The organism is Actinomadura formosensis NBRC 14204 (genome assembly GCF_001552155.1).
In the GTDB taxonomy this organism is placed as follows: domain Bacteria; phylum Actinomycetota; class Actinomycetes; order Streptosporangiales; family Streptosporangiaceae; genus Spirillospora; species Spirillospora formosensis.
Window position 1 is genome coordinate 1 of the sequence record NZ_BCQQ01000007.1, and the last position, 55,576, is coordinate 55,576.

59 protein-coding genes, 1 pseudogene and 1 riboswitch (1 of these 61 cut by a window edge) are annotated in these 55,576 nt (G+C 72.2%); of the genes and pseudogenes, 25 read left to right on the plus strand and 35 right to left on the minus strand.

What is annotated here, in order from left to right; genetic code table 11:
- Window positions 1-194 precede the first annotated feature (194 nt).
- The gene (locus AF1_RS02735; RefSeq protein ID WP_067793370.1) at window positions 195-1,025 is read left to right on the plus strand and encodes a universal stress protein; all 831 of its coding nucleotides are present in this window, start codon (window positions 195-197) and stop codon (window positions 1,023-1,025) included.
- 33 nt (window positions 1,026-1,058) lie between these two features.
- On the opposite strand, the gene AF1_RS02740 is transcribed toward AF1_RS02735, so the two are convergent.
- Window positions 1,059-2,195 carry a baeRF2 domain-containing protein gene (locus AF1_RS02740; protein WP_067793372.1) on the minus strand — a complete coding sequence of 379 codons (1,137 nt, stop codon included), beginning with the start codon at window positions 2,193-2,195 and terminating at the stop codon, window positions 1,059-1,061.
- Window positions 2,196-2,256: 61 nt separating this feature from the next.
- Window positions 2,257-3,570: a phosphoribosyltransferase family protein gene (locus AF1_RS02745; protein WP_067793373.1), complete on the minus strand. Its 1,314-nt coding sequence runs from the start codon at window positions 3,568-3,570 to the stop codon at window positions 2,257-2,259.
- 176 nt (window positions 3,571-3,746) lie between these two features.
- Here AF1_RS02745 and AF1_RS02750 point away from each other — a divergent pair, with 176 nt between their 5' ends.
- Complete coding sequence (locus AF1_RS02750) at window positions 3,747-4,169, plus strand: CBS domain-containing protein (protein WP_067793375.1); 423 nt, start codon at window positions 3,747-3,749, stop codon at window positions 4,167-4,169.
- A gap of 149 nt (window positions 4,170-4,318) precedes the next feature.
- Here the strand turns inward: AF1_RS02750 and AF1_RS02755 are convergent, their stop codons facing one another.
- Complete coding sequence (locus tag AF1_RS02755; protein WP_067793464.1) at window positions 4,319-4,906, minus strand: TetR/AcrR family transcriptional regulator; 588 nt, start codon at window positions 4,904-4,906, stop codon at window positions 4,319-4,321.
- 110 nt (window positions 4,907-5,016) lie between these two features.
- Here AF1_RS02755 and AF1_RS02760 point away from each other — a divergent pair, with 110 nt between their 5' ends.
- Both AF1_RS02760 and AF1_RS35725 read left to right on the plus strand, forming a co-directional pair.
- Window positions 5,017-5,628 (plus strand): class I SAM-dependent methyltransferase, encoded by a 612-nt coding sequence (locus AF1_RS02760; RefSeq protein ID WP_067793377.1) that lies wholly within the window; start codon window positions 5,017-5,019, stop codon window positions 5,626-5,628.
- Between the two features lie 58 nt (window positions 5,629-5,686).
- Window positions 5,687-6,355: a DUF2218 domain-containing protein gene (locus tag AF1_RS35725; RefSeq protein WP_067793379.1), complete on the plus strand. Its 669-nt coding sequence runs from the start codon at window positions 5,687-5,689 to the stop codon at window positions 6,353-6,355.
- 72 nt (window positions 6,356-6,427) lie between these two features.
- On the opposite strand, the gene AF1_RS02770 is transcribed toward AF1_RS35725, so the two are convergent.
- From AF1_RS02770 to AF1_RS02790, 5 genes are all read right to left on the minus strand, one after another.
- Complete coding sequence (locus AF1_RS02770; protein WP_067793381.1) at window positions 6,428-6,721, minus strand: DUF305 domain-containing protein; 294 nt, start codon at window positions 6,719-6,721, stop codon at window positions 6,428-6,430.
- Window positions 6,722-6,792: 71 nt separating this feature from the next.
- Window positions 6,793-7,215: a DUF6153 family protein gene (locus tag AF1_RS02775; protein ID WP_067793382.1), complete on the minus strand. Its 423-nt coding sequence runs from the start codon at window positions 7,213-7,215 to the stop codon at window positions 6,793-6,795.
- Window positions 7,216-7,264: 49 nt separating this feature from the next.
- A complete protein-coding gene (locus AF1_RS02780; RefSeq protein ID WP_242609012.1) occupies window positions 7,265-8,308 on the minus strand; it encodes an NlpC/P60 family protein in 1,044 nt (347 codons plus the stop codon).
- Window positions 8,309-8,311: 3 nt separating this feature from the next.
- A riboswitch (cyclic di-AMP (ydaO/yuaA leader) is annotated at window positions 8,312-8,456 on the minus strand.
- Between the two features lie 123 nt (window positions 8,457-8,579).
- Window positions 8,580-9,518, minus strand: a complete 939-nt coding sequence (locus AF1_RS02785; protein ID WP_067793387.1) for a M56 family metallopeptidase — start codon at window positions 9,516-9,518, stop codon at window positions 8,580-8,582.
- 4 nt (window positions 9,519-9,522) lie between these two features.
- Window positions 9,523-9,903 carry a BlaI/MecI/CopY family transcriptional regulator gene (locus tag AF1_RS02790; protein ID WP_084262384.1) on the minus strand — a complete coding sequence of 127 codons (381 nt, stop codon included), beginning with the start codon at window positions 9,901-9,903 and terminating at the stop codon, window positions 9,523-9,525.
- A gap of 177 nt (window positions 9,904-10,080) precedes the next feature.
- On the opposite strand from AF1_RS02790, the gene AF1_RS02795 reads away from it, so the two are divergent.
- Complete coding sequence (locus AF1_RS02795) at window positions 10,081-10,800, plus strand: SDR family oxidoreductase (RefSeq protein WP_242608654.1); 720 nt, start codon at window positions 10,081-10,083, stop codon at window positions 10,798-10,800.
- 39 nt (window positions 10,801-10,839) lie between these two features.
- Here AF1_RS02795 and AF1_RS02800 read toward each other — a convergent pair whose 3' ends face one another.
- Genes AF1_RS02800 through AF1_RS02835 form a run of 8 tightly spaced genes read right to left on the minus strand, consistent with a single transcriptional unit; the run spans window position 10,840 to window position 18,878 of the window.
- On the minus strand, window positions 10,840-12,228 hold the full coding sequence (locus AF1_RS02800; RefSeq protein WP_067793391.1) for an NADH-quinone oxidoreductase subunit N: 1,389 nt from the start codon (window positions 12,226-12,228) through the stop codon (window positions 10,840-10,842).
- Window positions 12,225-13,724 (minus strand): complex I subunit 4 family protein, encoded by a 1,500-nt coding sequence (locus tag AF1_RS02805; RefSeq protein WP_242608655.1) that lies wholly within the window; start codon window positions 13,722-13,724, stop codon window positions 12,225-12,227. Before AF1_RS02805 ends, AF1_RS02800 begins: the two co-directional genes overlap by 4 nt.
- Window positions 13,721-15,598: a proton-conducting transporter transmembrane domain-containing protein gene (locus tag AF1_RS02810; RefSeq protein ID WP_067793395.1), complete on the minus strand. Its 1,878-nt coding sequence runs from the start codon at window positions 15,596-15,598 to the stop codon at window positions 13,721-13,723. The genes AF1_RS02805 and AF1_RS02810 overlap by 4 nt, the downstream gene beginning before the upstream one ends.
- Window positions 15,595-15,900 (minus strand): NADH-quinone oxidoreductase subunit NuoK, encoded by a 306-nt coding sequence (gene nuoK, locus AF1_RS02815; protein ID WP_067793397.1) that lies wholly within the window; start codon window positions 15,898-15,900, stop codon window positions 15,595-15,597. The genes AF1_RS02810 and nuoK overlap by 4 nt, the downstream gene beginning before the upstream one ends.
- Window positions 15,897-16,424 carry an NADH-quinone oxidoreductase subunit J gene (locus AF1_RS02820; RefSeq protein ID WP_067793399.1) on the minus strand — a complete coding sequence of 176 codons (528 nt, stop codon included), beginning with the start codon at window positions 16,422-16,424 and terminating at the stop codon, window positions 15,897-15,899. The genes nuoK and AF1_RS02820 overlap by 4 nt, the downstream gene beginning before the upstream one ends.
- Window positions 16,425-16,433: 9 nt before the next feature.
- The gene (locus AF1_RS02825; RefSeq protein WP_242608656.1) at window positions 16,434-17,318 is read right to left on the minus strand and encodes a complex I subunit 1 family protein; all 885 of its coding nucleotides are present in this window, start codon (window positions 17,316-17,318) and stop codon (window positions 16,434-16,436) included.
- Between the two features lie 22 nt (window positions 17,319-17,340).
- The gene (locus tag AF1_RS02830; protein ID WP_067793403.1) at window positions 17,341-18,552 is read right to left on the minus strand and encodes a hypothetical protein; all 1,212 of its coding nucleotides are present in this window, start codon (window positions 18,550-18,552) and stop codon (window positions 17,341-17,343) included.
- Window positions 18,543-18,878, minus strand: coding sequence for an NADH-quinone oxidoreductase subunit A (locus AF1_RS02835; protein WP_242608657.1), 336 nt, complete (start codon window positions 18,876-18,878; stop codon window positions 18,543-18,545). The genes AF1_RS02830 and AF1_RS02835 overlap by 10 nt, the downstream gene beginning before the upstream one ends.
- Before the next feature lie 208 nt (window positions 18,879-19,086).
- Here AF1_RS02835 and AF1_RS02840 point away from each other — a divergent pair, with 208 nt between their 5' ends.
- Window positions 19,087-21,174, plus strand: a complete 2,088-nt coding sequence (locus AF1_RS02840) for a peptidoglycan recognition protein family protein (RefSeq protein WP_207393970.1) — start codon at window positions 19,087-19,089, stop codon at window positions 21,172-21,174.
- A gap of 147 nt (window positions 21,175-21,321) precedes the next feature.
- Window positions 21,322-22,710, plus strand: coding sequence for an MFS transporter (locus AF1_RS02845; RefSeq protein WP_067793408.1), 1,389 nt, complete (start codon window positions 21,322-21,324; stop codon window positions 22,708-22,710).
- A gap of 10 nt (window positions 22,711-22,720) precedes the next feature.
- Here AF1_RS02845 and AF1_RS02850 read toward each other — a convergent pair whose 3' ends face one another.
- The 4 genes from AF1_RS02850 to AF1_RS02865 all read right to left on the minus strand — a co-directional run bounded on the left by AF1_RS02850 (window position 22,721) and on the right by AF1_RS02865 (window position 27,238).
- Window positions 22,721-23,125, minus strand: coding sequence for an RNA-binding S4 domain-containing protein (locus tag AF1_RS02850; protein ID WP_067793410.1), 405 nt, complete (start codon window positions 23,123-23,125; stop codon window positions 22,721-22,723).
- A gap of 207 nt (window positions 23,126-23,332) precedes the next feature.
- Window positions 23,333-24,319 (minus strand): PRC and DUF2382 domain-containing protein, encoded by a 987-nt coding sequence (locus AF1_RS02855; RefSeq protein ID WP_242608658.1) that lies wholly within the window; start codon window positions 24,317-24,319, stop codon window positions 23,333-23,335.
- A 409-nt stretch (window positions 24,320-24,728) separates the two neighbouring features.
- Window positions 24,729-25,979: an NAD(P)-binding domain-containing protein gene (locus AF1_RS02860; RefSeq protein ID WP_067793412.1), complete on the minus strand. Its 1,251-nt coding sequence runs from the start codon at window positions 25,977-25,979 to the stop codon at window positions 24,729-24,731.
- A 29-nt stretch (window positions 25,980-26,008) separates the two neighbouring features.
- Entirely contained in the window at window positions 26,009-27,238 is a 1,230-nt protein-coding gene (locus AF1_RS02865) for a carboxylate--amine ligase (protein WP_242608659.1), read from the minus strand.
- Between the two features lie 659 nt (window positions 27,239-27,897).
- Between AF1_RS02865 and AF1_RS36120 the strand changes: the two are divergent.
- Window positions 27,898-28,074, plus strand: a pseudogene (locus AF1_RS36120) (glycosyl hydrolase family 26); the annotation flags it as partial.
- A 287-nt stretch (window positions 28,075-28,361) separates the two neighbouring features.
- Here the strand turns inward: AF1_RS36120 and AF1_RS02870 are convergent.
- From AF1_RS02870 to AF1_RS02905, 8 genes are read right to left on the minus strand one after another with little or no spacing between them, the layout of a single operon-like run.
- Window positions 28,362-29,618, minus strand: coding sequence for a glycosyltransferase (locus AF1_RS02870; RefSeq protein WP_067793413.1), 1,257 nt, complete (start codon window positions 29,616-29,618; stop codon window positions 28,362-28,364).
- The gene (locus tag AF1_RS02875; protein ID WP_067793414.1) at window positions 29,611-30,729 is read right to left on the minus strand and encodes a GNAT family N-acetyltransferase; all 1,119 of its coding nucleotides are present in this window, start codon (window positions 30,727-30,729) and stop codon (window positions 29,611-29,613) included. Before AF1_RS02875 ends, AF1_RS02870 begins: the two co-directional genes overlap by 8 nt.
- The gene (locus AF1_RS02880) at window positions 30,726-31,424 is read right to left on the minus strand and encodes a YveK family protein (protein WP_131732437.1); all 699 of its coding nucleotides are present in this window, start codon (window positions 31,422-31,424) and stop codon (window positions 30,726-30,728) included. The genes AF1_RS02875 and AF1_RS02880 overlap by 4 nt, the downstream gene beginning before the upstream one ends.
- 13 nt (window positions 31,425-31,437) lie before the next feature.
- On the minus strand, window positions 31,438-32,538 hold the full coding sequence (locus AF1_RS02885) for a glycosyltransferase (protein ID WP_067793416.1): 1,101 nt from the start codon (window positions 32,536-32,538) through the stop codon (window positions 31,438-31,440).
- The gene (locus tag AF1_RS02890) at window positions 32,535-33,227 is read right to left on the minus strand and encodes a polysaccharide deacetylase family protein (RefSeq protein WP_242608660.1); all 693 of its coding nucleotides are present in this window, start codon (window positions 33,225-33,227) and stop codon (window positions 32,535-32,537) included. Before AF1_RS02890 ends, AF1_RS02885 begins: the two co-directional genes overlap by 4 nt.
- Window positions 33,187-34,836, minus strand: a complete 1,650-nt coding sequence (murJ, locus tag AF1_RS02895) for a murein biosynthesis integral membrane protein MurJ (RefSeq protein ID WP_067793417.1) — start codon at window positions 34,834-34,836, stop codon at window positions 33,187-33,189. The genes AF1_RS02890 and murJ overlap by 41 nt, the downstream gene beginning before the upstream one ends.
- Window positions 34,833-36,119, minus strand: a complete 1,287-nt coding sequence (locus AF1_RS02900) for an O-antigen ligase family protein (RefSeq protein WP_084262387.1) — start codon at window positions 36,117-36,119, stop codon at window positions 34,833-34,835. Before AF1_RS02900 ends, murJ begins: the two co-directional genes overlap by 4 nt.
- Window positions 36,116-37,528 (minus strand): sugar transferase, encoded by a 1,413-nt coding sequence (locus AF1_RS02905; RefSeq protein ID WP_131732438.1) that lies wholly within the window; start codon window positions 37,526-37,528, stop codon window positions 36,116-36,118. The genes AF1_RS02900 and AF1_RS02905 overlap by 4 nt, the downstream gene beginning before the upstream one ends.
- A gap of 348 nt (window positions 37,529-37,876) precedes the next feature.
- On the opposite strand from AF1_RS02905, the gene AF1_RS02910 reads away from it, so the two are divergent.
- Window positions 37,877-39,103, plus strand: a complete 1,227-nt coding sequence (locus AF1_RS02910) for a L,D-transpeptidase (protein WP_242608661.1) — start codon at window positions 37,877-37,879, stop codon at window positions 39,101-39,103.
- 7 nt (window positions 39,104-39,110) lie between these two features.
- On the opposite strand, the gene AF1_RS02915 is transcribed toward AF1_RS02910, so the two are convergent.
- Together AF1_RS02915 and AF1_RS02920 are read right to left on the minus strand one after the other, a co-directional pair.
- Window positions 39,111-39,452, minus strand: a complete 342-nt coding sequence (locus tag AF1_RS02915) for a hypothetical protein (protein ID WP_067793420.1) — start codon at window positions 39,450-39,452, stop codon at window positions 39,111-39,113.
- A complete protein-coding gene (locus AF1_RS02920; RefSeq protein ID WP_165488332.1) occupies window positions 39,446-39,886 on the minus strand; it encodes an ATP-binding protein in 441 nt (146 codons plus the stop codon). Before AF1_RS02920 ends, AF1_RS02915 begins: the two co-directional genes overlap by 7 nt.
- Before the next feature lie 105 nt (window positions 39,887-39,991).
- Between AF1_RS02920 and AF1_RS02925 the strand changes: the two genes are divergently transcribed.
- From AF1_RS02925 to AF1_RS02960, 9 genes are read left to right on the plus strand one after another with little or no spacing between them, the layout of a single operon-like run.
- The gene (locus AF1_RS02925; RefSeq protein ID WP_067793422.1) at window positions 39,992-40,801 is read left to right on the plus strand and encodes a helix-turn-helix domain-containing protein; all 810 of its coding nucleotides are present in this window, start codon (window positions 39,992-39,994) and stop codon (window positions 40,799-40,801) included.
- The gene (locus AF1_RS32965) at window positions 40,798-40,983 is read left to right on the plus strand and encodes a DUF397 domain-containing protein (protein WP_084262389.1); all 186 of its coding nucleotides are present in this window, start codon (window positions 40,798-40,800) and stop codon (window positions 40,981-40,983) included. Before AF1_RS02925 ends, AF1_RS32965 begins: the two co-directional genes overlap by 4 nt.
- Window positions 40,984-40,993: 10 nt before the next feature.
- Window positions 40,994-41,179, plus strand: coding sequence for a DUF397 domain-containing protein (locus AF1_RS32970; RefSeq protein ID WP_084262390.1), 186 nt, complete (start codon window positions 40,994-40,996; stop codon window positions 41,177-41,179).
- Between the two features lie 9 nt (window positions 41,180-41,188).
- Window positions 41,189-41,386 carry a DUF397 domain-containing protein gene (locus AF1_RS02935; RefSeq protein ID WP_067793424.1) on the plus strand — a complete coding sequence of 66 codons (198 nt, stop codon included), beginning with the start codon at window positions 41,189-41,191 and terminating at the stop codon, window positions 41,384-41,386.
- Between the two features lie 10 nt (window positions 41,387-41,396).
- Complete coding sequence (locus tag AF1_RS02940; protein ID WP_067793425.1) at window positions 41,397-41,591, plus strand: DUF397 domain-containing protein; 195 nt, start codon at window positions 41,397-41,399, stop codon at window positions 41,589-41,591.
- Between the two features lie 10 nt (window positions 41,592-41,601).
- Complete coding sequence (locus tag AF1_RS02945) at window positions 41,602-41,787, plus strand: DUF397 domain-containing protein (RefSeq protein WP_067793426.1); 186 nt, start codon at window positions 41,602-41,604, stop codon at window positions 41,785-41,787.
- 4 nt (window positions 41,788-41,791) lie between these two features.
- Window positions 41,792-41,986, plus strand: a complete 195-nt coding sequence (locus AF1_RS02950) for a DUF397 domain-containing protein (RefSeq protein WP_067793427.1) — start codon at window positions 41,792-41,794, stop codon at window positions 41,984-41,986.
- A 9-nt stretch (window positions 41,987-41,995) separates the two neighbouring features.
- Window positions 41,996-42,178, plus strand: coding sequence for a DUF397 domain-containing protein (locus AF1_RS02955; RefSeq protein ID WP_067793428.1), 183 nt, complete (start codon window positions 41,996-41,998; stop codon window positions 42,176-42,178).
- A 4-nt stretch (window positions 42,179-42,182) separates the two neighbouring features.
- Window positions 42,183-42,374 (plus strand): DUF397 domain-containing protein, encoded by a 192-nt coding sequence (locus AF1_RS02960; protein ID WP_067793429.1) that lies wholly within the window; start codon window positions 42,183-42,185, stop codon window positions 42,372-42,374.
- A 141-nt stretch (window positions 42,375-42,515) separates the two neighbouring features.
- Here the strand turns inward: AF1_RS02960 and AF1_RS02965 are convergent, their stop codons facing one another.
- Together AF1_RS02965 and AF1_RS02970 are read right to left on the minus strand one after the other, a co-directional pair.
- Window positions 42,516-43,193, minus strand: coding sequence for a response regulator transcription factor (locus tag AF1_RS02965; RefSeq protein ID WP_067793430.1), 678 nt, complete (start codon window positions 43,191-43,193; stop codon window positions 42,516-42,518).
- Between the two features lie 64 nt (window positions 43,194-43,257).
- Window positions 43,258-44,583 carry a sensor histidine kinase gene (locus AF1_RS02970; RefSeq protein ID WP_207393971.1) on the minus strand — a complete coding sequence of 442 codons (1,326 nt, stop codon included), beginning with the start codon at window positions 44,581-44,583 and terminating at the stop codon, window positions 43,258-43,260.
- A gap of 234 nt (window positions 44,584-44,817) precedes the next feature.
- Between AF1_RS02970 and AF1_RS02975 the strand changes: the two genes are divergently transcribed.
- Window positions 44,818-46,986: an MMPL family transporter gene (locus tag AF1_RS02975; protein WP_067793431.1), complete on the plus strand. Its 2,169-nt coding sequence runs from the start codon at window positions 44,818-44,820 to the stop codon at window positions 46,984-46,986.
- 148 nt (window positions 46,987-47,134) lie between these two features.
- Here the strand turns inward: AF1_RS02975 and AF1_RS02980 are convergent, their stop codons facing one another.
- The gene (locus AF1_RS02980; RefSeq protein WP_242608662.1) at window positions 47,135-48,352 is read right to left on the minus strand and encodes a serine hydrolase domain-containing protein; all 1,218 of its coding nucleotides are present in this window, start codon (window positions 48,350-48,352) and stop codon (window positions 47,135-47,137) included.
- Between the two features lie 104 nt (window positions 48,353-48,456).
- Here AF1_RS02980 and AF1_RS02985 point away from each other — a divergent pair, with 104 nt between their 5' ends.
- The gene (locus AF1_RS02985) at window positions 48,457-49,176 is read left to right on the plus strand and encodes a methyltransferase domain-containing protein (RefSeq protein ID WP_067793432.1); all 720 of its coding nucleotides are present in this window, start codon (window positions 48,457-48,459) and stop codon (window positions 49,174-49,176) included.
- A 417-nt stretch (window positions 49,177-49,593) separates the two neighbouring features.
- Entirely contained in the window at window positions 49,594-50,013 is a 420-nt protein-coding gene (locus AF1_RS02990; protein ID WP_067793433.1) for a Fur family transcriptional regulator, read from the plus strand.
- Window positions 50,014-50,061: 48 nt separating this feature from the next.
- On the opposite strand, the gene katG is transcribed toward AF1_RS02990, so the two are convergent.
- Both katG and AF1_RS03000 read right to left on the minus strand, forming a co-directional pair.
- Window positions 50,062-52,281: a catalase/peroxidase HPI gene (katG, locus tag AF1_RS02995; RefSeq protein ID WP_067793434.1), complete on the minus strand. Its 2,220-nt coding sequence runs from the start codon at window positions 52,279-52,281 to the stop codon at window positions 50,062-50,064.
- A gap of 30 nt (window positions 52,282-52,311) precedes the next feature.
- Window positions 52,312-52,704 carry a Fur family transcriptional regulator gene (locus tag AF1_RS03000; protein WP_067793471.1) on the minus strand — a complete coding sequence of 131 codons (393 nt, stop codon included), beginning with the start codon at window positions 52,702-52,704 and terminating at the stop codon, window positions 52,312-52,314.
- 208 nt (window positions 52,705-52,912) lie between these two features.
- Here AF1_RS03000 and AF1_RS03005 point away from each other — a divergent pair, with 208 nt between their 5' ends.
- The 4 genes from AF1_RS03005 to AF1_RS03020 form a co-directional block, all read left to right on the plus strand.
- A complete protein-coding gene (locus tag AF1_RS03005) occupies window positions 52,913-54,157 on the plus strand; it encodes a coiled-coil domain-containing protein (RefSeq protein WP_067793435.1) in 1,245 nt (414 codons plus the stop codon).
- Window positions 54,158-54,350: 193 nt separating this feature from the next.
- A complete protein-coding gene (locus tag AF1_RS03010; RefSeq protein ID WP_242608663.1) occupies window positions 54,351-54,743 on the plus strand; it encodes an ATP-binding protein in 393 nt (130 codons plus the stop codon).
- A gap of 72 nt (window positions 54,744-54,815) precedes the next feature.
- Window positions 54,816-55,427, plus strand: a complete 612-nt coding sequence (locus AF1_RS03015; protein WP_067793436.1) for a TetR/AcrR family transcriptional regulator — start codon at window positions 54,816-54,818, stop codon at window positions 55,425-55,427.
- A 75-nt stretch (window positions 55,428-55,502) separates the two neighbouring features.
- Window positions 55,503-55,576, plus strand: partial view of a MarR family winged helix-turn-helix transcriptional regulator gene (locus tag AF1_RS03020; RefSeq protein WP_131732440.1) — the 5' portion only. Its footprint extends 463 nt past the window's final position; only the first 74 of its 537 coding nucleotides appear in the window; the start codon lies at window positions 55,503-55,505; its stop codon lies off the right edge, out of view.

Genomic DNA, 55,576 nt, shown 5'->3' on the forward strand with positions numbered 1-55,576 from the left:
TCTCGCAGGTCTTCTTCCATGCCCGGCGGCCTGCCCCGTCCACCGGCCGGACCTCGCCGCCGCGATCATCGCGAGGTGCCGTCCCCCGTCGTGCAGGTTCTGGGGGCCGTGGGCGCCCCTTCTCCATGGCGGTGCCGTTCCATGGCGGTGCCGTGCACAGCCCGGCCACGCGGGACCGCGCAGGAGGGAGAACCATGAACGCACCCGTCATCGCAGGCGTGGACGGATCGTCCGCGTCTCCGCGCTGCGTCGCCTGGGCGGCCGCCGAGGCGCACCTTCGGCACTGTCCGCTGGAGCTGGTGCACGCCTCGACACTGCTGCACCGGGACGGCTCGCTGAGCGACGACGCCTATGAGCAGATGGAGACCGACCGCACCCGCATGCTCGACGACGCGGAGGCGTACGCGCGCATGCTGCGTCCGGACGTGGAGGTACGCGCCCGCCTGCTGGACGAGGAGGCGGGCAGGACGCTGCTGGCGGAGAGCGGGAACGCCGAGCTGGTCGTCGTCGGCACCCGCAGGGTGGCGGGCGCCGACGGCCGGCTCTTCGGCTCGGTGGGCCGGGAGGTGGCGGCGCGCGCCCGCTGCCCCGTGCTCGCGATCCCCGCGTCGGCCCCCGAGCCGGCCGCGATGCCGGCCGAGGTCGCCGTCGGTGTCCAGGAGCGCCATGGCGAGTCCCGGACGATCGGCTGGGCCTTCGAGGAGGCGTCGTTGCGGGGCGCGCACCTGACCGCGATCCACGCCTTCGGCGCGGAGTTCGGCGCGGCCAGGCAGAAGGTCGGCCAGGACACCCTTCTCTCGGAGGCCCTCGCCGGCTGGAGCCCCCGGTACCCGGACGTCCAGGTGACCAGGACCGTCTCCGACCAGCACCCGGCGCAGGCACTGGTGGCCGCGTCCGACGGGGCGGCCATGGTGGTCGTGGGCGCGACGCGCCGCGGCGGCGGAAACGGACCCGCGCTGGGAAAGGTGGACCAGGCGTTGCTCGATCACGCCCTGTCCCCCGTCGCGATCGTTCCCGAGATCTGAGACCCGCGGGGACACCGTTGCCCGGGGCGCGGATCACGCCCCCTGCTCGGCGCTCACGGCCGCGAAGCGGCACAGCGCCCCGATCCCCTCCGCCGGCGCGTCGGGGGCGCCGGCCCGCACGACGTGGATCCCGGCGCCGGTGAGGAGGGCGCAGCGCACCGCGACGTCGATCAGCGGTCCTCGGGTGATCTCCGAGGCCCCGGCGTCGGCGAGGTCCTCGCGGTCGCGTGACACCTGGGTGGGGTGCCGGCCGAACCACGCGGTACGCCGGTCCAGGGGGTCGTCCACGACGAGAAGCGTGTACACCCGTCCCTGGGTGAGGGCGTCCAGGGTCTCCTGGACGCCCTCGACCGCGCGTCCGGACGGGCCCTTGCGCTCCTCCAGCAGATGCAGCAGGGACCGCGTCTGCTCGTCGGCGGCCCGGCGGGTCTCGGCGGCGACCTGGGCGGCGCGGTCCTTTTCGGCGCCGTCCGGGCTGCGTCCGCCGCTGACGTACCGGATGCTCACCTCGCGCCGCACCCGCTCCGGCAGGTGCTTGGTGAGGTACTGCAGGGCCCGGACGTCGCCGGCGAGCAGCAGCAGCCGGGCGTCGAGGTCCGCGACGGTGCGCACCAGCGCGTCCGCCACCCGCACCGCGTTGTGCTCCCACGAGTCCTCGGCCCGGTGCTGGTGGCGCATCTGGGACCAGCCGCCGGGCGCGTTGCGCACGATCTCGTCGTCCGTACCGTCCACCACCTGCACCAGGGCTTCCGTCGCGCCGCACGGGTACGCGGCGACGTCCGCGCCGGTACGGTCGACGAGCGCCAGCACGTACGCGGGGCGCTCCTGCACCCACTCCAGCAGCGGCAGCACGTGCGGCAGAGCGTCGTACACCGCGAGATCGGGCCGATCCGACCCGGGCGTCTCCAGGGCGAAAAGCACCTCGCCGTGCGCGGCGAACGCAGCCAGCACCCCCGAGCCCGGCACCGACTCCGACACCCTCCGGGTCAGGGACTCGATGGTCGCCCGGTCGGCCCCCTGCTCGGCCAGCCGCCCCGTCAGCGCCTGCCATCTCAACCAGACGTCCTCCTCCGGAGGCGCGGCCAGTTCGACGTAGACCGACGCCACCGGCCCGGCGGACGTGAACAGCCGGTGCAGGGCTTTCTTGTCAACCCCCGTGTTCGCCCTCATGAGCCCCCATCCTTGATATCCGACACCACCGTCCAGAAGAGGCGAAGGTCCCGAGCCGGGTTCATCGCGCCGTCACCGGGGCCAGGTGGCCGACGAACCAGTCCCGGGCGAGCTCGGCGACCTGTTCGAGCGTCCCGGGCTCCTCGAACAGGTGGGTGGCGCCCGGGACGATGGCAAGCTCGTTCTCACAGCGCATCTGCGCCTGGGCCTCGCGGTTGAGGTCGATCACCACCTCGTCACGGCCGCCCACGATGAGCAGGGTGGGCGCGGTCACGTCGGCCAGGCGGGGCGCGGCCAGGTCGGGGCGGCCCCCGCGGGAGACGACGGCGGCGACGCCGGTGGCCGGCTCGGCGGCGGCCCACAGCGCGGCGCCGGCCCCGGTGCTCGCGCCGAAGTAGCCGATGCGCAGTTCCCGCGCCTCCGGCCGGCCCCGCAGCCAGCCGGTGACCTCGACCAGGCGGCGGGCCAGCAGGCCGATGTCGAAGACCTTGCCGCGGTCGTACTCCTCATCGGGGGTGAGCAGGTCGAACAGGAGCGTCCCGAGCCCGGCCTGGTTCAGCACGGTGGCCACGAAACGGTTGCGGGGGCTGTGCCGGCTGCTGCCGCTGCCGTGGGCGAAGATGACGATCCCGCGGGCGTTCTCCGGCACCGTGAGGTGACCGGCCAGCCGCACCGGCCCGGCCTGGACCGCGACCTCCGCTCCCTGCACGGGGTCGGGCCGGTCGGCCGGCACGTGTTCGGCCTGCGCGGCGGCCCGCTCCAGAATGGCCACGACCTCGTCGTCAGAGGTCTGGGAGAAGTCGGTGTAGAACTGGCCGATCGAGAAGAACGGCGCGGGCGTCTGCGGGCAGACGAGTTCGTCGGCGTCCCCCGCCAGCCTGGAGGTCCAGTCCGGAGGTGCCACGGGCACCGCGAGCACCACCCGTGCCGCCCCGTGGGCACGGGCGACATGACAGGCCGCACGGGCGGTCGATCCGGTGGCGATACCGTCATCGACCACGACGACCGTCCGGCCCTGCAACGGCACCCGGGGGCGCTCGCCGCGGAAGCGCAGCGCACGGCGTTCCAGCTCGGCCCGTTCGCGCTCCTCCACCACGGCGAGCTCGCCCGGGGAGAGGTCCGCCATGGCGACGATCTCCTCGTTGATCACCCGGACCCCGTCCTCACCGATGGCGCCCATTCCCAGCTCCGGCTGCCACGGCACGCCCAGCTTCCGCACGACGATGACGTCCAGGGGCGCGTCCAGCGTCCGGGCCACCTCGTAGGCGACGGGAACGCCTCCTCGCGGCAGGCCGACCACGACCACGTCCTCGCCGCGCAGGTGCCGTAGCGACTCCCCCAGACGCCGGCCCGCGTCGATGCGATCCACGAACATCGTTTCCCTCCCTCGCCTTCTGGATCCGCCGGGAAATCACCGCCGTCGGCTAGGGGGAATGGTCCCCACACTCGTAGCCGCCACACCCCGAGCGCCGACTTGCGGGTCAACAGCGTCCGGGGACGTTTCGCACCCGCCCCTGGGAGAAGGAAGCAGGCGAAGGGGGGATATCAACCATGACCACCGCACGTGAAGTCATGCACTCTGGTGTCGAATGCGTGAACACCGGCGAGACCCTCGCCACGATCGCCCAGCGGATGGCCGAGATGGACGTCGGCGCGATGCCCGTCTGCGGTGACGACAACCGGCTGAAGGGGATCATCACCGACCGCGACATCGTGGTGAAGGCCATCGCCAAGGGCAAGAACCCGTCCGAAGTCAGGGCCTCGGATCTCATCGGCGAGACCCCGGTGTGGGTGGAGCCCGGCACCGATGTCGACGAGGTACTGCACCACATGGTCGAGCACCGGATCCGCCGCCTGCCCGTGATGGAGAACGAGGAGCTCATCGGCATCATCAGCCAGGCCGACCTGGCGGCCAAGCTGCCCGAGGAGAAGGTCGGCGTACTGGTCGAGGCCATCTCCAGCACGTCGCACTGACACACCGAGGTGCGGCGGGCATGCCCCGCACGCACATCCGTGCACACAAGGCCCGGGCCGTCAGACCACGGCCCGGGCCTCAGCGCGACGCCGCCGGGGTGGGCGCCCGGGACCGCTGCCCGATCTGAAGGCCGCCCGGCTCCAGGGCGTCACCCGCGCGCCGGGGTGTCCGGTCGCAGCCCGGCCAGCGTGGTCCGGACAAGGCGGCCGATCGCCACCGGGTCGTGCAGCCCTCTGGCCGCGCCCAGGGCGTGCAGGCAGTAGCGGGTCAGCTCGTCGGCCGGGACGTCTTCGCGTACGGCTCCGGCGGCGACCGCGTCCGCCATCAACTCCTGGACGAACTCGCGCAGATGCCGGTGGGCCGCGGCGACGTGCTCACCGCTGTGCATCATGACGGCGAGGCCGTCGTCATGCCCTCCCTTGCCCGCGATCGCCTCCGCGTAGGCCGTCAGCACCGCCTCCAGCCGCCGCGCGGAGCCCCGGGTCTCGTCCCGGACGCGGTGCAGGTGTTTCAGGTGCTCGTCGATCTGGCGTTCGTGCCAGGCCCGCAGCATGGACTCGACGTCGGGAAAGTACTTGTAGAGCGTCGCGCGCCCGATACCGGCGTCCTTGGCGATCTGCGACATCGTCACGCCGGTCACTCCATGCCGGGCGACCAGGGCGGCGGTGGCGTCCAGGGCGGCGTCCCGGACGGCGTCGCGGTGCGCGGCGATCGTCTCGCTCCAGAGTCTCGGCACGTCTCCGATGATACGCATCGCCCGGCTAGAGACAGTTGATTTGAGTGCGACACTATGTATTGTAAAAGGAGGCGGGTGAGCCCGCGACGCCTGACGGAAGAGAGAGCCTCATGACGGATACGTCCGCCGCAGCGCACCCCCACAGCCGGTCCTGCGACCCTTACCTCGGGTGTCCGCCGTGGGAGATCGGCGCTCCCCAGCCCGCGATGCTCGCCCTCGCCGAGAACGGCGAACTTCACGGGCGCGTGCTGGACGTGGGCTGCGGGACCGGGGAGCACACGCTGATCGCCGCCGCCTCCGGCCTGGACGCCACCGGGATCGACACGTCCGCCAGAGCCCTCCGGACGGCCGAGGAGAAGGCCCGCGAGCGAGGTCTCACGGCCCGCTTCGTCCGCCATGACGCGCTGCGCCTGGCAGAGCTCGGCGAGACCTTCGACACCGCTCTGGACTCGCTGTTCCTGCACGGCCTCACCGCCGCGGACCGTGCCGTCTATGTGGACGGCCTGCACACGGTGGTGCGGCCGGGAGGACGGCTGTTCGTCCTCTGCTACAGCGACCGGCACACCGGCGAACCGGACGTGCCGCACAAGCTGTCCCGGGACGAACTCGAATCCTGCTTCACCGACGGATGGGTCGTGGAGTCGGTAGAGGCCACCGTGTGCAGGTCCAACGTTCACGCCGGCGGCATCGCCGCCTGGCTGGCCACCTGCCGCCGCACCTGAGAGACGGCCTCAGCCCGCTCGCCGTCCCGACCTTCTCTCCCGCACCAAAGGACCTGGCATGCTGACCTCGGAAGTCGCCCTCCGGATAGCGCGGCCGAGCCGTTACCTGGCGCAAATGTGCCGGCACGCCGCCGCCATGGGCGAGATGGGCGGGGGCGGTCACCGGCCCCACGCCCACGCCGCCACCACCGCCCTCGCCCGCGGCGACCTGCGCGTCCAGGCCGAACATTCCGGCACCCACGGCGTCGTCACCTTCGACCCGTGGGGCCGGGCCATCCTGGACGCGACCGACGACACCCTCACCGTGCGCGTGGAGGCCGCCGACGAAGACGCCCTTCAGCAGATCCAGGACATCGTCACCAAAGATCTCGAACGGTTCGGCCGCCGCCGGCGGATATCCGTCACCTGGCCGCCGCCCGCGGCGCCGGGTGGTGACCCCGCACCCGCGAAACCGCCGCCCGGCTCGGGGCTCCCGCCCCGCCGCGGCCGCCGCTCCGTCATCGTGCTCACGCCGCTCATCGCCGCGGCCGTCGCCGTCCACCTCGGACTGGGCGGGGCGTTCTTGGCCGGATGGCACTGGACCGGCCTGACGATCGAGATCGTCGTGCTCATGGTCGCGGCGAAGATCCTCCTGGTCACGCTCGGCCGCCGCGTCCTCCGCCGCACGCACATCCCTCATCGGGGCGCTCTCCGCCACCTCCGGGCGGGAGGCCACCGGCCCGGTTAGGCCGCTCCTCATCGGCCGGTGGCCGACACGAGCAGAAGCGGGCGGGGGTCTACCCCGCCCGCTTCGGACGCCCTACATCTTCTTCAGCATGTCCCGCATCTTCGCGATCTCGGCGGACTGCGAGGAGATGATGCCGTCGGCCATCTGCTTGGCCTCCGGAGACTGGCCGGACGCCTGCTCGGTCCTGCCCATCGCCACGGCCCCCTCGTGATGCTCGATCATCATCTCCAGGAACGCCTTGTCGAAGGCCCGCCCGTCGGCGTCCTCCAGTTCCTTCATCTCCTTCTCGCTCATCATGCCGTCGCCGCAGGCCGCCAGGGCGATCGCCAGGGCCGGAACGGCGACGAGCGCAAGTACGCGCTTCATGATGGTTGAAGCCTTTCGTGTCGGGTTCTGTGGACTGACCGGTCGCCGGCGCCGAGGCGCCGGCGGGCCCGTCACAGCCTCAACACGCTCAGTTCGTGCAGGGCCGGCCTGGGCGGCGGCCTGCCGGCGACCAGAAGCCGCCCCATGGCGAGCAGCCGCGCCACCGTGGCCGGCGCCCTCCGCCGGTACAGGGCGATGACGGCCCCGAAGAGCGAGAGCGCCGTCAGCATCGCCAGGCAGACCTGTCCGCCCGGATGATCCCGCTGGTGATCGGCGGGTTGCCGCCCACCGCCGGAGTGGTGATGCGCGGACGCCTCCGGCATCGGCCGGGCAGCGCTCATGGACGTCATCGGGACGCCGGTCATGTCGGCCGGGTCCGGCGATGCCTGGAAGCCGTGCATCGCGAGGACGCCGAAGAACAGGACCAGGCCGAACAGCGGGGTGGGGGCGCGTCCGCGCCCCCACCGCTCCGGTCGCGTCCTCAGCCGTCCCACTCGCCGCTCCGCGGTGGTGTCCGCACGGTGGGAGGCAGGAGGCGCATGGTCAGGCGACGCGGACTCCGCCGGCGAACGGGCGTCCGGCCATGGGGGCGATCTTGACGACGTCGCCGGTCTGCGGGGCGTGGACCATCTTGCCGTTGCCGATGTACATGCCCATGTGGTGCAGGTCGCTGTGGAAGAAGACCAGGTCGCCGGGCTTGAGCTGGCTCATGCTCACGTGGGTGCCGGCGTTGTACTGGCTGCCGGTGTAGTGGCCGAGGGTGATGCCGACCTGGGCGTAGGCGTACAGCGTCAGGCCGGAGCAGTCGAAGCCCCTGATGTTGGCGCCCTGCGCGGTGCCGTACGTCGGGCCGGAGGCGTCGCCGCCGCCCCAGGAGTAGGGGACGCCGAGCTGGCTCAGGGCGGCCTGGACGGCTCTCATCGCCTTGGCCGAGGCCCCTCCGGAGGCGACGTTCGGGGCCGAGCCGGGGTTCGCGCCGGGAGTGGCGTAGGTGCCGAGCTGGCGCTGGACCTTCTTGAGCTTGACCTGTAGTTCCCGGCGCTTCTTCTTCGCCTCCTCGGTGAGCTCGCGCACCTGCTTCGCACGCGCCTCGGCCGCCTTGCGGGCGCGTTCGGCGCCCTGCATCATCTGCAGCAGTTGCGTGACGCGGCTGTTGTCCTGCTTGGCGAAGTAGCTGAGGGTGGCGGACCGGTCGAGCACGGCCTGGGGGTCGGCGGACGAGGCGAACGAGACGGTCGGGTCGACCGGGCCGTTCTTGTAGGTCTCGGCGGCCATCTTCGCCATCCGCGAGCGCCCCTCGTCCAGGGTCCTCTTCTGCTGCTCGGAGGTCCTCTTGGCGACGATGGCGGCGTGCTGCGCCTGCTTGAGGCGTTCCCGCAGGCCGTTGTACTGCTCGCTGAGCTTCTCGGCCTCGTCGGCGAGCTTCTTCTGCTGGGCGGTCAGCTCCTTGCGCGTCGGCCTGGGCTTCGCCTCGGCCGGGGCGGGGGCCACCAGCCCGACGGAGATCATGATCGAGGCCGTCCATGCCGTGGTGGCGATGATCCTGCGGCGGGCTGACGTTCGCGGGCCGGCAGCTCGTCGCTGCATGCGCTGTCCTCTCCTGTAACGCCTACCGGGTCAGCTGACGGGTTCGGGCCGGAGCCGCCCTACCGTCCGCGCGGGACGGACTCACCCCGGTGAAGATCGGGTCCCCGGTTCCCGGGACGGGGTCCGCGGGATTTGGCGCGGCCATCGGCCGTCCCCGGCGGGGACGCGGCACCGTGACCTCCTACGGAGGGTAGGAGAAAAGCCGCCTCCTCCGCCACTCGGCCAGCCGAATTGAACGTTTCTCACCCGGGTCCCGGCGGCCCCGCGGAGCTCAGCAGATCATGGCCAGTTCGGCGATCGCCGCGGCCCCGACGAGGAGCGGCGCCGCGACCGCCGTCGTCGCGAAGGCGCCGGCCGCCAGCCGGACGGCCCGGCGCGGCCCCACCGGCTCGGCGGCCTCCAGCCTGCGCACCCGCTCCGCCAGCCTGCCCCTCCCGGGGCCGCCGGTCGCGCCCAGCGCGCCCGCCGCGCCCGGAGCCGCGGAGAGCCGGCACAGGGCGTCCACCAGTGCCCGCCTGCCGCAGGCGCGCGCCGCGGCGTCGTCGGCGGCCATCTCCAGCAGCAGCGGCAGCCGCGCCTTCGCGCGCCGGACGGTCGGCAGCCACGGCAGCAGCGCGTGGACCAGGTCGAGCATGAGCAGCAGCGCGTGGTGACGCTGGCGCAGATGGGCCCGCTCGTGCGCGAGCACCGCGCCGAACTCGGCGGCGCTGAGCGACTCCTGCGCCCCCGTGCTCACCACGATCGCGCGGCGCCGCGCGGGCAGGGAGTAGGCCACGGGGACGGGATGGTCGAGGACCAGGACGTCCGGATGCCGCCGGTGCTCCCGGGCGACCAGGCGCAGCATCTCCCGGTGCCGGCGGCGGTGCCGCACCGCCCGGCCGAGCCGGGGCAGGCTCCGCGCGAGCGCGGCACCGCAGCCCGTCACCAGGATCAGGCTCGCGGCGGTCGCCGCCGCGATCGCCGGATACCCGTGGTGGGGCAGGCAATCACGCAGCCGGCCGAGGAGGCCGTGGCCCGGTCCGGGCGGGGAGAGCAACGCGACCGCCACGAGGCCCGCGCCGGCGACCACGGCGCCCACCAGAGCCGCGACCCAGCAGGCGGCGGCGGTCGCCGGGCTGAGCGCGGGACGCCGCAGGCGGTCCAGGACGGGCCCGGCGAGACACCCGAGCACGACCGCCGACATGAGCAGGCCGGCCATCGACACGATCACGCGATCATTCCTCGTCGCCTTCGGCGGCCCGCCGGCGCAGCACGTCCAGCAGGTGACCGACGTCCTCCCGGGGGACGCTTTCCGCGAATCTGGCCAGGATGGCGCCGCTGTCGGGGGCGTCGGTGAGGGCGTCCAGCATCAGGTCGACCGCGTAGTCCTCCCGCGCACGCGTGGGGCTGTAGCGGTACGCGAGCCCGTCCTGCGTGCGCCGCAGCAGGCCCTTCTGCGCCAGGCGTTCCGCCACGGTCTGCACGGTGTTGTAGGCCAGCGGCCTGTCGGCGTCCTCGTTCAGCCTCGCCAGCAGTTCGCGCACCCGCAGCGGGCCGGGCGCCGCCCAGAGCACGTCCATGATGGAGCGCTCAAGCGATCCAGCCAGTCCGGCCACGCGGTCACCCCCTCACGCCATTGTGCCGGAGATCCGGATCGCGCCGAAGGTTCGGCCGGACTGCGATGGCACCGGACGGATTGGGCATAAGTCGTCCGGAAGCAGCGAGAACACAGAAGATGACAACCGGGGGCGGCTTTGGCGGCGACGATGGATCTTCGCGGCAGGACGGCGATCGTGACCGGCGCGGCACGCGGCATCGGAGCCGCGATCGCCGGTGCGCTGGTGGCCGACGGCGCCCGGGTGGTGATCGGCGACATCCTGGACGGCGAGGGGGAAGAGCTCGCCGAGCGGCTGGGTGACGGGGCGGTGTACGTGCACCTGGACGTGACGGACTCCGCGCACTGGCAGGCCGCTCTCGCCGAGGCCGAACGGCTCTTCGGCCCGGTGTCGGTGCTGGTCAACAATGCCGGCATCGTCGAGTTCGGCGGCATCGCCGACCAGCCCGCGGACTCGTTCCGCCGCGTGATCGACATCAACCTCTACGGGGCCTGGCTGGGGATGCGCACCGCGCTGCCGTCCCTGCGCCGGGCGGGAGGCGGCTGCATCGTCAACATCTCCTCCACCGCGGGCCTGATGGGCTACGCCAACCTCGGCGCCTACACCGCCAGTAAATGGGGACTGCGCGGCCTCACCAAGACCGCGGCCCTGGAACTCGCCGCCGACGGCGTCCGCGTCTGCTCCGTCCACCCCGGCCCCATCCGGACGCCCATGACCTCCGGCATGGACGACTCCCTCACCGCCGGCCAGCCGATCCCCCGCTTCGGCGAACCCGAAGAAGTAGCCCAGATGGTGCACTTCATCATCACCCGGGCCACCTACTCCACCGGAAGCGAGTTCGTCGTCGACGGGGGCGCGGCCACCGGCATCACCCCACCGGTCAACCCGTCCACCTGACCGGCGCACACCCGGCCGCCGGGTCCTGCCACCCGCCGTTCAGCCGATGGCGAGGGGAATGCCGGCTCCGATGCCGAGGACGAGCGAACCCCCCGCCGCCGCGTAGGCGATCCACCGTGCCGAAGGAGCGGGACGGCGCTCGCCTCCACCGTCCCGCCGCCGCATCATCGGGACGATCCAGCGCAGGTAGTAGAAGACACTGGCGACCGAGTTGACGGCGGCGGCCACCGCGAGCCATGTGTAGTGACCGTCCAGCGCGGCCCCGAATATCAGCAGTTTGCCCACGAAGACCGCGGTCGGCGGCGTGCCGACGAGACCCAGCAGGCAGACCACCAGGGACACGGCGAGCAGCGGGCTGCGGCGGGCGAGCCCGGTGTAGGCGAGCAGGTCGTCTCGGCCGACGGCGATGACGGCGGCGAAGGCTCCGAGGTTCGTGACGGCGTACCCGGCCAGATAGAACAGCAGCGCCGGCTCGGCCAGGTCGGTCCGTCCCGCCATCGCGATCGGGACCAGCAGGTATCCGGCCTGGCCGATGGTGGAGTAGGCGAGGAGCCGCCGGACGTTGCGCTGCGCGAAGGCCGCGAGGTTGCCCAGCGTCATCGTCGCGGCGGCGATCACCGCGACGAGCAGCGGCCAGTCGTCCCTGCCGGGCGGCAGCGCCTGGACCGCGAAACGGTAGAGGGCGGCGAAGGCTCCGATCTTCGGCACGGTGGTGACGAACGCCGCGACGACCCGGGGCGCCCCCTCGGTGACGTCCGGGACCCAGAAGTGCGCGGGCACGGCGCCCGCTTTGAACATCAGGCCGGCGAGCAGCAGCACCACCCCGACCGCGACCGCGCCGCCCGGTGCCGTTCCCAGCCCGGCGGCGAGCGTTTCGTACGACGTGCCGCGGCCCAGCCCGAACAGCAGCGTGACACCGGCCAGCATGAGAATGCCCAGGAAGGCGCCCATCAGGTAGTACTTGAGCGCCGCCTCGGTGCCCGGCGCGTCCTTCCCGAAGCCCGCCAGAACGTATCCGGGGATGCCGGCCAGCAGATAGGCGGCCACCAGCACGAGGAGATCGGACGCGGCGCCGAGCACGATCGTGCCGAGGGCGGCCAGCATGAGCAGCGTGTGGAACTCGCTTTCCCGGCGATGGCCGCGCAGCGGTCCGGCCGCGAGGCCGATCACCAGCAGGGTCGCCGCCGTCACGACGATCCGCGTCACGTGGGTGAGGGGGTCGAGCATGAACGCGTCGAACGTCGTCAGGTCCGCCCGGCGGGCGGCGAGTCCCGCGGTCACGAGCCCCGCCACCAGGCCGGTCCCGCACAGGACGGCGACGATCCACTGCCGGGTCCGCGGCAGGAACGACCCGGTGAGAAGCCCGGTGACGGCGGTGCCGAGCACGCACAGTTCCGGCAGGAGATCCGCCGGGTTCTCCCGCGTCATCGCGCCACCAGCGCGACGACGGCGGACGAGACCGGCTCGATGACGTCCAGCAGGAACCGGGGCGCGACCCCGATGGCCGCGGACAGCGCGAGCAGCGGCGCCACCGCGGCGAGTTCGCTGCGCCGCACGTCGGTGACCTGGGAGGTGAGTTCCCCGGGCGGCCCCAGGACGGCGCGGTGCAGCAGACGCAGGAACAGCGCCGCCGTGATCAGGATGCCGGGGATCGCCAGCGCGCCGGCCACGACGAGCCCGGGGCCACCGCCGCCGATCACCCCGGTGAAGATCTGGAACTCGGCGATGAAACCGGAAAGACCCGGCAGGCCGAGCGAGGCGAACGCGCCGAGCGCGACGAGCCCGGAGAAGACCGGGGCGGCCCGGGCGAGGCCGCCGAACCGTCCCATGTCGTAGCCGTGCGCCCTGTCGTAGAGCACGCCGGACAGCAGGAAGAGCGCACCGGTGATCAGCCCGTGGCTCACCATCTGGGTGACGGCGCCGGTCACCGCGAGCCGCCGGGCGGCCTGCTCGCCCGCGGCCCCGGCGGCGCCGAGCGCCAGGACGATGTATCCCATGTGGTTCACCGAGGTGTAGGCGATCAGCCGTTTGAGGTCCTCTTGGGCGAACGCGACCAGCGCCCCGTAAAGGACGCTGACCAGCCCCAGGATGATGATCGCCCAGGCGTACCGGCGCCAGGCGTCCGGCAGCATCGGCATCGCGATGCGGATGAGGCCGTAGGTGCCCATCTTCAGCAGGATCCCGGCCAGGATCGCCGACCCGGCGGCGGGCGCGTCGGTGTGCGCGGGCGGCAGCCAGGTGTGGAACGGCACGGCCGGCGTCTTGATGGCCAGCCCGAGGCCGATGGCCAGCAGGACGAGCCCCGCGAGCCCCGGGGACCCGGCCAGCGCCGGGGTCCGGGTCAGCTCGACCATGTCGAAGGTGTGCGGCTCGGCGCCGAGGTAGAGGCCGATGAAGCCCAGCAGCAGGGCCAGCGACCCCAGGAAGGTGTACAGGAAGAACTTCAGCGCCGACCGTGTCCGGTCGCCGTGCCCCCACCCCGCGATGACGAAGTACATGCCGACGATGGACAGGTCGAAGAAGACGAAGAACAGCAGCAGGTCCAGGGCCGCGAACAGGCCCGAGGACACCGTCTGGAGGAACAGGAAGAGCACCGCGAAGGCCCGCACCTGCGGGGGCCGGCGCAGCGAGTAGATCGCGCAGACCAGGAACAGCAGTGCGGTGAGCGCCAGCAGCGGCAGCGACAGCCCGTCGACGCCGATGTGGTAGGCGGCGCGGACCGACGGGATCCAGCGCACCTTCTCCTCGTAGGAGATGCCGCCGCCGTTCCCGTGTCCGATCCACAGGGCGATGACCAGGGCGAGATCGGCGGCGCACGCGACGATCCAGGTCCAGACCACCGTGCGGGCGCCGGGGGCCGGAACGGCGCAGAGACCGAGCGCGGCGGCGAGCGGGAGGAAGATCACCAGGGAGAGCACGTTCACCTGACCAGCAGGACGATGAGGATGAGCACGGCGAGCAGGACGGCGGCCTGCGCGTAGTAGGTGTGCACCTGCCCGGTCTGCGGGCGGCGGGCCGCCGCGCCGAGCCACCGGGCTCCCCTGCCGACCGCGTCGACGAGGCCGTCCACCCTGACCTCCACCCGGTGGTCGGCGAGCGCCGCGGCGCGCCGTCCGGTGGCGGCGGCGACCCGTACCCCGCCGTCGATGACCCGGTCGTCGAACCGGGCGAGCGCCTGGGCGAGCGCGAACACCGGACGCGCGACGAGCGTGCGGGCGAGCCGTTCGAGATGGAGCCAGTGCAGGGCGGGCGCCGTCCACGCCGCTCGCGCCCGGACGCCGCGGCGCACGAACGTCCATGTCACGGCGAGGACCACGAGCGCCAGTGCGCCGGAGACGGCGAGTTCGGCGGGGCTCGCGGCCGGTTCTCCCCCGGCGCCGAGGAGGTCCCGCCACGCGCCGTCCACCGGCGGCAGCGCGAGGACCCCGAGAACCGCCGCCCCCAGGGCGAGCACGGGCAGCGGGAGCCTTTCGAGCGGGCCGAGGCGCCGCGTCCCGTGCCGCCCGGTGGCCCCGCGGGCCGCGGCGCCGGTCGGACGGGTCACGGCGATGAGCGCCCGGCCCGCGTAGCCCGCCGACAGCAGTCCCGCGGCGAGCCCCACCGCGTACAGCGCCGGGGAGTCCGCCAGGGCCGCGGCGAGCACGGCGTCCTTGGTGGCCCACAGCGACAGCGGCGGCACGGCGGCGAGGGCGAGCGCGCCGATGCCGAACGTGACGCCGACCAGGCGGTACCGGCGCGCCGCGCCGTGCAGTTCGCCGAGGTCCTTGGTGCCGAGGGCCGACAGCCACGTGCCCGCCGCGAGGAACAGCAGGCTCTTCACCGCGGCGTGCGCGACGAGTTGGGCGGTGCCGCCCGCGACCGCACCGGCTCCGGCGGCGAGCACCATGAAACCGATCTGCGCGCACGTCGAGGCCGCCAGCAGTTGCTTCAGATCCCGCTGGGCCAGCGCCACCGCGCCCAGCAGCAGCGCGGTGAGAGCACCCGCCCACGCCACCAGCGTCGCCGCCCAGCCGGTCGCGGTCAGCAGCGGCCCCAGGCGCAGCAGCAGGTAGGCCCCGGCGGCCACCATGGTGGCCGAGTGCAGCAGCGCCGAGACGGGACTCGGGCCGTCCATCGCCCGGGAGAGCCAGAAGGAGAACGGAAGCTGCGCCGACTTGCCCAGCGCGGCCAGGACGGCGCCGGCCGCGATGAGGTCCGGCCAGTGCCCGCGCCCGGCCGCCAGGCCGGCCAGGTCCAGCGAGCCCGTCCCGGCCAGGGCGGCGCCGGCGGCGAAGTAGAGGCCGAGGTCGGCGGCGCGGGTGGTGAGGAAGGAGACGTCCGCGGATCCGACCCGGCCGGGGTCGCGCCACCAGAAGCCGATGAGCGCGTACGACATCGCGCCCATGACCTCCCAGCCCATCAGCAGGACGGCCAGGTCGGTCGCGGTGACCGTCACCAGCATGGCCCCGGTGAACACCAGCATCAGGCCGAAGAAGCGCGCCCGCGACTCGTCCGCGCCGAACTCGCCCGCGGCGAACACGACGACGGCCAGGCTCACCGCGGCGACCGTCACGATGAGGGCCGCGGACAGCCCGTCCACCGCCAGCCCGGCGGGCAGCCGGCCGAACAGCGGGAACCGCACCGCCGGACGGGCCAGCGCGGCGGCGACGGCGAGGCCGAGCGTGGCGGCCAGGGCCAGCACGGCGGCGGCGGGAGCCGCGGGGTCGAGGCGGCGGCGCCCGACCGTGAAACGCCCGGTGAGCAGGAGCGCCCCGGTGGTGAGCGGTACCGCCGGGAGGAGCCGGCCGAGAAGGTTCATCCCCTCAGGTCCCCGGCTTCGTCGGTGACGTCCACGTCCCGGCTGCGGAACAGCGCGGTCACCACGGCGAACCCCATCGCCATTTCCAGCGCCATGACCGTGACGGCCACGAGCACCAGGACCTGGCCGTCCGCCGTCCCGGGCGCGATGTGGAACCAGAACGCGGCGCCGGCCACCAGGATCCCGTTGATCATGAGTTCGAGGCCCATCATCACCATCACGATCGACTGCTGGGAGAGCGCCCCGTACAGGCCGACCGCGAACAGTGCCGCGGCGAGCAGCAGGAAGACCTGGAGGTTCATGCCGCACCGCCGTCGCGGCCCGGGGGCCGGTCGTAGCGTCCCCGGTCGGTGGCGAGCACCACCGAGCCGATCATCGTGGCCAGGATGGCGATGCCGATCACCATCATCACCAGCATCTTCGGGCCCATGATCGCCTCGCCGAGGGAGAAGGCCGGATCGTGCGGCACCGCGCCCCGGCGGTGCGGCCACGGCGTCAGCAGGACGCCGGCCGCCATCGCCGCGAAGACCGCGATCGAGATCGTGAGGGCGGCGCGCCGGTTGTGCACCATCGTCATCGGCATGAGCCCGCCGGGGTTCATCATGTACATGATCATGAAGACCGCCATGACCAGCATCTCCATGATCATCATCAGCACGACCAGGACGCCGAGATAGTTCAGGTCGAGCAGCAGCAGCTCGCCCCCGACGCACAGGAACGAGGCCAGCAGGGCGAAGGTGGCCCGCGCCATGGAGTCCACGACGAAGACGGCCACCCCGAAACCGACCGCCGCCACCGCCAGGACCCAGAACACGACCGTCTGCATCCCACCTCCTCAGTCCAGGACCACGACGCCGACGACCAGCGCCTGTAGCAACGCGGCCGGAATCAGGACCGCCCAGGCCGCCGTCATGAAGCGGTCCATCCTGATCACCGGCCACCGCCCGCGAAGCCAGACCAGCAAGGCCAGCACCGCGACCGTCTTGATCAGCGTCCAGGCCCATCCGGGAAGCCACGGCCCCGCGCCCCCGCCGAGGAACAGCGGCACGGCGGCCGCCGCCGCGACGGCCACCAGGGCGAGCCTGCCCGCGAAGAAGAGCAGCCGGTCCGGGCCGGACAGTTCCGCCGCCGCCCCGCCCCCCAGGTCGTCCGCCACCGGGTGCTCCATCGGCCCCCAGAAGGCCATCGCGAGCGCGGACAGCAGGTAGACGGCGAAGGCGACCGGCATCCAGACCGCGAACCACACCTCGTCCTGCGCGGCGGCGATCGCGCCGAAGTCGAGCGAGCCCGCGCCGAGGGACGCGGTGATGAGAGCGAACATGTGCGGCAGTTCGTACGCCAGCCCCTGGGCGAGGAAGCGATAGCCGCCGACCAGCGGGAACGCCGAGTTGGCCCCCCACCCAGCCAGCCAGAGGGAGGCCCATGCCACGACCTCCATGGCGTTGAACCACACCACGCTCACCGGCAGGTTCCACACCCTGCTCCCGCCGGGACCGCCGTCGAGCGGGATCACCGCCGCGGCCAGCAGAGCCGCCACCGGAAGGCTGATCACGCCGATCCGCACGAGCGGGACGTCGGAGGCGAGTGTCCTCCTCCGCTGCCGCAGGAGAAGCAGGACGCTCTCGCGCAGCGGGGCGGCGGGCCCGTCGCCCGTGCGGAACGCGGCGTCCATCACCGCGGCGGAGTACGCCAGTCCCGCCAGGACCAGCGGAAGCGCCACCGCCGCCCCTACCGGGGCCCCGTCACTCACCGGGCGCCTCCGCCGGTTCGGCGAGCCGATCGAGGTCCGGGTCCAGGCCGGCGACGATCAGCCGCGCCGCCGCGAGTTCCGCCCCGCCCAGCAACTCCGGCAGGACGTCCAGGACGGGCGCGGCGGCCCGGGAGCCGACCGGGCCGCGCGGACCGCCGGTCCCTTCCAGCGGCGCGGTGGAGTCCGCCCGCGCGAGGGCCGCCCCGGTGTCGTCCAGCCACCCGCTCAGGCGGTCGAAGACATCTCCGAGGTGGCGGGCCTCCGGGCCGGCCAGTCCATGCCGGTCGGCCATCGCCCGGTCGATGCCCCCCACATCGCGAAGCATCCAGCGGAGCGTCCTCGACTGCCGGGTGCGCCTCGCGAACCCGGCGAACCGGACGGCGAGCACCTTCGCGGACCTGGCGGCCAGGACGTCGTCGCGCAGGCCACGCGCCCGGTCGGCGGCGTTCTCCCAGCCCGCGACCGCCAGCAACCGTCCCACGCTGTCGAGATGGGACGCCGCGCGGCGCCGTTCCGCCTCGCCCTCCGGCACCCGCTCTCCCGCGGCGGCACGCAGCCACGGCTCGTCCCAGAAGGAGGCTCCACCGCCTCGTCCTCGCGCGACACCGGCCTCGGCGTCCTGGACGATGTCGCCCTGCAGTGTCAGCCGGAGGACGAGGCCGGCGGGCCAGTCCTTGAGCGCCGGGCCGAGGGGGACATGCAGCACATCGAGTTTCAGGCCGTCCCGGTCGTCGGCGCGTCCGGCCATGGCCAGCCCCATCGGGGGCTCCATGCCGTGCTCGTGGCCCCCGTGCCCGTGCCCTGACATGTGGTCGTGCTCACCGTCCCCGCCCGGAGCCCACGGCCCCTCCCGCGACCGGGCCGCGGCGGCCGCCCACTGCGCCGGCACGTCGGCCAGTTCCCGGGCCGCCCGGTCCAGCGCGGCGGCGACCTCCTCGGCCGATGCCGTCTCCTCCAGCCGGACGAGAGCCCGCGGAGCCGGGATGCCGCTCCAGACGGTGTCCACCGCCGTCCCGAGTTCGGGGCCGGGCGTGCCGCACACGACCAGGGTCGTCGCCGCCGCGGGGGAGGCGACCGGCCGTCCGCGCCGGCGCCGCAGTTCCGCCTCCAGGAGCAGCCGGGTCCGCGTCGCACCCGGCACCGTGACGACGAAGACGTGCGGGCACGCGGTGGCGAACCGGACGAGCCGTTCCCTCAGACCCAACGGAACGCCCCCTCACGCCATGCGTAGACGACGCCGGCCATGAGGAGCGCGAGGAACAGGAACATCTCGATGACGGCCTTCGCACCCACCGAGGTGACGACCAGCGCCCACGGGTACATGAAGATCATTTCCATGTCGAAGGCGAGGAAGACCATCGTCACGGCGTACCAGCGCACGTGGTAGCGCGACAGCGCGTGCTCCTGGGGCCGCGCCCCGGACAGGAACGGGCCGACGCCGGCCTCACCCGGCGGCGCGAAGGCGAACGACAGGGCGTAGACGGCCACGATCAGCGCGGCCGGCGGACCGATGAGAGCGAGTACAGCCACGTACGCATGCATCCCGCCCTACCCGAGGACGAAACTCCTACACTCTGTAGGAGATCGCGCTGCGCGGCGCTCCCCTGCCGACCGGGTGACCGCGTCCAGAGCAGAGGCTCGGCGGCAGAACCGAACAGGTGTGTGACACTCGCGGCGGTTGTGGCGCTCTTTGATCAAGGGGACTTTCCGTGAATCCTGCCGTGAATGGAGAAGAGCTTTGAAGCGCACGTTGATGGGGGCGTCGGTGGCCGCGGTGGCGGTGGCGGGGACGGTGACCTGGACGGTCTCCGCCAACTCGACCGCGACGACGGCGTCGGCCGCGCGGCCGGCACCGGGCCGGGTCCAGGCACGTGCTCTTCAGGAGCTTCCCGGGGCCGCCTCCGGAGGCAAGAAGATCGAGGGGCTGCCCGCCACGAAGACCGAGCCGTTCAGCCTTGTCGGCATCACCTGGGACAAGCCCCGGGAGGAGCTTCGGGGAACCGTCCGGCTCCGCACGCGGGACGCCGGGACCGGCCGGTGGTCGGGGTGGCGCGCCCTGGAGCCGGAACTCGCCGACGCCCCCGACCGGGGCGGGCGCGGCGGCACGAACGGGCTGTGGGTCGGTCCGTCCGACGGTGTCGAGGTGCGCGTGACCGGGCAGGGCCGCACCCTGCCCGACGGCCTGCGCGTCGACCTGATCGACCCGGGCAAGGGGACCGCGTCGCCCAAGCCGCGGGCGGCCGGCCCGGACGCGGGCGCGAGGATGCGGCTGATCGCGGCGAGCACGCCCCTCGCCGGGCCCGTCACCGCGCCGAAGCCGGACATCGTGCCGCGCGCCGGATGGGGCGCGGACGAGTCCCTCGTCACGGAGCCGCCGACCTACGACACCTCCGTCAAGGCCGCGTTCGTCCACCACACCGACACGGGCAACAACTACACCTGCGCCGACTCGCCCTCGGTGGTCCGCTCGGTGTTCCTGTACCACGTGAAGAGCCACGGCTGGGCCGACATCGGCTACAACTTCCTGGTCGACAAGTGCGGCACCATCTTCGAGGGACGGGCCGGCGGCGCCGACCGCCCCGTCCACGGCGCCCACACCTACGGGTTCAACACCGACACCACCGGGATCGCCGTCCTCGGCACCTACACCGCCGCCAACGACCCGAACGTGCCCGGTGTGGCGCCCACGAAGGCCGGCCTCGACGGCGTCGCGAAGATCGGCGCCTGGAAGCTGGGGCTGACCGGCGTCGACCCGACGGCGAAGACGCTCCTGACCTCGTACGCCCCCGACGGGACGGGCGGCAAGTACCCCTACGGGCAGCAGGTCGAGTTCAACACGATCTCCGGTCACCGCGACGGGTTCGCGACCGCGTGCCCCGGCGATCAGCTCTACAGCGCGCTTCCCACCATCCGGACCGCCGCCAAGCAGCTCACCGTCCCGGCCCTGACCGCCACCGTGACCGGGGCCAAGGCCGCCGGCGGGGCCTACTACACCACGAGCACGGCCACCCTGAACTGGACGCCGGCCGAGGGCGCCACCTACACCGTCAGCGTGGACGGCGCGACGGCCGCGACGCCCCCCGCCGGGGCGACGTCCGCCACGGTGACCCTCGCCCCCGGCACGCACAGTGTCCAGTTGCACGCCGGCTTCGCCGACGGGACCACCTCCGCCTCCCCCGTCTTCACGATCGTCGCGGACACGACCCGCCCCGTCATCTCCTCCCAGGCGCTGTACCTGCGCAAGGCAACGGTCAACAGCACCGCGTTCCCCGTCTGGCTCACCTGGAAGGCCGGCGACAACACGCTGCTCAGCTCGCTGAAGGCCACGTCCCCGTACGCCAAGACGTTCGCCCCGACCACGACGAGCTGGGCCACGTCCGCCAAGCCGCTCTCGACCCAGTCGTGGTCGCTGACCGCCGCGGACGCCGCGGGCAACACCACGACCAGCGCCATCAGCCGCTACGCCGGCGGCGTCAGCGAGGGCTCCGCGTACCGCACCGGCACCTGGAAGCTCAGCACCACCAAGTACTACCTGGGCGGACGCGGCCTCTACAGCGGTTACCGGGGCGCGAGCGCGAGCTGGACGTTCACCGGCCGCACCGCCGGCCTGATCTTCAAGCGCGCGTCCAACCTCGGCGCCGTGTACGTCTACGTGGACGGCACCAAGGTCGGCACCCTGGACACCCGGGCCTCGTCCACCGCCTACCGCCAGCTCATGTGGACGCGCTCCTGGAGCACCAGCGGCAAGCACACCATCAAGATCGTGGTCGCGGGCACCTCCGGCCGTCCCACGGTCGGCATCGACGGCCTGCTCTACCTCCGCTGACACCCGCGTGCGGCGGAGGGCCGCCGGTGGATCGCCCGGCGGCCCTCCGCCGGGCGATCCACCACGTGCAAGGCCCGACATAGCCGGGCGATGTACGGGCAGTAGTGGTTGGTGGTATCGGCGCGGACCCGCCGGTCATGGGGGCGGGTGACCACCGTCCTGACGAGCCGGCTCGGCGGGAGGCGGCTCGGCGGGGCGCGGCAGACTCGCGTGGTGGTGCTGCTGGCGTGCGTGCTCGCGCTGAACACGGCCGACACCGGGGTGGTCGGGGCGATCGTCCAGGAGCTGCGGCATTCGCTGCACATCGACAACACGCAGGTCGGGATACTCACGGCGGCACCGGCGGCGGTCGGGGCGGTCGCGACGGTTCCGGTGGGGCAGCTGACGGACCGGATGCCGCGGGTTCCGCTGCTGGCGGGCAGCATCATGCTGTGGAGCCTCGCCATGATCGTCGGCGGGCTGGCGCAGTCGTATGTGTGGCTGCTGTCGTCCAGGGTGGCGCTGGGGGCGGTGACGGCGACGGCGGGGCCCACGGTCGCGTCGCTGATCGGTGACCTGTTCCCGCCCGAGGAGCGGGCCGGGACGTGGGGGCGGATCCTGGCCGGTGAGCTGGCCGGGCTGGGGTTCGGGCTGCTCGCGGGCGGGAACATCGCGGCGTTCCTGAACTGGCGGGTCGCGTTCTGGTTCGTCGCGGTGCTGGGGTTCGCGCTGGCCGCGTTGCTGTGGAAGATGCTGCCGGAGCCGGAGCGGGGCGCGCAGAGAGCGGAGGCGGGACGGGGCGGGAAGGAACCGGCACAGCGGCAGGTGGAGAAGTCGCATGTGACGCCCGCTCCGAGGAGCGTCCTGGACGCCGATCCCGAGACCATGACGCTGCGGCAGGCCGCCCGGTACGTCCTGCGGATCCGCACCAACGTGGTCATCATCGCGGCGTCGGCGATCGGCTACTTCTTCTTCGCGGGGCTGCGCACGTTCGCACTGGTCTTCGTCCAGGAACGGTACTCGGCCGGCCAGGGCGAACTGTCGGCGTTCATCCCGGTCGTCGGGCTGGCCGCGCTCACCGGGGTGCTCCTCGGCGGACGGCTGGCCGACGGGCTCGTCCGCAAGGGCGTGCTCACCGCGCGGGTCACGGTGCCGGGGGCGGCGTTCGCCGCGTCGGCGCTGCTCTTCCTGCCCGGCCTGCTGACCGGCCGGGCACTGATCGCACTGCCGCTGTTCACGCTGGCGTCGGCGCTGCTCGCCGCCGCGAACCCGCCGCTGGACGCGGTGCGGCTGGACATCGTCCACTTCCGGCTGTGGGGCCGCGCCGAGGCGATCCGGACGATCGTGCGCATGCTCGGAGAGGCGGCGGCGCCCGTGCTGTTCGGCTGGCTGTCCACGCTGCTGGCGTCCGGCAGCCGGACCGGGACCGGCCTGGACCGGGCGTTCCTGCTGGCACTGATCCCCCTGCTGGTCAACGGGGTGCTGCTGACCAGGACCCGGCACGCCTACCCGAGGGACGTGGCGGCCGCCCTGGAGTCCGAGCGCCGCTACCCCTGACGGCCGGGGGTCAGTCCTGCTCGGACGGGTTGTTCAGGATGCGGTAGCGGTCGAGGACGCGTTCCAGTTCGCGCCGTTCGCGCTTGGTCGGCCGGCCCGCGCCGCGGTCGCGCCGGCCGACCGGGACGAGCGCCTCGCGCGGCGGCGGGGGCGGGCTCTTGTCGATCAGGCATTCCTGCGCGGCGGGCGCGCCGACCCGCTTGCGGACGATCTTCTGCACGACGACGATCCGTTCCCGTCCGTCATGGCGGAGCCGCACCGTGTCGCCCGGCTTCACCGCGGTGGACGGCTTGGCACGCTCGTCGTTCACGCGGACATGGCCCGCCCGGCACGCCGTCGTCGCCATCGAACGGGTCTTCAGCAGCCGCACGGACCAGATCCACAGATCGACCCGCACGGACCCCTCGTCGCCCATGCGTCCATGATGTCACCTGAACGCCGGTGCCCGGTGAGAGCTGACCCAGACGCCGGCGCGTTCCCGCTGCTCGTAGAGCCAGCCGGCGCGGGCGTCGCGGTCGCCCGCACGTCCTCGGCCGCGACAGGGCCGGGGCATGCGGACGCCCGGGGCGGCCGGCGGGTGAGGCAACCGCCCCGGGTGTCCGCTCTCCGGTGTGGCGTGTGGTCAGGCGCGCTCCGTGCGTCCGGTCTCCGGCTCGGCTCCGGTCCGCGGCTCGGCCTTCGCGCCCTCCTCGCGGGTGACCTCGATGCGCTCCCTGCGGAGTTCACCGCGCACCGTCTGCTGGTCCTGCACCTGCTCGGTGCGGACGTGGACGCGCTCGACGGGGACGGTCTCCTTGATGACGACCGGACGCTCCTCGTAGAGGATGATCTCGTGGACGTCCTCGGAGATGGTGATCTTCGGGTCCGGCCGGCCGCCCTCGATGGGCTCGCGGTCGACCTTGATCTCCTCGTGCGAGACCGGGATCGTCTGCTCGACCATCTCGGTCTCCACGTACTTGCGCACCCGGACGCGGCCGGACTCGTGCCGCTCGGTGTCGATGCGCATCCGCTCCTCCGAGCGGGTGATCTCGGTCATCGGGGCCTCGGCGTCCTCGCGCGCCGGCTGCGGCGGCGTGGTCTGCCCGCGCCCCCTCTTGCCGGGACGGACGGCCATCCCGGCGGGACCCGCCGCCCCGGCCGCGGCGGCGGGGCCCGCCGTTCCGGTGGTGCCGGCGGCGCTCTCGGTGCTCGTGGCGTCCGCGGTGCCGGTCCCGCCCGCCGAGGTCTCGCCCTCCCCGGCCGGCCCGCGTTCGCCGGCCGTCTCGGACCGGCTTTTCTCCTGGCGGCGCCCGCCCGGGGGACGCACGCCGTAGTGGCGGTAGAGGTCCACGATCTGTGCGTGTGACAGGTGCTCGTCCGCGTTGACGTTCGGAGCGCCCTTGATGGTCTCCTTGTCGTAGGGGACCTGGAGCGTGTCCCGGCTCTTGTGCGCCCCGGCCAGCGGGACGAAGCTCTCCCGCACTCCGAACCATCCGGTGTGCACGGTCACCCACTCCGGGGCGCCGGAGTCGTCGTTGAGGTAGACCTGCTTGATCGTGCCGACCTTGGCCCCGCGGGTGTCGGTCACGCTCATGCCCATGAGTTCCCGCACCTCTGTCTGCGCCTGCACGTTGAGCACCTCTGCTTCCGTGAACGCTGCCGGATGGCGAGAAGGTGGGTTGGGAGGAGGGTTCGCCGCACCCACCACTCGGCAACGGTGTTCAATTTGATCCCGAGTTGCCGGATTACCTCCTGCTTTTCCGTACAAGGATTCAATAAACGCGTTTACGCGATTATTGGAAACGATTTACCCGCCCCTTGCATCACTCTCCGGGGCGCTCGTCCCCATTTTCTTCACAAATGCCGGCCGGGGCGTTCATCAACGAATGACGCATCCGCTCGCCAGGTGATCGTCTCAGCGGCACCCTTGAGGGCGGGACCGTGAGGCCCCGCCCTCAAGGAGTTCACCGGCCGGACGTTCATCCGGATGACGGGCCGTGCCCCGTCGATGGCCGTCGGCACAATTGGCCGCCATCGCGTCAGGAATGGGTTCTGTCCGGTTCCATGGCTTCGTTCAGGCGGCCGGTGGGTGTGCGCATGGGCCGGGTCCGGCGGATTATGTGGTGGGCGATGCGGCGGGCGGCGAAGTCGGCGCCGTGGACGAAGCGCATCACCGGCCCGAAGGTGTGGGCGGCGGCCAGGCCGGCGAAGTAGAGGCCGGACGAGGAGGACTCGAAGTCGCGGGTGAGGACCGGCGCGCCCACGCGGGTGCTCACGCGGGCGCGCAGGTCCGCCGCGAGCAGGTCGAGACGGGCCACATCCGGGACGTAGCCGGTGGCGGCGATGACGTGTTCGGCCTCGGTGACCACGCGGCGGCCGGTGCGGTCGACCGTGGTGAGGGCTATGGCGTCGCCATCTTCGATGGCCTTCACCAGGTGGTGCCCCGTGGAGACGCGGACGCGGTCGTCCAGGCGGCTGCGGAGCCACCAGGCGCCGGCGGGCGGAAGGGTCTCGCGGACGATCCGGCGGCGGGTCTCCTCCGGCAGGTGGCGGACGATGCCGGGACGCTCCGCCCACAGCCACGTCCGGTAGCCGGTGCCCAGGCCGGAGCGCGGACCGCCGAGGAGCCGTTTACGCAGGGGACGCCGCTCTTTGGGGACGACGTTCCAGTCGATTTCGGCCCTGCGGGCGATGAGGTGCGGGTGCGCGCCCGCGTCGGCGAGGAGCACGGCCGTTTCGAGGGCGGACTGGCCGGCGCCGAGCACGGCGACCTCCTTGCCCGCGAAGACGGTGAGGTCCCGGTGGGCGCTGCTGTGCGAGACGAGCGAGGACGGCATGCCCGCCAGCTCGCCCGGGACGTGGGCGAACGGCCCGACGCCGACGGCGACGACGACGGTCCGGGTCGCGATGGTCTCCCCGGTGGAGAGGGTGACCACGTAGCCGCTCGGGCGGGCCCGCTCGACGGTCACGACCTGTGCGTCATCGGTCGCCGGGACGGTCTCGGCGGCGAACCAGCGGCCGTACTCGACGAAGGTGTCCAGCGGGATCGGCTGCCCGAGGCGCCAGCCGGGATGGCGGTCGGTGAACCGCATCCCCGGCTGCGGCGATCCCAGGCTGGACGCGAACGGCTCGGACTTCAGGAACATGCCCACGGGCATGTTGGCATCCCAGAACCGCATCGGCTCGCCGATGATCCGGACGTCGATTCCGAAGGTGTTCAGGTAGGCGGCGGTGGACAGGCCGTAGGGCCCGGCACCGGCGATCACGACATCGCTGGCCGAGTCGCTCATGTCTCATTCCCCCGTGGTGAGTGTGGTTGTCATCTGGTGCGGAGTCGCTCGACCGCGCGGAGCACGCTCCGCCGCCCCATCGCGAGGAAGGGCGGCAGGTCGTCCCCGGCGTACCAAGCGAATTCGTCGGCCTCGCGCAGCGGGCGGAGCGTTCCCGCGCGCAGCGGCCGTCTGGCCGACTGCTGGAGGTAGTGGTTCTCCACCAGCAGGGTCCGGCCGAACGCCGGGCGCGCGTCCGGCACGCGGCGGCCGGACTGGTCGAGGTGCAGGACGCGCGCCAGGTCGAGCCCGTCGCGGTCGGTGAACAGCCGGAACTGCGCGCCGAGCCGCGGGTTGAAGTCGAGCAGGTGGTAGGCGCCGTCCGCGTCGAGCCGGAAGTCGAGGTCGAGGACGCCGCGGTAGCCGAGCAGCCGGACGATCCGGACCGCGAGCCGTTCCAGTTCGGGGTTCGCGACCCACTTCCCGATGACCGTGTGCCCGGCCTGCGGCGGGTGCGCGAGGTGCTTGCGGCCGGTCCCGCCGAACAGGTAGCCGAGGTCGGCGTCGAAGTAGCCGTGGAAGAACCAGTCGCCGCCGCCCGGCGGGATGCGGCGCTGCAGCAGCAGCGGGCCGGCGTCGCCGTCCGGGACGCCGTCCGGGTCGCGGGTGGCGGCGAACAGCCGGTGCAGTTCGTCGGGCGTCCGGACGAACGTGGTGCTGCGCATCCCGCGGCGGAGCCGCCAGGGCCGCGCCCACTTGGCGATCAGCGGCAGGCCGAGCTCCTCGGCGGCCTTGTCGACCTCGGCGGCGGACGTCGGCGTCCGGCTCGGCGGGCACACGATGCCGTGCTCCTCGCACGCGTCCCGCAGCAGGGACTTGTCGGCCACCCGGCGCGGGACGTCCGGGTCCTGCCGGGGGAAGACGAAGTGGGGCCGCAGCGCGCCGGCGTGCTCGGCGATGAAGATCGCCCCGGCGTCGTCCATCGGGACGAGCAGGGCGGGGCGGCCGATGCGCTCGCCGATCGCCCGCAGCCGGCCCGCCAGTTCGGCCGGTTGCCCGGCGGGCGGCGCCCACGGGTGCCCGCGGTACAGGTAGCGGGAGCGGGACGCGGGGTTGGCGCGCCCCTCCATGATCGCGTGGACGGGTACTCCGGCGCGGCCGAGGCTCCTGATCGCCGCGAGCGTCCCGTGGTGGAAGAGGTTGCGATCGGTGCGCAGCAGCAGGGCGGGCAGGCCGGGATCGAGGCGCGTCCCGGCCGGGGTCAGGGTAGTGGAGGCCACGGGTTCACCCGCATTCCCAAGGATTGTGGCGCACGAAAACCTTCCTAACGTAAATTCTGTACTCGCTTCGTCCATACGGCTTTTTCGCAACGGACGTCCCAGGGCATACAATACGCATGCGAGGTGCGGAGATCCATTCCATTGGACGGTCATTCGAAACCCGAAAGAAAAAGCTGTTTCGATTCCGTCCGATATCCCCTGTTCCGGCCGCATTCACCGTGCTGGTCCTGCTGGTGGCGTTCACGGCGGCCATCTGGACGCGCTCCCCATCGGTCCAACGAGCTTCGACATATGTGCCGTTGGGGGCGTTTCTGGGGTCGGGAGAGGAGGGGGTGGCCCGGATCGGCGCGTTCCAGCGCTGGCTCGGCTCCACGGTGACGGTCGGCCACACCTACCTGCCCGGCGACGACTGGAGCGGGATCCGGGGACCGCGGGACATGCTCGTGCCGTGGGCGCGCTGGAAGGCGGCCGACCCGCGAAGACTGCTGGTCCTCAACGTCCCGATGATGGCGCCGAACGAGACGCCGATCCCGGTGCCGGCGCTGTCCTCGCTGCTGCGCGGCGGCGCGGCGGGCGCGTTCGACGGCGACTACCGCACGCTGTCGCGGCGCCTGGTGTCCCTCGGCGCGGGTGACACGATCATCGTCCTCGGCTGGGAGATGAACGGGGACGTCTACGGCGGCCGGTGCGCGCCGAATCCCGGCGCGTGGAAGGCGTACTGGCGGCGGATCGTCACCGTCATGCGCTCGGTGCCGGGCGCGCGTTACCGTTTCGATTTCGCGCCGAGCCGGGGGCTGGACGTGATCCCGTGGACGGAGTGCTATCCGGGTGACGACGTCGTCGACATCATCGGGACCGACAGCTACGACCAGCCCGAGGGCAAGTCGTTCGCGGATTTCGTGGACGAGCCGTACGGGCTGCGCGCGCAGGCCGATTTCGCCGCCGCGCACGGCAAGCCGATCTCGTTTCCGGAATGGGGTCTGTTCCGCAATTCCGACAACCCCGATTTTGTGCGGGGAATGCACGACTGGATGATGTCGCACCATGTCGTGTACCAGACGGTCACCGACTACTGCCCGCACGGCGTCTGGTCGTGCGGCGCGAACCCGCGGTCGTCCGCCGCCTACCAGGAGCTGTTCGGCGGGGTGACGGCGCCGCGGCCGATGAGCGGGCCGTACCCGCCGGGGCCGTCCCCGGCGGGTACGAGAGCGGCGTGGGCGAGCCCGCCGGCCACCGTCCGCGAGCCGGCCGGGACCTCCTCGGCCGCGCGTCCGGCCACCTCGCGGGTGACGGCCGCGAGCAGCGCCACCGTCCCGGACACGTCGTAGTCGGCCGCCGCCGCGGCGGCCGCGCGTCCCTCCCGCTCGGCGATGCCGGGGCAGCGGAGCCGCGTGGCGATCTCCTCGGCGAGCGCGGCGGGATCCTCGACCGGCACCAGCGCCCCGAGCCCCGGCCGGACGATCTCCGAGATGCCGGGAACGTCCGTCCCGACGATGGGGCGCCCCATCGCGAGCGCCTCCAGCGCGGTCAGCGGCAGCCCCTCCCACCGGGACGGCAGGACGAGGAGGTTGGACGCCGCGAGCCAGTCGCGCGGGTCCGCCACCGCCGGGACGAACCGGACACCGGGCACCCGTTCGCGCCGCAGCCGCTCCAGGTCCTCGCCGTCCCCGACGATCGCGAGCAGCGCCGAAGGGCACCGCGCGGTGACGGCCGGCCACGCCGCGAGCAGCACGTCCTGCGCCTTCTGCCGGGTCAGCCGCCCGATGCAGACGGCGAGCGGAACGTCGGCGGCCAGTTCGAGCCGGGCGCGCGCGGCGAGCCGGGCGGTGCCGTCGGCGGGCGTGAACCTGCGGCGGTCCACGCCGTTGCGGACGAGCCGGTAGGCGCCCTGCACGTCCGCCGCCATGCCCTCGCTCAACTCGCCCGCGCCGACGCAGATCAGCGCGTCGCTCCAGCGCGCGGCGAGCCGTTCCCAGCGGCGGCTGAGGGCCTCCTGCCGTCCGGTGGCGGCGAGCCAGGACCAGCCGTGCGGCTGGAACAGCGTGGGCGTGCCGCGCGGGCGACGCAGCAGCCGCCCGGCCAGGCCCGCCTTCGCCGAGTGCAGGTGCACGACGTCGGGGGCGAACGTGCGGACCAGGCGGCGGAGGCTGAGCGACTCCGGCAGGGTCGCGAGGCCGGGGGCGCGGCCGGCGGCCCAGCTCAGCCAGGGCACGCCCGCGGCCATGCACCGCTCGGGCAGATCGCCGCCCGGCGGGCAGGCCACCGCCACGTCCCAGCCGCGCCGGCGCTGGTCACCGGCCGCCTGCCCGACGTAGACGGCGACGCCGCCGCCGTTCGGCTGGCTGACGTGCAGGACGCGCAGCGCCCCCGGCTCAGCCATGCTCCACCTCCCCGGGGTGCCGCCGGACCGCCAGATACCCCCGGGTGCGGGCGAGGCCGGCGAACGCCGCCGCCGACGCGGACCGACCGAGGATGAGCCGCTGGTTCCGCACGACGTCGGGCCGCCACTTGTACTTGTACGGCTCGTCGCCGCGCAGCAGGCTGACGCCGAGGCGGTAGTAGTCCCGCGCGAGCGCGAGGTCCTCGCGCAGCATCATGAGCGAGACGTCCACGCAGGCGCGCAGTTCCGGGACCGCCCCGTACAGGTAGGCGCCGACGTGGCGGTGGCCGATGAGCACGAGGTCGGCGGCGACGAGCCGGCCGTCCCACCGGTACTGCAGGACGGCGGCGCGCCCGTCGCGGACCATCCCGCTCACCGCCTCGGCCAGGTGCCGGCGGAACCGCTCGCGCCTGTGCTCGGGGTTGATCGGGCGGCCCTGCCACTGGAGCGTGTGCAGGTCGAGCAGCTTGTGGACGGCCTCCGCCGCGCCCTCCGCCGGGGCACGTTCCACGGTGATGCCGCGAACGTCGATCTTGCGGAGTTTCGCGCGCGTCTTCCCGGCGGTGCGGCGCGGCAGCCGGCCGAGGACGTCGTCGATCCCGGTGGCGGTCAGTTCGAGGCACACCGACGACGGCGTCTGCCATGTCCGGCGCGGCCACTGCGCGGCGACCAGGTGCGCCACCGACCCGGGCCGGACCTCGCGCAGGTCGATCGCGCATCCTCCGCACTCCTCCAGCAGGGCCCGGGTGAGGTGCCGGACGGCCCCGTCCGCGTATGCGGGGTCGAGGAGGAAGTCGGTGAAGTCGCTCTGCTCCCCGCCCAGCGGAACCAGCACCGGGAACCCGTAGCAGGTGCCCGCCATCAGCGGCGCCGCCGCGACGAGCCGCCCCCGGTACCGGACGAGGACGAGCCGGAGCCGCCCGCGCCCGCCGTAGCAGCCCCACCAGGAGCTCAGCCACTCGTGCGTCTGGAACGGCGTCGCGGCCGGGCTGCGGTCGTACAGGTCGCGCAGTTCGCCGGCGACCCCGGCGAGCGCCTGCTCCTCCCGGTGAACCTCGGCCGACCATTCGGCGGCCGGGGCGGCGAGCCGGACGGACGTGAGCGCGGTCATGGCCTCACCTCCACCCGATCGACGCGCTCCAGCGCGGGTTGCGGCTCCGGCGCGGGTTCCGGTACGGGCGCGTGGCCGGCGGCGTCGCGGCCGGGCGTGCCGCCGCGGCCCCGGCGGCCGCTCACGAGGGCGGCGCCGAGCCCGGCGAGCAGGATCCCGGACGCGGTCCCGACGGCGACGTCCAGCACCAGGTTCGGCGACGACGGCGTGGCGGGCGGCTCGGCGAGGTTCATCAGCGCGACGCGGACGCCGGTGTCGGGGCGGCGCGCCGTCCCGTACTGGACGAGCGCGTCGGCGGCGGCGTTGGCGTACGCGGCGGCGTCGGCGGGCGTCCGGGCGCTGCCGGTGATCCGGATCAGCGGCGTGTCCGGCGAGGTGGACGCCTGGACGTGCTTGCGGATGGCGCCGGCCGGGGTCCTCGGCAGCGGGAGCGAGGAGTATTCGAGGGTCTCCGGCAGCGGAGCGAGCCGCCCGAACACCTGCGCGAAGCTGACCGCCGCCGGGCCCGACTGGTCGCTGCCGCCGTTCACGACGAGGACGTACGCGGTCGCGGTGTAGGTGGCGGGCGCGAGCAGGGTGTATCCGAGCCCGCCGAGGGACCCGGTGAGGACCAGCACGACGACCAGGCCGAACCGCCACAGGAACGTGATCAGCGACCTGCGCGGGCGCCGGACGTTGGCATCACCTTGCGGCATCATGAGCCCTTTCTCATATCGGGACGACCTCGCGGACGGACGGTTCGGGCAGGTAGAGGCGGGCGAGTTCGGCTGCCTGCGCGGCGATGGCGTAGCGGGCGACCGCGGGCGGCACCCGCGTCCTGTCCCGCTCCTCGCGCAGGGCTCGGTCGAGTTCCGCGCTCCAGCTCCGGACGTCGCCCGGCAGCCGGCGCGCGTCCGGGGCCGCGCCGGGCGGGAGGTCGTCGAGGGCGGGGCAGGTCGTGTAGCGGACGGGCAGCCCGGCGGCGAGCGCCTCCAGCACGCCGAGCCCGAACGTCTCCTGCACCGACGGCGCGGCGAGCACGTCCATCGCGGCGAGCACGCCCGGCACGTCCGACGTCCCCCCGGTGAAGATCGCCGAGACGCCGAGGCGGTGCGCCAGCCGTTCGAGCGCGTCCCGCATCGGCCCGTCCCCCGCCAGCAGCAGCCGGACGCCGTCCAGCCGCGCGACCGCCTCGATCAGCAGGTCGAACCGCTTGGTCGGGACGAGCCGCCCGACGGCCCCGACGACGCGTTCGGCGGGTTCGATGCCGAGCCGCCGCCGGGTCTTCGCCCGCCGCCCGGCGTCGAACGCGAACGCGGCGGCGTCGATGCCGTTCGGGATCACCACGATCCGGCCGGGTTTCACGCCCCAGTCGCACAGCCGGCCGGCGACGGTCGGTGACACCGCGACGGTCGTGGACCCGAGCCGCTCCGTCGCCCGGTAGAGCGCCCGGACGCCGCGCGTCGTGGGCCGTCCCTCGATGTGCCCGTCGCCGAGCGAGTGCTCGGTGGCGATGACGCGGGCCGTCCCCGCCAGGCGGGCGGCGATCCGGCCGTACACGCACGCCCGGTACAGGTGGGTGTGGACGACGTCGAACCGTCCGCGCCGGATCAGCCGGACGAGCCGGGGCAGCGCCGCGAGGTCCCGGTTTCCGCGCATCCCGATCTCGTGGACGGGGACGCCCGCCAGGCGGATCTCGGCGCCCAGCACGCCGGTCCGGGTGAGCGTCGCGACCTCGCACGCCACCGGCAGATGGCGGAGCAGCAGCGCGAGCTGCCGTTCGGCGCCGCCGTGCTCCAGCCCGGTGATGACGTGCAGGACCCGGGTCACACCCGGCTCCGGTGGCGCAGCACGTGCCGCAGGAGCTTGGCGTGCAGCCGCGGGGAGCCGTCCCGGTCGCCGACGTACGTCCGGGGCAGCGCGTGCCGCGACGGCTCTGCGGGACGGATGTCGCACGCGTGCTCGTATCCGGCGGCGCGCACCGCCTCGATCTCGCGGGCGGTGGCATGGCCGTAGGGGTAGGCGAAGCCGGTGACCGGCGCGTCGACGATGCTCTCCAGGACGGCGCGGCTCTCCTCCAGTTCCTCACGGAGCTCGGTGGCGTCCGTCTCGGGGAGGGACACGTGGTGGCGGCCGTGCGAGGCGATCTCCATGCCCGCGCCCGCGACGGTCCGGAGCTGGTCGGCCGTCATGAGCGGTTTGCGCGGGCCCTCGTCCCAGGTGTTGTAGGTGCCGATCCGCCCGGACACGACGTACACGGTCGCGCCGAACCCGTACCGCAGCAGCGCGGGGACGGCCCGGGTCGCGAAGTCGGCGTAGCCGTCGTCGAAGGTGAGGCCGACGAGGCCGCGGGCCCGGCCGGCGGCGTGCGCGTCCAGCAGCTCGCCCATGCCGACGCCGCGCAGGCCGTGCGCCCGCAGCCAGCCGAGCTGGCGCTCGAACCGCGCCGGCGACACGGTCACCAGGTGCGGATCCTCCTCATAGTGGTCGACCGAGTGGTACATCAGCACCAGCGGCACCGGCCGGATCGGCTCCGCGGGCCGGATCGGTTCGGTCAGACGGGTGGGTTCGGTCGGCTGGCTCACTGGTATCCCCCGATTCGGTCCGGTCGCGCACGCTGCGGCGCGGCCGCAAAGCCATCCATGGAGCAATGAGGTCGGGTCCCGCCAGGACGAGCAGGACCACGAACACGGCGGTGGTCACGAGCCCACCCGCCGCGAGGTGGACGATCAGCGGCGTCCCGGCGGCGACGCGCACGACGAGCAGGCCCGCCATGCAGGCCCCGGCCGTGGCGAGCACCAGCCGGGACATGTCGGCGGCGATCCGGCGCAGCGAGATCGGCGCGATCCCGCGCCGCAGCCCGATCAGCATCAGGACGGCGGCGAGCGTGATCCCGGCGGCGTTGGCGGCGGCGAGCGCGAGCGTCCCGGCCACCGCGGCGAACACGCCCCCGACCGCGGCGGTGACGGCGAGGCCCACGCCGATCATCCAGGCGGGACGCCAGGTCGGCCGCCGCTGCGCGAAGAACGCGCGGGTCGCCAGCCCGACCGCGGTCTGCCCCCACAGGCCGAGCGCGTAGACGCGCATGATGGACGCGGTGCTCGCCGTGTCCGCGGACGTGAACTCGCCGTGCTCGAACAGCAGCCTGATCACGGCGGGCGCGAACGCGATGAGGAACGCCGCCGCGACCAGCACTATCGTGCTCGCGGTCACGAGGTCCTCCCGGATGCGGCGGGCGACCTGCCCGGTGTCGCCGTCCGCCGAGGCCCGCGCGAGCCTGGGGAACGTCACGGTCACGATCAGCAGCGACATGATCATCGGGACCTGCGCGACCTTCTGCGCGTAGTTCAGGTGCGAGATCGACCCGGTGGCCAGTTCGGAGCCGATGAACCGCTCGACGAACACCTGCGCCTGCCGCGTGACCGTGTAGACGACGACGGGCGCGACGGCCGCGAGCCCCAGCCGCACGTCGATCGGGCCGGCCGGGGCGGGCGCGGCGCGCAGGCAGCGTCCGAACGCCGGGGCCTGGACGGCGACCATCAGGACGCTGCCGCAGGCGACGCCGACCGCCGCGCTGGTGATGCCGATGGTGCCGGACAGGCCCGCGATCAGCGCGAGGATGCCGATGTTGTAGGCGAGGTAGATGGCCGCGGGCGGGCCGAACCTGTGGTGGGCGCGCAGGGTCGCGCTCATGAACCCGGCGAGGCCGAACGTGACGACGGTGATCGCCGTCAGCCGCACGCACTGGATGGCCGGGCCGTGCCGGGGCAGGCCGGGCGCCAGGACGTCCACCACCACCGGCGCGGCGACCGCGAGCGTGAGCGTGACGGCGGCGAGGCCGAGCACCATGCGCGGCAGCGTCGAGCCGACGAGCGGGCGCAGGCCGTCCCCCCGGGCGAGGAGCCGGGTGATGACGGGGACCATGAGCAGCGCCATCGCGTCCTCGATGAGCAGCGGCGACACGGTCTCGGGGATCGTCCAGGCGACGAGGAACGCGTCGGTGCTGCCGCTCGCGCCGAACTGGTGCGCCATCACGAGGTCGCGCACGAACCCGAGCGCGGTGCCGGCGGTGATGAGCACGCCCGACAGCGCGGCGGCGCGTCCCACCGAGTCCGTCCCGCCGGTCATTCCCGCACCGTCCCGAACGCGCGCGCGCCGATGGCGCCCATGACGATGGCGGTGAGCACGCACGTCGGCCCGCCCATGTCCGCGTACACGAAGTTGACGAGCAGGAACGTCAGGAGCCCGACGCCGGCGAGCCACAGCGGGTCGCGGGGGCGGCGGCGCCTCCACAGCCCGGCGAGCAGCACGCCGAACAGCGCGCCGAACCCGGCGAGGCCCACCACGCCCTGCTCGGACAGGAACAGCAGGTATTCGTTGTGCGGCGACAGCAGCGGTTGCCGCACGTACCCGTTGACGGAGTCGTCGGTCTCGCTGCCGGACGACAGCCCGATCGAGGCGTAGGTGTCGCGGTAGGCCGGGAAGTTCTTCACGCCGACGCCGGTGACGGGGTGGTCCTCCCAGATCCGCAGGGCGGCGGCCCACAGGTTGTACCGGTCGTCCACCGACTGATCGGGCTGGCTGATCGAGGCCACCATCGAACTGGACCGCTCGGCGACCGCCTGCCCGCCGCCACCGACGGTGACCACCACGACCAGCAGCGCGGCGCAGCAGGCCAGCACCTTCACCGCCGTCCACCGGTCGAAGAGCACCATGGTGAGGACGGCGGCGGCACCGAGCGCGATCCACGTCCCCCGGCTCAGCGCGAGCGCGAGCGCGACGGCCAGCACGACGAGGCCGATCAGCGCGGCCGGGACGGCGGCGGCCCCGCGGCGGGGCGCGGTCAGCGCGAACGCGGTCAGGATGAGGAACGCGAAGCCGACCACGATCGACATCGCCATGACGTCGAGGGCGCCGAACGTGCCGACGGCCCTGATGTTCTCCCCGCCTATCGACGCGCCGTTGCCGGTGGCCGACTGCCAGATTCCGTACCCGGCCTCCGCGAGCCCGAGCCCGAGCAGCGACGAGCAGACGATCGTGAGGTCGCGGCGGTCCCGGACGAGCAGGACGACGGCCAGCGGCACCAGCACGAAGATCTGCGTGTTCCGGACGAACCCCGCCAGGCTGGCGGTGATGTCCGCCGAGCACACGGTGCTGATCCCGAGCCCGACCACCAGCGGCCCGAACGCGGGCAGTGCCGCACGCGGCATCTGCACCCGCCCGGTGACCAGCAGGAACGCGGCGACCAGCACGAGCGCGAGGCCCGCGACGTCCCCGGCCGTGATCTGAACGCCGGGCCCGAACGCGTCCGGACCCGGCGGGATCCCGACGGTCGCCACCGTCACCGCGATCAGCCAGCTCGGACGCCGCGGCACCCGCATCGCCGCTAAGGGCGCGGTGTGGGCGGTCATCCGGCGTCCCGGAGGAGCATCGTCCGCGCGGTCAGCAGCAGGATCTTCAGATCGCCGGCGAACGTCCAGTGGTCGATGTAGTGGTTGTCGAGCCGGGCCCGCAGCTCGATCGAGGTGTCGCCGCGGAACCCGTTGATCTGCGCCCAGCCCGTCATCCCGACCGGGGCGCGGTGCCGCAGCATGTAGCCGGGGCACGTGCGGGCGAACTGCTCCACGAAGTGGGGGCGTTCCGGACGCGGGCCGACGAGGCTCATGTCACCGCGGACCACGTTCCACAGTTGCGGAAGCTCGTCCAGCGACGTGTTCCGCAGGAACCGGCCGATCCGGCCCATCCGCTCGTCGTTCTTGACCGTCCAGCGGGTGTCGGCCTCCTGCTCGTCCGCCGGTTTCAGCGTCCGGAACTTCAGCAGCACGAACTCCCTGCCGCCGAGCCCGATCCGGCGCTGCCGGAACAGCACGCCCGGCCCGCCCTCGATCCGCACCGCGAGCGCGCACACGGCCAGCACCGGCGAGGCGAAGATCAGCAGCAGGCACGCCACCACGAAGTCGAGCGTCCGCTTCGCGTGGCGGGCGGCGGGGTCGCGGAGCCGCCAGTCGACCCGCGCGCACGGCAGCCCGGCGAGGTACTCGCGCCGCGCCCGCGCCACCGGCACCACGTCCGACGGCGGCTGGACGAGCAGCGTCTCGCACGGCAGCTCGAACGAAACGCGCAGCACCCCGTCCAGGTGCTCGGGGTGGACGTCCTCGGCGACCACCACCAGCGTGTCGATCCCGTATTTGCGCACCAGCGCGGGCAGGTCGGGCGTCTCGCCGAGGACCGGCGCCGCCGCGGGACGTCCCGCCGCCACCTGCCCGACCACCGACAGCCCGAACTCACCGCGGTCCCGCAGGACGTCGAGCATGTGCGCGGACGTCCCGCCCGTCCCGACGACGAGCGCCCGGCGCGGCCGGGTGCGGCGGCACCGGTACGTCCGGACGGCGGCGTACACGAAGGCGCGGAAGCCGAGCGACATCGACGCGGACACGGCCACCGCCCACAGCAGCGCCGCCACCGGATGCGGCAGCAGCACCGCCGTGACCGCGGCGACGGCGAGCGTCCGGGCGAAGATCGCCGGCACGTCGGTGAGCAGCGACGGGCTGCGGCGCGTCCGGTACAGCCCCCCCGACGCGTTGAGCACGACGACGGCCAAGGCCGCGGCGCCCGGGAGCATGGCGTCTCCCGACATGGAGACGCCGACGGCCATCGCCCAGCCGTCCACCGCGGCGAGGCACACCGCGTACAGGCGGGCCAGCCTCCGCGTGCCCGCCGTGACCCGGCGATGCGAGACGAGAACGGCGGCACCGCCGCCCCCCGGCACGAACTCCGAAGGGCCGGCATCGGCGGAGGGACTCAGCTCCTGGGCTCTCATCGCGCGTCCCTTCACGGACAAGTACTCACCACTGAGGTGACCTGACGTGGGCCGTGTCGGGCGGCCTCGGCCAGCATCGCAACAGGCGGACACCCGAATCGCTGCTTTTAACCGCCCCCACCGCAGTCTTGAAGAGAAGATCAACTAGTGCCCGGACAGCGGCGGACCACGAAAGATGGACCGAATCGGCTCCCCGATGCGAACCTTCGCGGGACCATGGACGTCCTAAACGATCGGACGCCCCCACCGGCCGCCCCTGTCTGCGGGCGTGCCACGAGTAAGGCCGTTCCGTAAGCGATCTTGTTGCCGTCCCGCGGCGCGGGTCCGGCGGGCTGTTGAAGGAGAACGGTGCGAGGTAAGGCCTTGGTGATGGCCCTGGTCCTGGGGCTGGCAACCGCGTGCGGCGGCGGCGAGACCAGCGGAACGACCGCGAAGGGCGGCGAGGACGGCACGCCGCAGGTGACGATCAGCCCGGCGGACGGGAACGGCAAGGCCCGCCCCGACCAGGGCATCACGGTCACCGCCGCGGGCGGCAAGCTCGGCACCGTCTCGGTGAAGCTGAAGGGCGCCGACGTTCCCGGCACGCTGTCCCCCGACAAGACCCGGTGGCGCTCCAAGTGGACGCTACAGCCCGGTGCCGGCTACCAGGTGTCGGCGACGGCGACGTCCGCGAAGGGCAAGTCCACCACCGCGACCAGCGCGTTCCGCGCCAGCCGCGCCACCGCCGCCACCCGCGTCAACAACGTCGTGCCGAGCGAGAACGAGACGGTCGGCACCGGCATGCCGGTCTTCGTCCAGTTCAACAAGGCCGTCCCGGAGAAGGCCAAGCCCGCCATCGAGCGCGCCATCGAGATCTCCTCCACCACCCCGACCGAGGGCGCGTGGCGCTGGCTCAGCGCCGGCGAGTCGTTCAACGGCCTGCCCTCGGTCGTGTTCCGCCCGAAGCAGCCGTGGAAGCCGCGCCAGCGCGTCACGGTCACCGTCCACTACGCGGGCCTGAAGATCGGCGACAACGTCTACGGCGACCGGGACGTCACCCACACCTTCAAGATCGGTGACTCCCACGTCATCAACATCAGCGCGAAGACCCACCGGCTCGTCGTCAAGAAGAACGGCCGCCCCGTCCGCACCTGGGGCGTCAGCCTCGGCAGCGGCGGCGACGTCCAGGGCGACGGCATCGACCACCTGCTCACCACCAGCGGCGTCCACCTGACCATGGACCACAGCCGCCTGGAGCGCATGCGCCCGCCGGGCAAGAAGAAGGGCGACCCCGGCTGGTACGACGAGAAGGTCCCGTGGGCGACCCGCATCTCCAACAGCGGCGAGTACATCCACCAGAACATGGACGACCCGTCCTGCCTCGGCAAGCGCAACTGCAGCCACGGCTGCGTCCGCTCACCCACCGCCGACGCCCAGTGGTTCTTCCACTGGTCCTACCGCGGCGACATCGTCAGCATCACCGGCACCAAGCGCAGCCTCCAGTGGACGAACGGCTGGGGCTACTGGCAACTGCCCTTCGCCCAATGGACCAAGGGCAGCGCCCTAGGAACCCCCATAACCACCACCCAAGCCTGACCCGCGGCTACCAGGTGGAGGGGAACATGCGGTGCTTGAGGAGCAGGTCGACCTGCTCCGCAGCCGCCTTGACGTCCCCGCACGAGCGGAGGTAGCCGGCCCGTCCCCGCTCGGTCTCGTAGTAGGCCCACAGCCCACCGGGGACGGGCCGCACCCTCACGCCGATCCCGACGTCCTCGGTGACCCTGCCCGCGTAGACCCACAGCAGCGGCGTCGGGAACCCGCGCCCGTACAGCTTTATGCACCGCCATCCCCGCGCCTTGACTTCGAGCGATAGCGCCTCCAGATGCCGCACGGCGACCCGGCGGTCCGAGAACGTCCGCCACCGCGGGACATAGCGCCTCAGCACGCGACCCTCGCCCACACCCACTTGCCCGGCCGGGTCTCGGTCACGCCGCACTTGGAGGCCAGGGCCTGGACGAGCGGCAGCCCCCACCCGCCCGTCCCGGCGTCGTGCCCGTCGTCCAGCGCCCGCGCGTCCGGCGCGATGTCGTCGAGCGCCAGCTCCACGACCGGCCGGACGACCGGCATCGCCGCGGACGAGTCCCACACCGCGAGCAGGACGGTGCCGACCTCCCGCGCGAACCGGACCCGGATCTCCCGATCCGGCGTGGCCCGCACCGCATTGGCGACCAGTTCCCCCGCGATCAGCAGAACATCGCCCGCGACCTTTCCGAGCCCCCATTCCCCGAGCCGGAGTTCCACCAGCGTCCGAACCAACCCCGGCACCGTCCCGCTCGCCAAACAAGAAATGTCCAACTCGCCCGACTCCACGACTTTCACCACCTTTCTCCTGCCTTCCTTTCTTTACGTTCTCCGGACAAGCGTGGCCGCGCCGAGTTAATTTCGGAAGGTTCGTGAAGCAGATGCAACAACGGAGGAATGCAAATGAGCCGCGCGGACGCACTGCGCCCCGACTTCTCGCTCTGGCATCTCATCGCCGTTGAGCTGCGCAGACAGCGTCAGATGCGGCGGATCTCCGGGGCGGCCCTGGCCGTCATACTCAACTGCGATCGCTCGACTGTCGCACGCTATGAATCAGGCGACGTCCAGCTCCCCATAGCGCGCGCTCGGATCTTGGACCGCGAATGGGACATGCAGGACCTCTTCGAGAATCTGGTCAAACACGCCAAGAACGCCCGAGACCTCGACTGGTGGGAGACATTCAAGGAATACGAGCGGCGTTCGACCCTCATCAAGACCTACGAGCCCTCACTGATCCCCGGACTCCTCCAACGGGAGAGCTACGCACGTGCCGTCTTCACCGCCAGCCGCAGGACGGACGCAACGGAGGCGGTCACAGAACGTCTGGCACGTCAGGAGATCCTCACCCGCCAAGACCCGTGCAAGCTCATGACCATCCTGGACACAGCGGCCATCCTGCGCATCTTCGGGGACGTGGACGTGATGCGCGACCAACTCGGCTACCTTCTCGAAGTTTCCGAGCAGCCGAACGTATACCTGCGAGTGACCTCTGACCGCCTCATCGGCTACGGCGGTGTCGGTGGTGGGTTCACCGTAATGCAGACTCCCACTGGCGACCTTGGTTACGCCACCGTCGGTTCCACTGGGCACATCTCTCTCGACCCCACCGATATCCAGGAACAGACGATACGGTATGACCAGATCGGTATGTCCTCGTTGTCCATCGAGGCATCCCGTGCCTTCATCGCCAAGACACTGGACTCGCTCTCATGATCACTCAATGGCGCAAATCTACGCGATCAGAAGACCACGGCAACTGTGTCGAACTGGCCGCACTCCCCCACGCCATCGCCATCAGAGACAGCAAAGCCCCCGACACCGGCCACCTCACCCTCACACCCCACGCCTTCACCACCCTCATCCACCGCGCCAAGCAGAACAAGCTCAACCTCTGAGAGGACGCCAATGACGACATGGCGGAAGTCCCACCACAGCGACGAGACCGGCGGCCACTGCATCGAACTGGCCGCACTCCCCCACGCCATCGCCATCAGAGACAGCAAAGCCCCCGACACCGGCCACCTCACCCTCACGCCCCACGGCCTCACCGCCCTCCTCAATCGTCTGAAGCAGGACGCCCCAAACACCTGAGTGGGAGCCATGACGACTTTCCTCGTATGGCGCAAGAGCAGCCGAAGCACCCAGGGCACTTCCGAGCAGTGCGTGGAACTCGCGCAACTACCCAGCGGCATCGGCCTCCGAGACAGCAAAGCCCCCGACACCGGCCACCTCACCCTCACACCCCACGCCTTCAACGCACTCCTCAACCACCTAAAGCACGACGAGCCAAGCCTCTGAGGAGAAGCCAATGACCATCTGGCGCAAGTCCAGCCACTCCGGCTCCGGTGGCATCGGCGGCCAAGAGTGCGTTGAGGTCGCTGGTCTGAGCGGCGGCATCGGCATCAGGGACAGCAAGGCTCCAGACGGCGGCCACCTCACCCTCACACCCCGTGCCTTCACTGCACTCATCCACCGCGCCAAGCAGGACAAGCTCAACCTCTGAGGGGACGCCAATGACGACATGGCGTAAGTCCCACCACAGCGACGAGACCGGCGGCGCTTGCATAGAAGTGGCTGCGTTCCCCCACGCCATCGCCATCAGGGACAGCAAAGCCCCAGGCAGCGGCCGCCTTGCGCTCACCCCTCACGCCTTCTCGCTCCTCCTCGCCCACCTGAAGTCCGACGACGATCAGAGGTGAAGCCGTGACTTCCACCAGATGGCGCAAGAGCAGCCGCAGCACGGAGGGCACTTCCGAGCAGTGCGTGGAACTTGCGCAACTACCCAGCGGCATCGGGCTCCGGGACAGCAAGGCTCCGAACGCCGGCCACCTCGTGCTCTCCTCCCAAGCCTTCGCCACCCTCATCACACACCTGAAGAGAAACGACCTGGGCAACTGAGGTGAAGCCATGACCGCATGGCGTAAATCCACATGGTCGGACGACTACGGCAACTGCGTGGAACTGGCCGTACTCCCCCACGCCATCGCCATCAGGGACAGCAAGGACCCCGACAGCGGCCACCTCACCCTCACGCCCCACGCCTTCACTGCACTCATCCACCGCGCCAAGCAAGACAAGCTCAACCTCTGAGGGGATGCCAATGACTACCTGGCGCAAGTCCAGCCACAGCGACGAGACCGGCGGCCACTGCATCGAACTGGCTGCACTCCCACACGCCATCGCCATCAGGGACAGCAAAGCCCCCGACAGCGGCCGCCTTACGCTCACCCCGCACACCTTCTCGGCCCTCCTCGCCCACCTGAAGTCCGACGACGATCAGGGGTGAAGCCGTGACTTCCGCCGGATGGCGCAAGAGCAGCCGCAGCGCTCAGGGCGCTTCCGAGCAGTGCGTGGGACTTGTGCAACCACCCGGCGGTGGGTGGGAAGGGCCGCGATAAGCCGGGGCCGGTGTTCCTCTTGTCGCTTTTCAGTGACCGACGTCGTGGTCGCCGATTTCGACGAGTCCGCTCTCGTACGCGAAGATCACGATCTGGGCGCGGTCGCGCAGGCCGAGCTTGGCGAGGATGCCCGACACGTGCGACTTGACGGTGGCGGCCCCGATGAAGAGCTCCGTGGCGATCTCGGAGTTGCTGGACCCCCGTGCGATGGCGGCCATCACCTCGCGTTCCCGGTCGGTGAGGCGCTCCAGGCGGCGCGCGAGGGTGTCGTTGACGGAGCGGTGCTCGGCGAACCGGCTGACGAGCCGCCGGGTGATCGACGGTGCCAGCAGCGCGCCGCCGTCGGCCACGGTGCGGACGGCACCGGCGAGCTGGTCGGCGGGAATGTCCTTGAGCACGAAGCCGCTGGCACCGGTCCGCAATGCCTTGTAGACGTACTCGTCCGGGTCGAACGTGGTAAGGATCAAGACCCGGACGTCCCAGTCGGATTCGGCCAGGATCCGGGACGTCGCCTCCAGGCCGTCCATGTCGGGCATCCGGATGTCCATGAGCATCACGTCGGGGCGATGCCGCCGCGCCGCCTCGATCGCCTCCAGCCCGGTCCCGGCCTCGGCGACGACCTCGATGTCGTCGTGGACCCGCAGGATCATGGCGAAACCCCCGCGGACCAGTGCCTGATCGTCGACCACGACGACACGGATGGTCACGCCGCCCCCTCCTCGCCCGGCGGTTCGTCAGCGCGGGCGCGAGGCCCGGCGGCCCGTCGCCGGCTCACGTCGGCCCGCCCGCGGCGGGCAGGTGGGCGACGACCTGGAACCCGCCCCCTGGGCGCGGCCGGGTGTCCACGGTCCCGCCCAACAGTAGCGCCCGTTCCCGCATCCCCACGAGGCCGTGACCGCCCGCTCCGCCCCGGACGGCGTCCGATCCCGCCATGACGGCGGTGCCGTGACCGTCGTCGAGCACCTCGATCACGATCTCGCTCCTGTCGGTACCGAGCCGGACCTCGGTACGGGCACCGGGACCGGCGTGCTTGAGGACGTTCGTGAGCGCCTCCTGGACGATGCGGTAGGCGAACAGGTCCACGCGTGCCGGAAGCGCGTCCGGCACCCCGTCCATCGCCAGCGCGACCTCCACGCCCGCCTCGCGGATCTGCTCGACGAGCCTGGGTAGGTCCGCGAGGCCGGGTTGAGGGCCGAGTTCGTCAAGGTCGGTCTCCGGGCGAAGGACCCCGAGCAGGTGGCGCAGCTCGTCCAGCGCCTGGCGCCCCGCCTGCTCCACCGCTCCCATCGCCTGCAGCGCGCCGTCCAGGTCCTGCGCGGCCACGGCCTTGGCCGCGCCCGCCTGGATCGTCATGAGGCTCACCCGGTGGGCGACCACGTCGTGCAGTTCCCGGGCGATGCGGGTGCGCTCCTCGGCCAGGATCCGGCGGGCCTCCGCGGCCTGTTCGCGCAGCCGCTGGGCGGTGCGCTCCTTGCGCAGCCGGAAGCGGCGCCCGACGTACCACACCCCGAAGGCGAAGAGGCTGCCGAAGGTGGCGTGCACCTCCCACGAGACCGGATCATCGAGGCAGTCGAGCTGGACCAGGGCGATGGCCGCGGCGATGCCCACCGGGCCCCACCGCTGCACGGTCTCGTACCGCCCCACGCTGTACAGGGCGATGAACGCCACGAGCCCGCCCTGGTCCTCGTGGCGGACGACCATCACAGCCCAGGCGGCCAGGCCGACGCCGAGCACGATCAGGGGCGCGCGCCTGCGCCAGCACAGTCCCGCGGCGGCCACCACCGAGACCGGCAGGAAGACGAGCGAGATGTCGCCAGGGGGACGGATGAGAAGCGAATCACCGGGACCGTCCACCACGAACACCGTGACGAAGAGGGCGGCGAGCGCGAGGACGGCGTCCGCGGAGCGGGGCCAGCGGGTGAAGGGGTTCCAGCCCGTCCCCTGGGCGTTCCCGGGCGACGTGCGGGACGGCGCCACCAGGCGGTTCACCGTCGCTCCCCCGGTGAATCGCCGCCCCACGGGGGACTGGCGCTCCGCGGTGATCCGGCGCTCTCCGGTGATCCACGCGATGAGGCGTCGCGGCTCGTCGGCTGGCACGGACTCACCGTAGATCAGGCCGGACCCGGGGTCATCCGCCCGCGGGCGGATGACCGTCTCCGCCGCGCGGCGGGCGAGCGTGCGCCGGCGGCCCCGCGCGGACCCGCCCGGCGAGGGACGACGGAACCGGTCCGCGGGCGGGCGACTTCGCCGGTCCCGGCGAGGACCGTTGAGCACGGGGCGTCGGCTTACGGCGCCCCGACATCCGAACCAGAGCACCGGGAGAGCACAGCCGTGCATCGTCTTGTCCGCCGTATCGGCGCCGTCAGCGCCCGCAGACCCTGGACCGCCATCGGGGCGTGGCTGATCGCCGCGGCCATCGTCATCGGGTTCGCGGGCGCCTCCGGCGGCGCGTTCGTCGACGACTTCATCGCCCCCGGCAGCCAGAGCGAGCGAGCGATGGACCTGCTGGAGAAGCGCTTCCCCGAAGCGGCCGGCGGCAGCGCGAGGGCGGTGTTCGCCGTACCCCGCGGACAGCGGCTGGAGGACCACCGGCCCGCCATCGACGCCGCGGTCGCGCGGATCACCCGCGTGGAGCACGTGGCCGGGGTCGCCGATCCGTTCACCGCGGGCACGGTGTCGCCCGACGGGCGCATCGGTTTCGCCGAGATCACCTTCGACCGTCCGGCCGCCGGGCTCGGCCCGAAGCCGATCGCCGAGATCACCGACCTGCTCCGTCCCGCCCGGACGGCGGGCGTCACGGCCGAACTCGGCGGCGACGCGGCCTTCATCAACGCCGAGCCGGTGACGTCGGCGGCGGACGCCGCCGGCCTGGTGGCCGCGCTCGTCGTGCTGCTCGTCGCGTTCGGGACGGTCGTGGCCGCGCTGGTCCCGATCACGCTCGCCCTGGTGACGGTCGCCGCGGGCCTCGGCGGTATCGCGCTGCTGGCCGGCGTGTCGGACGTCTCCAGCGCCGCGCCGACCATCGGCGCCGTGATCGGTCTCGGGGTCGGCATCGACTACGCCCTGTTCATCATGTCCCGCTACCAGGAGAACCGCGCCACCGGCCAGGACAACTCCACCGCACTGGCCAACGCCATGGGATCAGCGGGCTCCGCCGTCCTGTTCGCCGGCGGCACCGTCGTCGTGGCGATGGCCGCCCTCCTGCTGACCGGGCTGGGCTTCCTGATCTCGGTAGGGCTCAGCGTCTCGCTGGTCGTGCTGTTCGCCGTGGGCACCGCCCTCACCCTGCTGCCGGCCCTGCTGTCGCTGCTCGGCGATCGCATCGACCGCGGACGGCTCGTACGCCGGCGGCGCCCCGTCAAGCAGGCGGGGGACACGGCGTGGTGGCGCTTCGCCCACCGCGTCTCCGGCCGGCCGTGGCCGTACCTGATCGCGGCGTCCGCGGTGCTGGTCGTGCTGGCGATCCCGGCTCTGTCGATGCGAACGGGATTCCCCGACGCCGGCGACGACTCGCCGAGCACCACGCACCGCCGGGCCTACGATCTGCTGGCCGAGGGCTTCGGCCCGGGCTTCAACGCACCGCTGCTCCTCGTCGTCGACCTGCGCGCCCCCGGTGTGAACGCCCAGGGCATCCCCGCGCTGTCGCAGCGCATCGCCGACGACCCCGGCATCGCCACGATCGGGAGGCCGCAGGCGTCCCCAGCGGGGGACACGGTCGTGCTGCCCGCCGTCCCCACCACCGCGCCGGCGGATCCCAAGACCTCCGAGACCCTCGGACGCGTCCGCGGCCTCGCCCCCGCCAACGTCTCGGTGTCCGGCCTGACCGCCATGACCGACGACCTCACCAGGCAGCTCTCCGACACCCTGCCGACCTTCGTCACGGCGATCCTGATCGCGTCGTTCCTGCTGCTCATGGTGGTGTTCCGGTCCATCGCGGTACCGCTGAAGGCCGCCGGGATGAACCTGCTGTCGATCGGTGCCGCGTACGGCGTCGTGGTCGCCGTGTTCCAGTGGGGGTGGCTGAAGGATCTGTTCGGCCTGGACGGGACGTACCTGATCGCCTCCCCGCTGCCCACGATCTTCTTCGCGATCCTCTTCGGGCTGTCCATGGACTATGAGGTGTTCCTGCTCTCCCGCATCCGCGAGGAGTACGAGGCCACGGGCGACACCGCCGAGTCGGTGGCTCGCGGCATGGCGGGCAGCGGCCGCGTGATCACCTCTGCCGCGCTGATCATGACGGTGGTGTTCCTCAGTCTCGTCGCCAACGCCTCGCCGCTCGTCAGAATGCTGGGCCTGGGGCTGACCACGGCGATCGTCCTCGACGCGACGATCGTACGAATGGTGCTGGTCCCGGCGGCCATGGCCCTGATGGGCCGGATGAACTGGTGGCTCCCACGCTGGCTCGACCACCGGCTGCCTCACCTGAGCATCGAGCAAGCCGACGGCGTCCCGCACAATCCGCGGCCGGTATCCGCCGTAACCACGAATGGCCGCACCTGACCCGTCCAAGCGCGCCGGCCGCTTCGGCCTCACCGTCACGGCAGAAGCGGAGGCGGGGCTCTGATCCTTGGACACCGGCACAGCGATCCCGCCCGCGGCTGCGACCACTTCCAATCGTCCAGCGGAGACGTTCACCTGGTCATCGCGGCTACGGAGTTTGCGGCGACCGAGGGGGCGGGCGGTGGGGGCAGTACTCGGCGGTCACGGCCTGGGCGGTGAGCTGGACCTGGTTGACGGCGTCGGTGGTGAAGACGAACGACATCGTGTGCCGTCCGTCGCGCGTGCCGCCCGTCCAGGTCTCCCAGCCGTCCAGGGTTCCGCCGTTGCCGTACACCTTCACGCCGCAGGGCGGTGTGGCGATGACCGTCCCGAGGCCGTAGCGGAACATGTCGCTGCCGGGATAGGGCTGCGACCCCGGGACGGGACGGAGCATCGCGCGCAGCAGCCGTCCGGGCAGCAACCGTCCGGCCAGCAAGGCGGAGTCGAACCGGTTGAGATCGCCGGCCGTGGAGATCATGTCGCCTGAGGCGCGGGCGAAGGTGGTGTTGACCTCGGTGGTGTCCTTAAGCCGCGCCGGGTCGCCGTTCGCCGGTGTGTACGCGCTCAGGTGCGGGCCGCGGATCCGCGGGTTCGTGCCGGGAAAGTAGGTGCCGCGCAGGTGGAGCGGCCGGATGATCCGCTTCGTGATCTCGTGCACGTACGTCCGGCCGGTGACGCTTTCGATGATCATACCGAGCAGCGCGTAGTCGGTGTCGGAGTACCGCCAGGAGGTGCCGGGCGGAAAGTCGGGCGGGTACTCCAGGCCCGCCTCGGCCAGTTCCCGCAGCGTGAAGTCGTGCCGTGGGTCTGTTACGGCGATCTCCTCGATGCGGGGGTTGCGCGTGTAGTCGGCGATCCCGCTGGTGTGGTTGAGCAGCATGCGCACCGTGATCTTGTCGCCCCGGTACCCGTTGCCCTGGACGACACCGGGGATCACCTGATCGACGGTGTCGTCGAGGCGCAGCCGCCGCTCGGCGACGAGCTGGAGGATCACGGTCGACACGAACGTCTTGGTGATGCTGCCGACCCGGAATCTCATGTCCGCCCGTGGTGGCCGCCGGGTCGTGAGGTCGGCGACTCCGCTGGACAGGTTCAGGACGCGGCGAGGCGTGCGCGATTGGGCGAGCGCCCCCGGAGCGCCCTGCCGTACGGCCTCGTCCAGGACGCCTTGGAGGGCCTTCCCCGCCCTGTCGCCACCGGCCTCGCGCGCCCGTTGCGCGGCCGTCGCCGTGCCTCCGGCGATGTTCACCCCGGCGGCGAGAACCACGACCGCGAAGGCGGCACCCCAGGCCGCCGGACCACCCATGAGCGCTTTCCTGATCAACATACCGTCACTCTAGGTGAGCATCTGGTAGCAATATGTCTTCAAAACGAGAAGGGAGAGTAATCCGGGTGGACACCGACCTGCCGAGGACCGGACAAGGACGGCAAGTGAGGGAAATAGCCACGATGGAGGACGTCATACGGCGCCTGGACGCGCTGGTCGCACGCTTGTCCGCTGCCGGGTGGTTGACCCAGGGGCGGGTCAAGGCGGCGTTGTATGACGTCCCCCGGCACGTCTTCGTCCCGCCGGTCGCGTGGACCGGGGAAGGCGATCGGGTGGACAGGAATACCTCTCCCGAGCGCTGGCTTGATCTGGCTTACGGGGACGACGCGATCATTACGCAGGTCGATGACGGGCAGACCGATGTCGCCGCCGGGGACGGGCGCTTCACCTCCTCTTGTTCGGCGCCGAGCACCGTGGTGTCCCTGCTGGAGTTGCTCGACATCGAGGCGGGGCACCGGGTGCTGGACGTCGGCACCGGAACCGGGTGGACGGCCGCCCTGCTCTCCCGGATGGTCGGCGCGGAGAACGTGACCAGCGTGGAGATCGATCCGCAGGTATCGGCGCGGGCCGCGGAGAACCTGAAGACCGCGGGGCTGTCTCCCCGGCTGGTCGTGGGTGATGGCGCGGAGGAACGGGAAGGGTTCTTCGATCGCGTCCACGCCACGTGCGGGGTGTCGCACGTCCCCTACGCGTGGGTGCGGCAGACGCGGCCGGGTGGGGTCATCGTGACGCCGTACGCTCCTGGGTTCGCGTCCGCTCATGAACTGCGGCAGGGGACCGGAATCTGTGGGAGGAAGCCGTCGCGGCCTACTTCTGGTGGGTAGGGCGTGGCAGTCCCGGTCGCGAGCGCTTCGGGCTCACCGTCACGTCGGGGGCGGAGGCCGTGTGGCTCGGCTCCCCGGCCGATCCGATCGGTCCCGCGCGGCGTCCCGGACCGGTGTGAGATATGCCCGTAATGGGACGGGACCTTCGGCCCTTGTTCCTCAAGTGGCGCCACGTTTCTGGTGGAAAAGAGACGGCCGCGCGGCGACCGCGTCCCCCACCCCGCCGAGCACCCCCGCAGAGGGCAGGGCTGCCTCCCCTGCTGGTCGTGGGCGGCGGCGCGGAGGAGCGGAGGGCGGGTGGCTTGATCCATCGTCCGGCCCGGTGAATCCGGGTGCCGGGGAAGCGGGCAGATGGGACGGCTCGACTACACTTTTATTATTCGTTGCCGTAATCATGCGCGCTTAGGGGTGGGGGTCATGACCGCGTCGCAGAGCACCGCCGAGGAGTTGCGCGGTGTCGGGCTGCGGGTGACGGCCGCCCGCGTCGCTCTGCTGGAGACCGTCCGGCACGGTGACCATCTTGAGGTCGAGGCGATCGCCAACGGGGTGCGCGATCGGGTGGGTCACATCTCGCTTCAGGCGGTGTACGAGGCGTTGCACGCGCTCACGGCGGCGGGGCTCGTGCGGCGTATCGAACCGGGCGACAGTCCGGCGCGGTTCGAGGGACGTGTCGGCGACAACCACCATCATCTGGTGTGCCGCAAGTGCGGTGCGATGAAGGACGTCGACTGCGTCGTGGGGCACGCGCCCTGCCTGGAGCCGGTGGACGAGGCCGGTTACCTGGTCGATGAGGCCGAGGTCACGTTCTGGGGGCTGTGCCCGCAGTGCCGTCCGTGAGGGACGGCGTCCGGGCCGGCCCGGAGTGAGCCGGCCCGGACGGAGCGGTCACGCGAGTTCGAAGCGGTCCAGGTTCATCACCTTGTCCCACGCCGCGACGAAGTCGCCGACGAACTTCTCCTGCGCGTCGTCGGCCCCGTAGACCTCCGCGACCGCGCGCAGCTCGGAGTTCGCGCCGAACACCAGGTCGACGCGGCTGCCGGTCCACTTGACGGCGCCGGAGGCGTCGCGGCCCTCGAAGGTCTCCGCGTCCTCGGACGTCGGCTCCCACACGGTGCCCATGTCGAGCAGGTTCACGAAGAAGTCGTTGGTCAGCGTCCCGGGCCTGTCGGTGAACATCCCCAGCCTGGTCCTCTGGTAGTTCACGCCGAGGGCCCGCAGGCCGCCGACGAGCACCGTCATCTCGGGCGTGCTCAGGTTGAGCAGTTGCGCCCGGTCGACGAGGAGGAACTCGGCCGGCAGCCGGTTGCCCTTGCCGACGTAGTTGCGGAACCCGTCGTGCGTCGGCTCCATCGCCGCGAACGACTCCACGTCGGTCTGCTCCTGCGAGGCGTCGGTGCGTCCCGGCGTGAACGGCACCTCGATGTCATGGCCCGCGTCCCTGGCGGCCTTCTCGACCGCCGCGCAGCCGCCGAGGACGATGAGGTCGGCGAGCGAGATCTTCTTGCCGCCGGTCTGGGCGGCGTTGAACACCTCCTGGACACTCTCTAGCGCCCGCAGCACCTGCGCCAGCTCGTCGGGCTCGTTGACCTCCCACCCGCTCTGCGGCTCCAGGCGGATGCGGGCCCCGTTGGCGCCGCCGCGCTTGTCGCTGCTGCGGAACGACGCGGCCGACGCCCACGCGGTGGAGACCAACTGCCGCACCGACAGGCCGGTGGCCAGGATCCGCTGCTTGAGGTCGGCGACGTCCCGGGCGTCGACGAGCTCGTGGTCCACGGGCGGGACGGGGTCCTGCCACACCAGCGTCTCGGCCGGGACCTCCGGGCCGAGGTAGCGGGCGATCGGCCCCATGTCGCGGTGGGTCAGCTTGAACCACGCGCGGGCGAAGGCGTCCGCGAACTCGCCGGGGTTGTCCTTGAACCGCCGCGAGATCGGCTCGTAGATCGGGTCGAACCGCAGCGACAGGTCCGTCGTCAGCATCGTCGGGTGGGTCCGGCGCGACGGGTCGTGCGCCATCGGGACGGTGTCGGCGCCGGCGCCGTCCTTGGGCCGCCACTGCCAGGCGCCCGCGGGGCTCTTGAACAGCTCCCACTCGTACCCGAACAGGATCTCCCAGAAGTTGTTGTCCCACGTGGTGGGCGTGTTGGTCCAGATGCCCTCCAGGCCGCTGCCCATCGCGTCGTCGCCCTTGCCGGTGCCGTGGGTGCCCTTCCAGCCGAGGCCCATCTGCTCCAGCGGCGCGGCCTCCGGCTCCGGCCCGACGTTGACGTCCGGGTCCGCGCCGTGCGTCTTGCCGAAGGTGTGGCCGCCGGCGATCAGCGCGACGGTCTCCTCGTCGTTCATCGCCATCCGGCGGAACGTCTCGCGGATGTCGCGGGCCGCGGCGATCGGGTCCGGGTTGCCGTTCGGCCCCTCCGGGTTGACGTAGATGAGGCCCATCTGCACCGCGGCGAGCGGGTTCTCCAGCTCCCGGTCCCCGGTGTAGCGCTCGTCGGCGAGCCAGGCGGTCTCGGGGCCCCAGTAGACGTTCTCGTCGGGGGTGTAGACGTCCTCGCGTCCGCCGCCGAACCCGAACGTCTTGAAGCCCATCGACTCCAGGGCGACGTTGCCGGCGAGGATGTACAGGTCGGCCCACGAGAGGCTCTTGCCGTACTTCTTCTTGACCGGCCACAGCAGCCGGCGGGCCCGGTCGAGGAGGACGTTGTCCGGCCAGCTGTTGAGCGGCGCGAAGCGCTGCTGGCCGCTGCCGGCCCCGCCGCGGCCGTCGTGGACGCGGTAGGTGCCGGCGCTGTGCCACGCCATCCGGACCATGAGCGGGCCGTAGTTGCCGAAGTCCGCCGGCCACCAGTCCTGCGAGTCGGTGAGCAGCTCGGCGATGTCGCGCTTCACGGCGGCCAGGTCGAGGCTCTCGAACGCCTCGGCGTAGTCGAAGCCCTCGCCGTAGGGGTTGGCCGCGGGCGGGTTCTGGGCGAGGACCTTCAGGTTGAGCTGGTTCGGCCACCAGCCGCGGTTGCCGCCGCCCTGGGTGGGGTGCGGGGCGCGCGTGTGCACGACCGGGCAGCCTCCGGCGCTTTCGTCGTTCGTCTCGTAGACGTTGTTCTCAGCCATGGCTTCCTTCCAGGACGAAGCAGGGATGGATCAGGTGGAACAGCCGGGGCACAGGCCCCAGTAGACGACCTCGGCCTCGTCGATCGAGAAGCCTCGATCGTCGGACGCGGTCAGGCAGGGGGCTTCGCCGGTGGCGCAGTCGACGTCGGCGATGACGCCGCACGACCGGCACACGACGTGGTGGTGGTTGTCTCCGGTCCGGGACTCGTAGCGGGCCACGGACCCGGACGGCTGGATGCGCCGCACCAGACCCGCCGCCGCCAGCACGCGCAGCGAGTCGTACACGGCCTGGTGGGACACCTTCGGCAGGTGCCCGCGCACGGCCCGGATGATCGAGTCCGTGTCCGCGTGCGGATGCGCGTGCACCGCGCTCAGCACCGCGACCCGCGGACGGGTCACCCGCAAAGCGGCCCCGCGCAGCATCTCCCGGAACTCCATGGGCGTCGCCACGCAGACAGAGTCGCCCATTTTCTTGAATCAGTCAAGATAAAGAGAGTCCCAAGTCTGAGCCGGGCGACGAGGCCCGTCCCGGCGGGCGACGCGTCCTGCCGGTGCGTGACCCCGACTCCGGTGAAAGACCTCCTTTCGCAGGAAGGAGGTGCAAATTGGGGCGTTTCACTAGGATGCTCCCGTGCGCGAAGATCAGAAGGTCCTGGACGACGGCGTGCTGACCGCGCCCCCGCTCCCGGCGGACGACGGGCCGCTCGACGAGCCGCTCGCCGGCCCGGCGAGCGAGGACGACCCCGCCGAACCGGCCGGAAAGCGCAACCCGGTCCCCGCGGCCGATCCCGCCCCGGTGCGCGCGTTCGGGCAGGACGTCGAGCGCCTCACCGGGCTGGTGACGCAGCTCGCCACGCTCGCCGCGACGCTGGGCGACCGGCTGGACGGCGAGGTCCGCGGCGCCCTGGACAGCGCCGAGCAGGCATTGGCCGAGGCGCGCGGTGCGCGGGAGCGGTCCACCGAGGCGGACGCGCGGGCCGAGGAGGCCGAGACCCGCGCCGAGGCGGCCCGGCAGGAGGCGGCCAAGGCGCGCGAAGAGCTGGAGAAGGGGCTCGCCACCGCGAAGGCGAGCGTCGCCGCGGCGCAGGAGAGCGAGGCCAACGCGTGGAAGGAGGCCGGCGCCCACCAGCAGGCCCGTGCCACGGCCGCGAACGAGGCCGCCCACGCCGAAGGGCTCCGCAAGCGCGCCGAGATGGCCTGGGGCACCGAGCACCAGGCCCGCAACGACGCCGAGCGGGAACGCGACGACCTCGCGGTGCGGCTGTCCGCCGAGCAGAGCGCGCTGGCCGCCGCCCGCTCCGATCTCGCGGACGTGAAGTCCGAGCTGGCGGAGGCCCGGTCCCGGCTGGATGACGCCGCCGAGGCCGAGCGGCGGCTGCGGGCCGAGCTGAGCGTCGTCCAGGGCGAGGTCGCGGGGCTGACCGTGGAGCGGAACGCCGCCGCGGCCAGGGCCGAGGAGTACATCGAACGCGCCAAGCGCGCCGAGCAGCTCGCCGACTCCGCGGAGGACCGCATCCTCGCCGCGATGACGCGCGCCGACCGGGCCGAGCAGCGCGCGGACGACGCCGAGGTCCGCATCAACCGGGACGCCGCCACCGTCCGCGCCCTGCAGGACACCGTCCGCTCGGCGCTGGACCTGCCGTCCGTCGAGGACCTCGGCGAGGGCCGCCGCGGGATCCGGGTCGGCGAGACCGGCTCGGTGATCACCCAGCCCGGCGGGCTGATCGGTGTCGAGCAGATGCCCGACTTCATGGACGGTGAGCTGGCCGCCCGGTTCGCCCGCGCGCTGCTGGCCGTCCGCGTCCACCAGGCGACCCGGCGCGCCGTCCCGGACGAGCCCGTCGAAGAGGCCACGGACGTCTCCTTCGAGGCGTAGGGGATTCATCGGCGCGGGGGCCGTCTCCGCTGGTCCTCGCGGTGAGCCGGAAAAACACCCGTTTTATATGCCTCGGTGGCATCTTCCGGCACCGCTGTCCCGGAAAGGCCAAGATCAATGCACGCATCGCATTGCCCATTACTCAGCGCAGGTGAATGATTGCGGTGCGCTTCCGAATTCAAGTGGTGATGCAGTGACCGTGGAAATGGAACGGCTGGGTGAACCATTCGGTTTCACCGGCGACGGCGACGGTGGCCGGCGGGCCCGCCGGCTCGTCCGCGAGCGGGCCGCCAAGGTCGTCGCGGACGAGCGGCTCCTCGACGACATCGAGCTGATGACGGCCGAGGGCGTCGCGAACGCCGTCCTGCACGGATCCGGGCTCATCACGGTGACCGTCTCGGCCAAAGGCCGGCGGCTGCACGTCGAGGTCACCGACGGCGGCCCCGCCCACGGCGGCTCCGACGGCCTCCCCCGCCTCGACCACGGCCGCGGCCTCACCGTCATCGACACGCTGGCCGACGCATGGGGATTCGAGCAGTCCCCCGGCCGCACCCGCCTCTGGTTCACCGTGACCCCCGGACGGTAAGGGGCCGCGGCGACGCCGCGGGATGGCGCGCCCAGGATTGAAATCTTTCCAGCCGGATAGGCTGAACTCACCATGAAGGGCAGTGCTGGGCTGCGCGAACACCAGGGCGGGCTGCGCGAGCGCAAGAAAGAGGCGACGCGCCGTGCCCTGCACGAGGCCGCGATGCGCCTCACCGCCGAACACGGCCTGGGCGAGGTCACCGTCGAGGCCATCGCGGACGCCGCGGGCGTCTCCCGCCGCACGTTCTCCAACTACTTCGGCGGCAAGGAGGAGGCGCTCCTCTACGGCGGCGAGCAGCGGATGCGCTCCCTGCTGGAGACGTTCGAGGGCCGGCCGCACGACGAATCGTCCTGGACGGCGCTGCGCGCGTCCTTCGACATCGTCCACGAGCAGTTCGGCGACCTGGACCCGCGGTGGGTGGCGCAGGTCCGGCTCGCCCGCAGCCATCCGTCCGTGCTGGCCTGGCAGCTCGCGCACGACGCCGAGTCCGAACGCGTCCTCGCCGGGCTGATCGCCGCCCGGGAGGGGCTCCCGTCCACCGTCCTGCGGCCCCGCGTCATCGCGGGCGCGTTCGTCACCGCGCTGCGCGTCGCGTCCCAGAGCTGGATCGACGAGCGGCCCGCCCGCCCGATGGCCGAGATCGTCGCGGAGGCGCTCACGGAGGTCGCCCGCGAGTTCCGCTGAGGCGTGCTCACGGCAGAACTCCCGCCCCGACCGGGTTAAATGGTCAAACCATGAATCGGATTCGAGGTGCGGACGATGAGCGCGGACGGTGACCGGGACGATCCCGATTTCTGGTCGTTCGTCGACCTCGCGGGGCGGCGGCTGGCCGA

Bases quoted from the DNA above. Each gene is read 5' to 3' on its own strand.
- AF1_RS02935 (WP_067793424.1), top strand. From the start codon at position 41,189: ATGACGACTTTCCTCGTATGGCGCAAGAGCAGCCGAAGCACCCAGGGC.
- AF1_RS02745 (WP_067793373.1), bottom strand. From the start codon at position 3,570: ATGTTCGTGGATCGCATCGACGCGGGCCGGCGTCTGGGGGAGTCGCTA.
- AF1_RS03000 (WP_067793471.1), bottom strand. From the start codon at position 52,704: ATGCTGCGCGGGGCCGCTTTGCGGGTGACCCGTCCGCGGGTCGCGGTG.
- AF1_RS02870 (WP_067793413.1), bottom strand. From the start codon at position 29,618: ATGGCTGAGCCGGGGGCGCTGCGCGTCCTGCACGTCAGCCAGCCGAAC.
- AF1_RS02875 (WP_067793414.1), bottom strand. From the start codon at position 30,729: ATGACCGCGCTCACGTCCGTCCGGCTCGCCGCCCCGGCCGCCGAATGG.
- AF1_RS02735 (WP_067793370.1), top strand. From the start codon at position 195: ATGAACGCACCCGTCATCGCAGGCGTGGACGGATCGTCCGCGTCTCCG.
- AF1_RS02945 (WP_067793426.1), top strand. From the start codon at position 41,602: ATGACGACATGGCGTAAGTCCCACCACAGCGACGAGACCGGCGGCGCT.
- AF1_RS02990 (WP_067793433.1), top strand. From the start codon at position 49,594: ATGACCGCGTCGCAGAGCACCGCCGAGGAGTTGCGCGGTGTCGGGCTG.
- AF1_RS02780 (WP_242609012.1), bottom strand. From the start codon at position 8,308: ATGCAGCGACGAGCTGCCGGCCCGCGAACGTCAGCCCGCCGCAGGATC.
- AF1_RS02810 (WP_067793395.1), bottom strand. From the start codon at position 15,598: ATGAACCTTCTCGGCCGGCTCCTCCCGGCGGTACCGCTCACCACCGGG.
- AF1_RS02900 (WP_084262387.1), bottom strand. From the start codon at position 36,119: ATGACCGCCCACACCGCGCCCTTAGCGGCGATGCGGGTGCCGCGGCGT.
- AF1_RS02740 (WP_067793372.1), bottom strand. From the start codon at position 2,195: ATGAGGGCGAACACGGGGGTTGACAAGAAAGCCCTGCACCGGCTGTTC.
- AF1_RS02770 (WP_067793381.1), bottom strand. From the start codon at position 6,721: ATGAAGCGCGTACTTGCGCTCGTCGCCGTTCCGGCCCTGGCGATCGCC.
- AF1_RS02860 (WP_067793412.1), bottom strand. From the start codon at position 25,979: ATGAGCGACTCGGCCAGCGATGTCGTGATCGCCGGTGCCGGGCCCTAC.
- AF1_RS02880 (WP_131732437.1), bottom strand. From the start codon at position 31,424: ATGCCGCAAGGTGATGCCAACGTCCGGCGCCCGCGCAGGTCGCTGATC.
- AF1_RS02760 (WP_067793377.1), top strand. From the start codon at position 5,017: ATGACGGATACGTCCGCCGCAGCGCACCCCCACAGCCGGTCCTGCGAC.
- AF1_RS02820 (WP_067793399.1), bottom strand. From the start codon at position 16,424: ATGCAGACGGTCGTGTTCTGGGTCCTGGCGGTGGCGGCGGTCGGTTTC.
- AF1_RS02850 (WP_067793410.1), bottom strand. From the start codon at position 23,125: ATGGGCGACGAGGGGTCCGTGCGGGTCGATCTGTGGATCTGGTCCGTG.
- AF1_RS02905 (WP_131732438.1), bottom strand. From the start codon at position 37,528: ATGAGAGCCCAGGAGCTGAGTCCCTCCGCCGATGCCGGCCCTTCGGAG.
- AF1_RS02980 (WP_242608662.1), bottom strand. From the start codon at position 48,352: ATGTTGATCAGGAAAGCGCTCATGGGTGGTCCGGCGGCCTGGGGTGCC.
- AF1_RS02750 (WP_067793375.1), top strand. From the start codon at position 3,747: ATGACCACCGCACGTGAAGTCATGCACTCTGGTGTCGAATGCGTGAAC.
- AF1_RS02940 (WP_067793425.1), top strand. From the start codon at position 41,397: ATGACCATCTGGCGCAAGTCCAGCCACTCCGGCTCCGGTGGCATCGGC.
- murJ (WP_067793417.1), bottom strand. From the start codon at position 34,836: ATGACCGGCGGGACGGACTCGGTGGGACGCGCCGCCGCGCTGTCGGGC.
- AF1_RS32965 (WP_084262389.1), top strand. From the start codon at position 40,798: ATGATCACTCAATGGCGCAAATCTACGCGATCAGAAGACCACGGCAAC.
- AF1_RS35725 (WP_067793379.1), top strand. From the start codon at position 5,687: ATGCTGACCTCGGAAGTCGCCCTCCGGATAGCGCGGCCGAGCCGTTAC.
- AF1_RS32970 (WP_084262390.1), top strand. From the start codon at position 40,994: ATGACGACATGGCGGAAGTCCCACCACAGCGACGAGACCGGCGGCCAC.
- AF1_RS02800 (WP_067793391.1), bottom strand. From the start codon at position 12,228: ATGACGCGGGAGAACCCGGCGGATCTCCTGCCGGAACTGTGCGTGCTC.
- AF1_RS02955 (WP_067793428.1), top strand. From the start codon at position 41,996: ATGACCGCATGGCGTAAATCCACATGGTCGGACGACTACGGCAACTGC.
- nuoK (WP_067793397.1), bottom strand. From the start codon at position 15,900: ATGAACCTCCAGGTCTTCCTGCTGCTCGCCGCGGCACTGTTCGCGGTC.
- AF1_RS03015 (WP_067793436.1), top strand. From the start codon at position 54,816: ATGAAGGGCAGTGCTGGGCTGCGCGAACACCAGGGCGGGCTGCGCGAG.
- katG (WP_067793434.1), bottom strand. From the start codon at position 52,281: ATGGCTGAGAACAACGTCTACGAGACGAACGACGAAAGCGCCGGAGGC.
- AF1_RS02925 (WP_067793422.1), top strand. From the start codon at position 39,992: ATGAGCCGCGCGGACGCACTGCGCCCCGACTTCTCGCTCTGGCATCTC.
- AF1_RS02960 (WP_067793429.1), top strand. From the start codon at position 42,183: ATGCCAATGACTACCTGGCGCAAGTCCAGCCACAGCGACGAGACCGGC.